Annotated in this window: 52 protein-coding genes (2 of these 52 running past the window's edge); 25 read left to right on the top strand and 27 right to left on the bottom strand. The window is 73.0% G+C overall.

Going from position 1 to position 55,872, the window contains the following annotated elements; all coding sequences use genetic code 11:
- From ACZ7C5_RS11660 to ACZ7C5_RS11645, 4 genes are all read left to right on the top strand, one after another.
- Positions 1 to 1,159: the 3' portion of an aldehyde dehydrogenase family protein gene (locus ACZ7C5_RS11660; RefSeq protein ID WP_401091372.1), read on the top strand. The gene continues 323 nt to the left of window position 1, outside the view; only the last 1,159 of its 1,482 coding nucleotides appear in the window; the start codon falls outside the window, past its left edge; it ends in the stop codon at positions 1,157 to 1,159.
- Positions 1,152 to 2,054: an aldehyde dehydrogenase family protein gene (locus ACZ7C5_RS11655; RefSeq protein WP_401091371.1), complete on the top strand. Its 903-nt coding sequence runs from the start codon at positions 1,152 to 1,154 to the stop codon at positions 2,052 to 2,054. The genes ACZ7C5_RS11660 and ACZ7C5_RS11655 overlap by 8 nt, the downstream gene beginning before the upstream one ends.
- Before the next feature lie 296 nt (positions 2,055 to 2,350).
- Positions 2,351 to 2,761: a hypothetical protein gene (locus ACZ7C5_RS11650; RefSeq protein WP_470322459.1), complete on the top strand. Its 411-nt coding sequence runs from the start codon at positions 2,351 to 2,353 to the stop codon at positions 2,759 to 2,761.
- Positions 2,762 to 2,832: 71 nt separating this feature from the next.
- On the top strand, positions 2,833 to 3,456 hold the full coding sequence (locus ACZ7C5_RS11645) for an ATP-binding protein (RefSeq protein WP_470322470.1): 624 nt from the start codon (positions 2,833 to 2,835) through the stop codon (positions 3,454 to 3,456).
- A 241-nt stretch (positions 3,457 to 3,697) separates the two neighbouring features.
- Here ACZ7C5_RS11645 and ACZ7C5_RS11640 read toward each other — a convergent pair whose 3' ends face one another.
- The gene (locus ACZ7C5_RS11640) at positions 3,698 to 4,681 is read right to left on the bottom strand and encodes a SigE family RNA polymerase sigma factor (protein ID WP_470322458.1); all 984 of its coding nucleotides are present in this window, start codon (positions 4,679 to 4,681) and stop codon (positions 3,698 to 3,700) included.
- A 269-nt stretch (positions 4,682 to 4,950) separates the two neighbouring features.
- Between ACZ7C5_RS11640 and ACZ7C5_RS11635 the strand changes: the two genes are divergently transcribed.
- The 4 genes from ACZ7C5_RS11635 (at position 4,951) to ACZ7C5_RS11620 (ending at position 8,299) form a co-directional block, all read left to right on the top strand.
- Complete coding sequence (locus ACZ7C5_RS11635; RefSeq protein WP_188296432.1) at positions 4,951 to 5,628, top strand: response regulator; 678 nt, start codon at positions 4,951 to 4,953, stop codon at positions 5,626 to 5,628.
- A gap of 61 nt (positions 5,629 to 5,689) precedes the next feature.
- Positions 5,690 to 7,234 carry an ATP-binding protein gene (locus ACZ7C5_RS11630; RefSeq protein ID WP_401091364.1) on the top strand — a complete coding sequence of 515 codons (1,545 nt, stop codon included), beginning with the start codon at positions 5,690 to 5,692 and terminating at the stop codon, positions 7,232 to 7,234.
- Complete coding sequence (locus ACZ7C5_RS11625) at positions 7,231 to 7,578, top strand: hypothetical protein (protein WP_401091362.1); 348 nt, start codon at positions 7,231 to 7,233, stop codon at positions 7,576 to 7,578. Before ACZ7C5_RS11630 ends, ACZ7C5_RS11625 begins: the two co-directional genes overlap by 4 nt.
- 238 nt (positions 7,579 to 7,816) lie before the next feature.
- The gene (locus tag ACZ7C5_RS11620; protein WP_401091360.1) at positions 7,817 to 8,299 is read left to right on the top strand and encodes a VanZ family protein; all 483 of its coding nucleotides are present in this window, start codon (positions 7,817 to 7,819) and stop codon (positions 8,297 to 8,299) included.
- Here the strand turns inward: ACZ7C5_RS11620 and ACZ7C5_RS11615 are convergent.
- Both ACZ7C5_RS11615 and ACZ7C5_RS11610 read right to left on the bottom strand, forming a co-directional pair.
- On the bottom strand, positions 8,269 to 8,940 hold the full coding sequence (locus ACZ7C5_RS11615; protein WP_470322457.1) for a PhzF family phenazine biosynthesis protein: 672 nt from the start codon (positions 8,938 to 8,940) through the stop codon (positions 8,269 to 8,271). The two genes, ACZ7C5_RS11620 and ACZ7C5_RS11615, sit on opposite strands and share 31 nt — an antisense overlap.
- A 231-nt stretch (positions 8,941 to 9,171) precedes the next feature.
- Positions 9,172 to 10,581: a hypothetical protein gene (locus ACZ7C5_RS11610; RefSeq protein ID WP_470322456.1), complete on the bottom strand. Its 1,410-nt coding sequence runs from the start codon at positions 10,579 to 10,581 to the stop codon at positions 9,172 to 9,174.
- 371 nt (positions 10,582 to 10,952) lie between these two features.
- On the opposite strand from ACZ7C5_RS11610, the gene ACZ7C5_RS11605 reads away from it, so the two are divergent.
- A complete protein-coding gene (locus tag ACZ7C5_RS11605) occupies positions 10,953 to 11,138 on the top strand; it encodes a PspC domain-containing protein (RefSeq protein WP_188295222.1) in 186 nt (61 codons plus the stop codon).
- Between the two features lie 215 nt (positions 11,139 to 11,353).
- Here ACZ7C5_RS11605 and ACZ7C5_RS11600 read toward each other — a convergent pair whose 3' ends face one another.
- From ACZ7C5_RS11600 to ACZ7C5_RS11590, 3 genes are all read right to left on the bottom strand, one after another.
- Positions 11,354 to 11,725, bottom strand: a complete 372-nt coding sequence (locus ACZ7C5_RS11600; protein ID WP_401091354.1) for an ATP-binding protein — start codon at positions 11,723 to 11,725, stop codon at positions 11,354 to 11,356.
- Between the two features lie 226 nt (positions 11,726 to 11,951).
- Positions 11,952 to 13,109, bottom strand: a complete 1,158-nt coding sequence (locus ACZ7C5_RS11595; protein WP_401091352.1) for an adenosine deaminase — start codon at positions 13,107 to 13,109, stop codon at positions 11,952 to 11,954.
- Positions 13,110 to 13,249: 140 nt separating this feature from the next.
- On the bottom strand, positions 13,250 to 14,218 hold the full coding sequence (locus ACZ7C5_RS11590) for a LysR family transcriptional regulator (protein WP_188295224.1): 969 nt from the start codon (positions 14,216 to 14,218) through the stop codon (positions 13,250 to 13,252).
- Positions 14,219 to 14,310: 92 nt separating this feature from the next.
- Here ACZ7C5_RS11590 and ACZ7C5_RS11585 point away from each other — a divergent pair, with 92 nt between their 5' ends.
- Genes ACZ7C5_RS11585 through ACZ7C5_RS11570 form a run of 4 tightly spaced genes read left to right on the top strand, consistent with a single transcriptional unit; the run spans position 14,311 to position 16,874 of the window.
- Complete coding sequence (locus ACZ7C5_RS11585) at positions 14,311 to 15,609, top strand: MFS transporter (protein WP_401091350.1); 1,299 nt, start codon at positions 14,311 to 14,313, stop codon at positions 15,607 to 15,609.
- A 51-nt stretch (positions 15,610 to 15,660) separates the two neighbouring features.
- Positions 15,661 to 16,014 carry an AbrB/MazE/SpoVT family DNA-binding domain-containing protein gene (locus tag ACZ7C5_RS11580; RefSeq protein WP_401091348.1) on the top strand — a complete coding sequence of 118 codons (354 nt, stop codon included), beginning with the start codon at positions 15,661 to 15,663 and terminating at the stop codon, positions 16,012 to 16,014.
- A complete protein-coding gene (locus ACZ7C5_RS11575; protein ID WP_401091347.1) occupies positions 16,001 to 16,294 on the top strand; it encodes a hypothetical protein in 294 nt (97 codons plus the stop codon). Before ACZ7C5_RS11580 ends, ACZ7C5_RS11575 begins: the two co-directional genes overlap by 14 nt.
- 25 nt (positions 16,295 to 16,319) lie before the next feature.
- Positions 16,320 to 16,874, top strand: coding sequence for a Uma2 family endonuclease (locus tag ACZ7C5_RS11570; RefSeq protein WP_470322455.1), 555 nt, complete (start codon positions 16,320 to 16,322; stop codon positions 16,872 to 16,874).
- A gap of 37 nt (positions 16,875 to 16,911) precedes the next feature.
- Here ACZ7C5_RS11570 and ACZ7C5_RS11565 read toward each other — a convergent pair whose 3' ends face one another.
- From ACZ7C5_RS11565 to ACZ7C5_RS11525, 9 genes are all read right to left on the bottom strand, one after another.
- On the bottom strand, positions 16,912 to 17,133 hold the full coding sequence (locus tag ACZ7C5_RS11565) for a type II toxin-antitoxin system RelE/ParE family toxin (RefSeq protein ID WP_401091343.1): 222 nt from the start codon (positions 17,131 to 17,133) through the stop codon (positions 16,912 to 16,914).
- A gap of 46 nt (positions 17,134 to 17,179) precedes the next feature.
- Positions 17,180 to 18,457 carry a thymidine phosphorylase gene (locus ACZ7C5_RS11560; protein WP_401091341.1) on the bottom strand — a complete coding sequence of 426 codons (1,278 nt, stop codon included), beginning with the start codon at positions 18,455 to 18,457 and terminating at the stop codon, positions 17,180 to 17,182.
- A 96-nt stretch (positions 18,458 to 18,553) separates the two neighbouring features.
- Positions 18,554 to 18,964 carry a cytidine deaminase gene (locus ACZ7C5_RS11555; RefSeq protein ID WP_401091339.1) on the bottom strand — a complete coding sequence of 137 codons (411 nt, stop codon included), beginning with the start codon at positions 18,962 to 18,964 and terminating at the stop codon, positions 18,554 to 18,556.
- On the bottom strand, positions 18,961 to 20,226 hold the full coding sequence (locus ACZ7C5_RS11550) for an ABC transporter permease (protein ID WP_401091337.1): 1,266 nt from the start codon (positions 20,224 to 20,226) through the stop codon (positions 18,961 to 18,963). Before ACZ7C5_RS11550 ends, ACZ7C5_RS11555 begins: the two co-directional genes overlap by 4 nt.
- On the bottom strand, positions 20,223 to 21,389 hold the full coding sequence (locus tag ACZ7C5_RS11545; protein ID WP_401091335.1) for an ABC transporter permease: 1,167 nt from the start codon (positions 21,387 to 21,389) through the stop codon (positions 20,223 to 20,225). The genes ACZ7C5_RS11550 and ACZ7C5_RS11545 overlap by 4 nt, the downstream gene beginning before the upstream one ends.
- Positions 21,390 to 21,392: 3 nt before the next feature.
- Complete coding sequence (locus ACZ7C5_RS11540; protein WP_401091467.1) at positions 21,393 to 22,919, bottom strand: ABC transporter ATP-binding protein; 1,527 nt, start codon at positions 22,917 to 22,919, stop codon at positions 21,393 to 21,395.
- Between the two features lie 344 nt (positions 22,920 to 23,263).
- Positions 23,264 to 24,325 carry a BMP family lipoprotein gene (locus tag ACZ7C5_RS11535; RefSeq protein WP_470322454.1) on the bottom strand — a complete coding sequence of 354 codons (1,062 nt, stop codon included), beginning with the start codon at positions 24,323 to 24,325 and terminating at the stop codon, positions 23,264 to 23,266.
- Positions 24,326 to 24,577: 252 nt separating this feature from the next.
- A complete protein-coding gene (locus ACZ7C5_RS11530) occupies positions 24,578 to 25,831 on the bottom strand; it encodes an amidohydrolase (protein WP_470322453.1) in 1,254 nt (417 codons plus the stop codon).
- A 212-nt stretch (positions 25,832 to 26,043) separates the two neighbouring features.
- Positions 26,044 to 27,633, bottom strand: a complete 1,590-nt coding sequence (locus ACZ7C5_RS11525; RefSeq protein WP_401091329.1) for an acyl-CoA mutase large subunit family protein — start codon at positions 27,631 to 27,633, stop codon at positions 26,044 to 26,046.
- A gap of 132 nt (positions 27,634 to 27,765) precedes the next feature.
- Here ACZ7C5_RS11525 and ACZ7C5_RS11520 point away from each other — a divergent pair, with 132 nt between their 5' ends.
- From ACZ7C5_RS11520 to ACZ7C5_RS11495, 6 genes are all read left to right on the top strand, one after another.
- A complete protein-coding gene (locus ACZ7C5_RS11520; RefSeq protein ID WP_401091328.1) occupies positions 27,766 to 28,521 on the top strand; it encodes an SDR family oxidoreductase in 756 nt (251 codons plus the stop codon).
- A 393-nt stretch (positions 28,522 to 28,914) separates the two neighbouring features.
- The gene (locus tag ACZ7C5_RS11515) at positions 28,915 to 29,400 is read left to right on the top strand and encodes a 2-oxo-4-hydroxy-4-carboxy-5-ureidoimidazoline decarboxylase (RefSeq protein ID WP_188295234.1); all 486 of its coding nucleotides are present in this window, start codon (positions 28,915 to 28,917) and stop codon (positions 29,398 to 29,400) included.
- 315 nt (positions 29,401 to 29,715) lie between these two features.
- On the top strand, positions 29,716 to 30,096 hold the full coding sequence (gene sdhC / locus ACZ7C5_RS11510) for a succinate dehydrogenase, cytochrome b556 subunit (protein ID WP_074003919.1): 381 nt from the start codon (positions 29,716 to 29,718) through the stop codon (positions 30,094 to 30,096).
- 8 nt (positions 30,097 to 30,104) lie between these two features.
- A complete protein-coding gene (gene sdhD / locus ACZ7C5_RS11505) occupies positions 30,105 to 30,596 on the top strand; it encodes a succinate dehydrogenase, hydrophobic membrane anchor protein (RefSeq protein ID WP_188295235.1) in 492 nt (163 codons plus the stop codon).
- Positions 30,597 to 30,647: 51 nt separating this feature from the next.
- Positions 30,648 to 32,390 carry a succinate dehydrogenase flavoprotein subunit gene (sdhA, locus tag ACZ7C5_RS11500; protein WP_401091325.1) on the top strand — a complete coding sequence of 581 codons (1,743 nt, stop codon included), beginning with the start codon at positions 30,648 to 30,650 and terminating at the stop codon, positions 32,388 to 32,390.
- Positions 32,390 to 33,163, top strand: coding sequence for a succinate dehydrogenase iron-sulfur subunit (locus ACZ7C5_RS11495; RefSeq protein WP_188295237.1), 774 nt, complete (start codon positions 32,390 to 32,392; stop codon positions 33,161 to 33,163). The genes sdhA and ACZ7C5_RS11495 overlap by 1 nt, the downstream gene beginning before the upstream one ends.
- A gap of 81 nt (positions 33,164 to 33,244) precedes the next feature.
- Here ACZ7C5_RS11495 and ACZ7C5_RS11490 read toward each other — a convergent pair whose 3' ends face one another.
- Positions 33,245 to 33,502, bottom strand: coding sequence for an SCO4848 family membrane protein (locus ACZ7C5_RS11490; RefSeq protein ID WP_401091322.1), 258 nt, complete (start codon positions 33,500 to 33,502; stop codon positions 33,245 to 33,247).
- Between the two features lie 135 nt (positions 33,503 to 33,637).
- Here ACZ7C5_RS11490 and ACZ7C5_RS11485 point away from each other — a divergent pair, with 135 nt between their 5' ends.
- The gene (locus tag ACZ7C5_RS11485) at positions 33,638 to 34,822 is read left to right on the top strand and encodes a D-alanyl-D-alanine carboxypeptidase family protein (protein WP_470322452.1); all 1,185 of its coding nucleotides are present in this window, start codon (positions 33,638 to 33,640) and stop codon (positions 34,820 to 34,822) included.
- Positions 34,823 to 34,849: 27 nt separating this feature from the next.
- Here the strand turns inward: ACZ7C5_RS11485 and ACZ7C5_RS11480 are convergent, their stop codons facing one another.
- Positions 34,850 to 35,845 (bottom strand): YihY/virulence factor BrkB family protein, encoded by a 996-nt coding sequence (locus tag ACZ7C5_RS11480; protein WP_470322451.1) that lies wholly within the window; start codon positions 35,843 to 35,845, stop codon positions 34,850 to 34,852.
- A 47-nt stretch (positions 35,846 to 35,892) separates the two neighbouring features.
- Complete coding sequence (locus ACZ7C5_RS11475) at positions 35,893 to 36,891, bottom strand: glycosyltransferase family 2 protein (RefSeq protein WP_470322450.1); 999 nt, start codon at positions 36,889 to 36,891, stop codon at positions 35,893 to 35,895.
- A 133-nt stretch (positions 36,892 to 37,024) separates the two neighbouring features.
- Here ACZ7C5_RS11475 and ACZ7C5_RS11470 point away from each other — a divergent pair, with 133 nt between their 5' ends.
- Together ACZ7C5_RS11470 and ACZ7C5_RS11465 are read left to right on the top strand one after the other, a co-directional pair.
- Positions 37,025 to 40,600 (top strand): bifunctional glycosyltransferase/CDP-glycerol:glycerophosphate glycerophosphotransferase, encoded by a 3,576-nt coding sequence (locus tag ACZ7C5_RS11470; protein ID WP_401091314.1) that lies wholly within the window; start codon positions 37,025 to 37,027, stop codon positions 40,598 to 40,600.
- Between the two features lie 329 nt (positions 40,601 to 40,929).
- Positions 40,930 to 43,395: a CDP-glycerol glycerophosphotransferase family protein gene (locus tag ACZ7C5_RS11465; protein WP_401091313.1), complete on the top strand. Its 2,466-nt coding sequence runs from the start codon at positions 40,930 to 40,932 to the stop codon at positions 43,393 to 43,395.
- A gap of 53 nt (positions 43,396 to 43,448) precedes the next feature.
- Here the strand turns inward: ACZ7C5_RS11465 and ACZ7C5_RS11460 are convergent, their stop codons facing one another.
- The 6 genes from ACZ7C5_RS11460 to ACZ7C5_RS11435 form a co-directional block, all read right to left on the bottom strand.
- Positions 43,449 to 44,003 (bottom strand): 2'-5' RNA ligase family protein, encoded by a 555-nt coding sequence (locus tag ACZ7C5_RS11460; protein ID WP_401091311.1) that lies wholly within the window; start codon positions 44,001 to 44,003, stop codon positions 43,449 to 43,451.
- The gene (gene trpS / locus ACZ7C5_RS11455) at positions 44,000 to 45,040 is read right to left on the bottom strand and encodes a tryptophan--tRNA ligase (RefSeq protein WP_401091309.1); all 1,041 of its coding nucleotides are present in this window, start codon (positions 45,038 to 45,040) and stop codon (positions 44,000 to 44,002) included. The genes ACZ7C5_RS11460 and trpS overlap by 4 nt, the downstream gene beginning before the upstream one ends.
- Positions 45,041 to 45,070: 30 nt before the next feature.
- On the bottom strand, positions 45,071 to 46,396 hold the full coding sequence (locus tag ACZ7C5_RS11450; protein ID WP_470322449.1) for a hemolysin family protein: 1,326 nt from the start codon (positions 46,394 to 46,396) through the stop codon (positions 45,071 to 45,073).
- 132 nt (positions 46,397 to 46,528) lie between these two features.
- The gene (locus tag ACZ7C5_RS11445) at positions 46,529 to 47,521 is read right to left on the bottom strand and encodes a malate dehydrogenase (protein WP_188299050.1); all 993 of its coding nucleotides are present in this window, start codon (positions 47,519 to 47,521) and stop codon (positions 46,529 to 46,531) included.
- Positions 47,522 to 47,782: 261 nt separating this feature from the next.
- Positions 47,783 to 48,208, bottom strand: coding sequence for a DUF3017 domain-containing protein (locus ACZ7C5_RS11440; protein WP_401091307.1), 426 nt, complete (start codon positions 48,206 to 48,208; stop codon positions 47,783 to 47,785).
- Between the two features lie 20 nt (positions 48,209 to 48,228).
- Positions 48,229 to 49,083: a bifunctional methylenetetrahydrofolate dehydrogenase/methenyltetrahydrofolate cyclohydrolase gene (locus ACZ7C5_RS11435; RefSeq protein WP_188299052.1), complete on the bottom strand. Its 855-nt coding sequence runs from the start codon at positions 49,081 to 49,083 to the stop codon at positions 48,229 to 48,231.
- A gap of 536 nt (positions 49,084 to 49,619) precedes the next feature.
- On the opposite strand from ACZ7C5_RS11435, the gene ACZ7C5_RS11430 reads away from it, so the two are divergent.
- Positions 49,620 to 50,264: a hypothetical protein gene (locus ACZ7C5_RS11430; RefSeq protein ID WP_401091306.1), complete on the top strand. Its 645-nt coding sequence runs from the start codon at positions 49,620 to 49,622 to the stop codon at positions 50,262 to 50,264.
- Between the two features lie 82 nt (positions 50,265 to 50,346).
- Here the strand turns inward: ACZ7C5_RS11430 and purH are convergent, their stop codons facing one another.
- Positions 50,347 to 51,924 carry a bifunctional phosphoribosylaminoimidazolecarboxamide formyltransferase/IMP cyclohydrolase gene (gene purH / locus ACZ7C5_RS11425; protein ID WP_401091304.1) on the bottom strand — a complete coding sequence of 526 codons (1,578 nt, stop codon included), beginning with the start codon at positions 51,922 to 51,924 and terminating at the stop codon, positions 50,347 to 50,349.
- Positions 51,921 to 52,577, bottom strand: a complete 657-nt coding sequence (purN, locus tag ACZ7C5_RS11420) for a phosphoribosylglycinamide formyltransferase (protein ID WP_470322448.1) — start codon at positions 52,575 to 52,577, stop codon at positions 51,921 to 51,923. Before purN ends, purH begins: the two co-directional genes overlap by 4 nt.
- Before the next feature lie 391 nt (positions 52,578 to 52,968).
- Here purN and ACZ7C5_RS11415 point away from each other — a divergent pair, with 391 nt between their 5' ends.
- On the top strand, positions 52,969 to 53,670 hold the full coding sequence (locus tag ACZ7C5_RS11415; protein ID WP_470322447.1) for a hypothetical protein: 702 nt from the start codon (positions 52,969 to 52,971) through the stop codon (positions 53,668 to 53,670).
- A gap of 1 nt (position 53,671) precedes the next feature.
- Here the strand turns inward: ACZ7C5_RS11415 and ACZ7C5_RS11410 are convergent, their stop codons facing one another.
- A complete protein-coding gene (locus tag ACZ7C5_RS11410) occupies positions 53,672 to 55,078 on the bottom strand; it encodes a cell division protein PerM (protein WP_401091299.1) in 1,407 nt (468 codons plus the stop codon).
- 132 nt (positions 55,079 to 55,210) lie between these two features.
- Between ACZ7C5_RS11410 and ACZ7C5_RS11405 the strand changes: the two genes are divergently transcribed.
- On the top strand, positions 55,211 to 55,872 hold the start of the coding sequence (locus ACZ7C5_RS11405; protein WP_470322446.1) for a sigma factor-like helix-turn-helix DNA-binding protein. Its footprint extends 1,348 nt past the window's final position; 662 of the gene's 2,010 nt are visible here — the first part of the coding sequence; it begins with the start codon at positions 55,211 to 55,213; its stop codon lies off the right edge, out of view.

Here is a 55,872-nt window from a genome sequence, read left to right as displayed (position 1 = left end):
GATCGTCCAGGAGCGCAGCCGCGAGCTGGCCGTGCTGGAGTCGATCGACAACGGCAAGCCGATCCGCGAGACCCGCGACGTCGACCTGCCGCTGGTCGCCGCGCACTTCTTCTACTACGCGGGCTGGGCCGACAAGCTGGACCACGCCGGCTTCGGCCCCGCCCCGAAGCCGCTGGGCGTGGCCGGCCAGGTCATCCCGTGGAACTTCCCGCTGCTGATGCTGGCCTGGAAGATCGCGCCCGCGCTGGCGACCGGCAACACGGTCGTCCTGAAGCCGGCCGAGACCACCCCGCTGACCGCGCTGCGCTTCGCCGAGATCTGCCGCCAGGCCGGTCTGCCGAAGGGCGTCGTCAACATCGTCACCGGCGACGGCCGCACCGGCGCGGCGCTCACCGCGCACCCGGACGTCAACAAGGTCGCCTTCACCGGCTCCACCCCGGTCGGCCGGGCCATCGCCAGGCAGCTGGCCGGCACCCGCAAGAAGCTCTCGCTGGAGCTGGGCGGCAAGGCCGCGAACATCGTCTTCGACGACGCGCCGATCGACCAGGCGGTCGAGGGCATCGTCAACGGCATCTTCTTCAACCAGGGCCACGTCTGCTGCGCGGGTTCGCGCCTGCTGGTCCAGGAGTCGGTCCAGGACGAGGTGCTGGACGCCCTGAAGCGCCGGATGGCCACCCTGCGGGTCGGCGACCCGCTGGACAAGAACACCGACATCGGCGCCATCAACTCGGCCGAGCAGCTGGCCAGGATCACCGCCCTGACCGAGGCCGGCGAGGCCGAGGGCGCGGAGCGCTGGTCGCCGGCCTGCGACCTCCCCGGCACCGGCTTCTGGTTCAAGCCGACCCTGTTCACCGGCGTGAGCCAGGCCCACCGGATCGCCCAGGAGGAGATCTTCGGCCCGGTCCTGTCGGTGCTGACCTTCCGCACCCCCGCCGAGGCGGTCGAGAAGGCCAACAACACCCCGTACGGCCTCTCCGCCGGCATCTGGACGGAGAAGGGCTCGCGCATCCTCTGGATGGCGAGCCGGCTCAGGGCCGGCGTGGTCTGGGCCAACACCTTCAACAAGTTCGACCCGACCTCGCCGTTCGGCGGCTACAAGGAGTCGGGCTACGGCCGCGAGGGTGGCCGCCACGGTCTGGAGGCCTACCTCGATGTCTGATGTCGCAACGCGTCTTGACGTCCTCAAGACCTACAAGCTGTACGTCGGCGGGAAGTTCCCGCGCTCCGAGAGCGGGCGGGTGTACGAGGTGACGGACTCGAAGGGCGCATGGCTCGCCAACGTCCCGCTGGGCACCCGCAAGGACGCCCGCGACGCCGTCGTGGCCGCCCGCAAGGCGGTCAAGGGCTGGGCCGGCGCCACCGCGTACAACCGCGGCCAGGTGCTGTACCGGGTGGCCGAGATGCTCCAGGGCCGGCGCGAGCAGTTCGCCACCGAGGTGGCCGTCTCCGAGGGCATCGGCCCGAAGAAGGCCGCCGCCCTGGTGGACGCCGCGATCGACCGCTGGGTCTGGTACGCGGGCTGGACCGACAAGGTCGCCCAGATCGCGGGCGGCGCCAACCCGGTCGCCGGGCCGTTCTTCAACCTCTCCACCCCGGAGCCGACCGGCGTGGTCGGGATCGTCGCCCCGCAGGCCGGGTACGGGCACTCGCTGCTCGGCCTGGTCTCGGTGATCGCCCCGGCGATCGCCACCGGCAACACGGTCGTGGTCGCGGCCGCCGCGGACGCCCCGCTGCCCGCGCTGTCGCTGGGCGAGGTGCTGGCCACCTCGGACGTCCCGGGCGGCGTGGTCAACCTCGTCTCGGGCCGGACCGCGGACATCGCCCCCACCCTGGCCTCGCACCAGGACGTCAACGCGCTGGACCTCACCGGGGCGATCGCCACCGACGGCCCCGGCGCGGCGCAGGCGCTGGAAGCCGCCGCTGCGGATACCCTGAAGCGGGTAGTCCGTCCCGTGCTGGACCCGTTCGCCCAGGACTGGACCAATGCGCCCGGTACGGACCGGCTACTCTCGTTCCTGGAGACCAAGACGGTCTGGCACCCGATGGGGATCTGACCTCCGCCGCTCCGCCCGACGGAACGACAGCACAACTCCACAGACTGGCCGTCCCCAGTGCCCTCACCCCCCCAGGGCCCGGACGGTCACAGGACGGACCCGCGCCTCTCCCCCCCTGGCGTGGGTCCGTCGGCGTTCCGGGGTGTTCCGGTGCCGCCCGGCATTCCAGCCGTTGCCGGTCGGCGCCCGTCGGCCTCCCGTCGACTTTCGTCGGCCGTGCCGCCGACTTTCGGCGCTCCCGCGCGCCCGTCCGCCCCGGCCAGAATCGCCGGTGACGGAATCGACCGGGGGGGACGATGGGCGAGTTCATCGGCGAGCTGATGGCACTGTTCGCGGACGGCTTCTACCGCAGGTGGCACGTGGCCCGCACCACTCGCCGGCTGGCCGCCGGCCGCCCGGTCCGGGTGCCCTGCTCGGCCCGGTCCGGCCGGCAGCCCGGGTACGTCAACGGCAGCCTGCACATCACGCCGGGCGCCGGCACCGTGGCCCTCGTCGCCCGCGACACCGGCCGGCGCGAACTGTCCGCCGGCGGCACCTTCCACGATCCCGAGCCCGACACCTGGCACAGCCAGGACTGGGCCGCCACCGCCTACCGGCCGCCCGGCACCGAGGAGCCGGTGTACCTCCAGGTGGACAGCCGCTACCTCCCGATGGTCCACGTCGCCCTCGCCGACCCGCAGGCGCAGTCACAGCCGCCGTCGCGGTAGAAGGCCGGGACCGGCAGGTTTCGGCAACCGGCCGGGATGCGTCAGACTGGTGTCCCGTGAGTGACTCCCCCATGAACCCCGCACCGGCCGCGCATGCCCGGGTGATCCTGCTCTCCGGGCCCTCCGGGTCGGGGAAGTCCTCGCTGGCCGAGCGCAGCGGTCTGCCGGTGCTCCAGCTCGACGACTTCTACAAGGACGGGGACGACCCGACCCTGCCGCGGCTGCCGGACGGCGCCGTCGACTGGGACTCCCCGCTGGCCTGGCACCGTGACCAGGCCGTCGCCGCCATCCGCGCCCTGCACGAGCACGGCCGCACGGACGTCCCGGTGTACTCGATCCCGGACAACGGCAGGACCGGCACCCGCGGCCTGGAGCTGGGCGGGGCCGCCGCGTTCATCGCGGAGGGCATATTCGCCGCCGAGATCACCACCGAGTGCGCCGGCCTCGGCCTGCTCGGCGACGCCCTGTGCCTGCGCAACGGCTCGCTCACCACGGCCTGGCGCCGGCTGCGCCGGGACGTCAGGGAGGGCCGCAAGTCGCTGCCGGTGCTGCTGCGCCGGGGCCTGCGGCTGATGCGGGCCGAACGGTCCATCGTCGGACGGCAGGTGGCACTCGGCTCGTACGCGTGCGCCGGCCCCGAGGCCGAGCGGCGGATCCGCGCCACGACCATGGCCACCGAACTCTCCGCGGCCTGACCCCGCGGTCCCGGGCCCCGCTCCGGAGCCGCGCAACGGAGTCACGGTCCGAAGCCGCCGTCCGAAGCCGCCGTCCGCACCCGGGCCGGCTCCAGGGCACGACGAAGGCCCGGTGCGTCTCCCCCGCACCGGGCCCTTCGCCTTCCCTGGACGGTCCTCGGCTCCCCCACGGGCATGCTCCCCCGAGCCGCTGCCCCCGGACCGTGACCGTCCGCTACCCGTCCCCCGACGGGAGTCCTCGTTACGCGACCAGCTCGCCGAACGCCCGGACGGTGTCGCCCGACTTGTTCAGGTGCTCGTCCTCGCGCAGCCGGCGCAGGGCGCGCCAGATGCTGCTCTTGACCGTGCCGACGCTGATCCCCAGCACGTCGGCGATCTCCGGGTCGGTCTTGCCCTCGTAGTACCGCAGCACCAGCATGGTGCGCTGGTTCTCCGGCAGCTTCGCCAGCGCCTGCCAGAGCACGGTGCGCAGCTCGGTGCCGCCCATCGCGTCGGTGTCGCCGGCCGTCTCCGGCAGCTCCTCGGTCGGGTACTCGTTGACCTTGCGGCGCCGCCAGGCGGAGATGTGCAGGTTGGTCATGGTGCGGCGGAGGTACCCGCCGACCGCGGCCTTGTCGGTGATCCGGCCCCAGGCGCGGTAGGTGCTGAAGAGCGCGCTCTGCAGCAGGTCCTCGGCCTCGTAGCGGTCACCGGTCAGGTGGTAGGCCGTGGCGTACAGGGAGGCGCGGCGCTCCCGCACGTACGCGGTGAACTCCGTGATGTGGTCCTCCGCGACGGCCGGGTGCTCCCCCTGCGCGCCTTCCTGTCCGGCCTCGGTGGTGCGGGCCGCGGCGGGGTTCAGCCGCAGCAGCGTCGCACCGGCGGCCTCGCGACCGGCCGGCTCCCCCGAGCCGGCCGTCCGCGGACCGTTCCCCCCGGTCCCCCGGTTCCCCCCCGGGGCGTCCTTGCCCTCGACGCGGACGGGGAGGATCCCCCGCAGCGTGAGGGTGCCTGCGGAGTCGGCCGAACTCCCCAGCCGGCCGATTCCGTACAGCTCCCCCGTCCTGCCGCCGCCGCTCACCCGACGGGCGACAGGGTTTCCACCGGTGCTGTGCGCGCACCCCCGCACGGTCACGGCACCGGAGTTCTCGTCGGTCCTGACCTCGTACCGGGTCTGGGTGGACGTGGCTGACGAACGCGCGGTGCGGACAGCCGGGTTGGTCCGGGTCTGAAGCGTGGCGTTCATCGTGCGCCCCCTGGGTCGGTACGAGCGGTTCCGGTAGCCGCCCTTCAGCCGGCCTTCCGGCCCGCTGTCCTGCGGCGACACGGAAAATCCTGCCCGCCGGTTGTGATGGCGCTGTCCGCCGACTGTCACAGGGGTGTCACAGGAGCGGGCCGGAGACCCCGGTTCGCTTCCCTCCGTTCCGGACGCCGGTGGCCCTCCTTCCGGTTCCCGCGGGGAAGGTGATCGGTCCGGGGGGTGATTCACGGCTGCGGGTGGGCCAAAATGGGGCCGTGCCTTTCCTCCTACTGATCGAGGACGACGACGCCATCCGGACCGGCCTCGACCTCGCCCTCACCCGCCAGGGCCACCGCGTGGCCACCGCCGCCTCCGGTGAGGACGGTCTGAGGCTCTTCAAGGAGCAGCGGCCCGACCTGATCGTGCTGGACGTGATGCTGCCCGGGATCGACGGCTTCGAGGTGTGCCGCCGGATCCGCCGCACCGACCAGCTGCCGATCATCCTGCTCACCGCCCGCTCCGACGACATCGACGTGGTGGTGGGCCTGGAGTCCGGCGCGGACGACTACGTGGTGAAGCCGGTCCAGCCACGCGTGCTGGATGCCAGGATCCGGGCCGTGCTGCGCCGCGGCGAGCGGGAGAGCTCGGACTCCTCCGCGTACGGCAGCGTGGTGATCGACCGGGCGGCGATGACCGTCACCAAGGACGGGCTGGACCTCCAGCTCACCCCGACCGAACTGCGGCTGCTGCTGGAGCTCAGCCGCCGCCCGGGGCAGGCGCTCTCCCGCCAGCAACTGCTGCGGCTGGTCTGGGAGCACGACTACCTCGGCGACTCCCGTCTGGTGGACGCGTGCGTGCAGCGGCTGCGGGCCAAGGTCGAGGACGTGCCGTCCGCGCCGACGCTGATCCGCACCGTCCGGGGGGTGGGCTACCGGCTGGATCCGCCGGCGTGACCAGGAACGCTTCCGACCAGCCCCACCCGCCCCCTGAACTCCCGTACCACGACAGGCTCCTGTGACTGACCATCAGACGACTGCCCGGCGGTTCCCGACCGGCCGGTGGCGTCGGCTGCGCTCCCTGCGGGTGCGGCTGATCGCGGTGTTCGCGGCCGTCGCGCTGCTCGCCGCCGTCTCGGCCTCCGGCATCGCGTACTGGCTGAACCGCGACGCGGTGCTCAAGCGCGCCCAGGACACGGCGCTGAACGACTTCCGGGTCTCGCTCACCCGCAACGTCTCCGAGCTGCCGCTGAACGCGAGCTGCCCGGAGCTGGCCGGGCTGGCGTCCACCGTGGCCAGCTCCGGCCTGACGTACGACGTGGTGGTGGTCGACCCGGCCCACCCGGAGTGCACGGCATCCTCCGACCCCGCGAACTTCACCCTGGCCGACGTCCCGGCCCCGTTGCAGACCGCCGTCGCCAAGCCGCGCGAGCTCAACGAGAACAACCCGTACCCGTACCACCTGTACTGGCAGCGGCAGAACCTGGAGGGCCGGCCGTTCGTGATCGGCGGCACCAAGGTGGTGCCGAGCGGTCCGACGGCGTACATGTTCAAGTCACTGGAGAACGAGCGGGCCGACCTCAACACCCTGGGCTGGTCACTGGCCATCGCCACCCTGCTCGCGCTGATCGGCTCGGCGCTGCTGGCCCAGGCCGCCTCGGCCACCGTGCTGCGGCCGGTCAAGCGGCTCGGGGACGCCGCCCGGCGGCTCGGCGAGGGGCGTCTCGACACCCGTCTGGAGGTCGAGGGCTCGGACGAACTCGCCGACCTGGCCCGGACGTTCAACCGGGCCGCGGAGTCGCTGCACGAGCAGGTCGAGGAGCTGAGCGCGCGCGAGGCGCAGAGCCGGCGGTTCGTCGCCGACATGTCGCACGAGCTGCGCACCCCGCTGACCGCGATGACCGCCGTCACCGACATCCTGGAGGACGAGGCCGAGTCGCTGGACCCGATGATCGAGCCGGCCGTCCGGCTCGTGGTCAGCGAGACCAGGCGGCTGTCCGACCTCGTGGAGAACCTGATGGAGGTGACCCGCTTCGACGCCGGCACCGCCAGGCTGGTCGCCGACGAGGTGGACATCGCCGACCTGATCATGTCCTGCATCGACGGCCGGGCCTGGTACGACGCGGTCGAACTGGACGCCCCGCGCGGCATCCTGGCCGTGGTCGACCCGCGCCGGCTCGACGTGGTCTTCGCCAACCTGATCGGCAACGCGCTGAAGCACGGCGGCTCGCCGGTGCGGGTCGGGGTCCGGCAGGACGGGGACTCGGTCGTGGTCGAGGTCTCCGACAGCGGCCCCGGCATCCCCGAGGACGTGCTGCCGCACGTCTTCGACCGCTTCTACAAGGCCGACCGGGGGCGGGCGCGCTCGGAGGGCAGCGGCCTCGGGCTGTCGATCGCGATGGCCAACGCGCAGATACACGGGGGGACGATCACCGCGGCGAACGGGGAGGTCGGCGCGGTGTTCACCCTGACCCTGCCGCTGGCCCCGCCCCCTCCGCCGTCCGCGGGCGAGGCCGGGGGCGGCCCCGCCGGCGACGCCGCCGAGGACAAGGACGCCACGTGACCACCCCCACCAGCACCCCCCGCACCGACCCGGCCGCCACCCGCACCGCCCTGCGGCGCGGCGCCGGCGTGCTGCTGCTGCTCGCGCTGGCCTCCGGCTGCGGCATCCGGCCGACCGCCGTACCGGTCGACGCCGGCGCGCCCGCCAGCCGGACGGCCTGCCCGACCACCCCGCACATACCGGCGGCCCTGGTCACCCCGCCGGGCCCGGCCCCGACCGTGACCCAGGCCCGCGGCGCCAAGGCCGCCGCGAGCCCGAGCCCGTCGCCCAGCCCGGTGCCGCCGGGCAGCCCGCCGCCGGACAACGTGTTCGGCGCGGTGCCGACGTCCTCGCCCTGCAAGTAGTTGTCCGGAGGGGGCGGGGACCGCCCTGGAGGGGCGCGTTCGGAATGTTCACGCCCGGTGTGGAACCGACGTGCCGTCGGCTCACGTCCTTCCCCCCGTGCAGCGAGATGGCACCAGGACACGCGACGAGCGTTCCGGCGCGGGGACCGACAGAAGCCCGGCGGCGGCCGCCCACCGTCCCCTCCGAGCGGCCGGGCTGGCAGGTCTCACCGGCCACCTGGCGCTGGTGCTCTGGCTGGTGCTGAGACCGATTCCGGTGACCTGGGTGTACGACGCCAACCTGACGCCGCTCGCCTCGCTCCGCTCCTCGACCGGCTGGCAGGTGGTCGGCGAACTCCTGCTGCTGGCCCCGCTCGGAGTCCTGCTCCCGCTGGCCGGCGGCCGGCTCCGGGCACGCTGGCTGCCGTCCTTCCTGCGCACCACCGGCGCGTCCGCGCTGCTGGCCACCGGGCTGGAGTTCCTCTCCTCCTGGGCGCCGGGGCACGTCCTCAACGTGGACCACATCCTGCTCGCCGTCGTCGGCGTGGCCGTCGTCCACCTCGCGCTCGTCCCCGGCCTGCGGCACCTGCTGCGGGACCGGCGGCCGCCGACGCCCCGGCTGACGGTGCTCTCCGTGCCGCCGGGGCCGGCCGTCACCCCGGTCGCCGCCGCCCTCCGGCCGGCCGGAGGGTCCGCCGGCCGGCGGAGGGCCTACGCCGAACCGACGCCGCCCGCCCGCTGAGCCCGGCCCCGGACCACCAGGCCGCCGACCTCGACCAGCCCGCCGCGCGGCCCGGCCAGCAGCCGCGAGCCCCGGCCCTGGGTGATCGTCAGCGGCCGGCCCAGGCTCGCGGCCAGCAGCAGGGCGGCCGCACCGGTCGCCTCGTCCTCGTCGATCCCGTCGCCCCGCCCGGGGAAGGCGCGCGCCCGCACGGTGCCGGCCGCCTCGTCCCGCCAGGCCCAGGCGTAGACCCACTCCCCCGGCGGCGGCACCTCCAGCGCCTCCACCTCGGCCGCCGAGCCGTACCGCCGCAGCGTCCGGCCCGAGAGCCACTCCGGGCGGGCCGCGATCCGGGTCAGCCCGTCCTCGCGCCGGACGGCCACCTCCCCGGCCGCGGTGACCAGCCGGTCCACCCCGAGCAGCCAGGCGGCGCCCACGCACGGGTGGCCGGCGAACGGCAGGCGCACCGACGGGGTGTAGATGTCGATCTCCCCGCGCTCCGGGTCGTCGACGAACACCGTCTCGCTGTACCCGAGTTCGCGCGCGATCCGCTGCCGGTCCGCGCGCTCCGGCACGGCGGCGCCGTCGCGCACCACGCCGAGTTCGTTCCCGTGGCTCCCGCCGGGCCCGCAGAAGACCCGCAACACCTCGAACTCCGTCATTCCCCACCTCTTCGATCGCCGCTCCGGCACCGTGCGATGACAGCCTGACGCGGAGGCCGCGCCGCAGGCCGTCCCGCCGGTCCTGACGGTCCTGACTGCCTCGCCGGTCTCGCCGGTCCCGACGGATCATCGCCTCGACGGAGGCGCTCGTCGAGCGCGGCGGCGCCAAGCGGCGGCGGGCCCGGGGCGGGCGAGCGCGCCGCGCCCTCCGTACGGGCGCCGGAAGGCCCGTCAGAAGCGCCTCCCGGCACCGCCCCGCACCCGGTTGCGTCGGCGCGCCACCACCAGGGTGCCGATGCCGAGGGCGATCGCGGTCACGCCGGTGATCGCCATCGGCTCCGCGGCCGTACCGCCACCGGTGGAGGCCAGCCGGTTGCCGGGCTCCGGGGCAGCGGCGGCGACCGGCCGCGGGCCGCCGGTTGCCGGGCTCGGCACCACCGGGACGGGCGCCGCGGCCGCCGCGGCCGGGACGACCGGGGCGGTGGACGGCTCGGTCGCGACCGGGGCCCGGCCGGTGGCCGAGGAGGCCGGCGCGGGCGGGGCGGTCGCCGCGGCCACGATGATGAAGTCGGCCTCCTGGCCCACCGCCTCGGCCGCGCTCTCACCCTCCCCGGGCAGGGTGCCCGCGAGGGCCGTCAGGGATTCGGCGCGGGGCGGAGCGTCCTTGGTGAAGGCCAGCCGGAGCTCGATCGTGTGGCTCTCGCCGTTCGCCAGCGTGACGGTGTCGGTGTTCCTGTCCCCGGTCCGCAGCGTGCAGTAGAGCCAGGTCGGGTGCTCCTGGCTGCCGACGCGGGTGGCTCCCCGCCACTGCCCGTCGGCGGCACGGAACTCCAACCCGACCACGTCCGACGGGAGTTCGGACTCCCCCTGGAACACGACCGCGGGCAGGACCCGCAGCGGCCGGCCGCTCCGGTTGGTGAGGACCAGCCTGAACGGCTTCGCCTCCGCGCCCGCGGTGAAGGAGACGGGCACCGAGTCGAACCCGACCTCCACGGCGGCCGCGGGGGTGGCCGGCGGGGTCGTGGGCGGGGTGGTGAGCGGGGTGGTGGGCGCCACCGCCGGGGCTATGACCAGGTCCGGGTGGCCGCTGCTCGCCGACGTGGTGCGCTGCTCCGGCGGCAGGGCCGGATCGGAGACCACGGAGTCGAAGCCCGGCGTCACCCGGCCGGCCGGGGCGTCGGCGGTGACGGTGAGCCGCAGCCGGTAGCCGGCCTCGGCGCCGGCCGCCAGCGACAGCACGGCGGGCTGGTCGAACGTCCAGCGGGCCCGGGCGTCCGCGGCGTCCACCCGGGCGTCCTGCCACCGGGTGCCGCCGGGCGACTGGTACTCCAGCCTGAACTGGCTCTGCCGGGCGCCGGTGCCGGTGTCCCCGACGGCGAAGGCCGAGGACGGGACGGACACCAGGTGGTCGGCGGTGTTCCTGAGCGTCACGGAGAACTCCACCGGCGCGCCGCCCGCCCGGACGGTGCCGGGAAGGCCGCTGAAGGCGATCACGACCGGCGACGGCCGGGGCTGGACGTCCCGGACCGCCAGGACGGCCTCCTCCGCGGCGGAGCCGGCCGGAGCCTCGACCACGGCCAGGGCGGAGGCCAGCGCGACGGCAGCGGTCGCGGCCAGGAGTCTGCGGTGCCGAATGCGCAACTCAACCTCACGAGAGAATTCGGATGGAACCCGTCAGGACGTGAAATCGCTTGCACGAGAGGTCATTCCACAACAATGCCGGTCTCTTGGTCCGCCCCCCGGCCGACTGCGATCGGCGGCATCCTATCGAGCCGCTTCCCGGCTCCCGAACGGACCCGGCCCGACACCCTTCCGGCCCGGATGTCCGAGGAGGCTCCCCCCTCCCTCAGGGTCACCCTGAGAACGACCCCGACACCCGGCTACGCCACCCCGGCGACCCCTCGGGGCTGGGAAATCACCTGCTGGACGGAGGTTCCCCGGCCGACGGCGACGGACCATGGAAGTAGCCCGCCGGACCGCCCGGACCGGGCCGCCACCGTACGGAGTAGGCCATGAGTGCGCGTCTCGCCCGTCCCCGCCACAACCGTGTCCTCGCCGGCGTCTGCGCCGGGATCGCCGAACGCTTCGGCCTGACCCCGTGGACCGTCCGGCTGATCTTCCTGCTCTCCTGCCTGCTGCCAGGACCGCAGTTCCTGCTCTACCTGGCCCTCTGGCTGCTGCTCCCCCAGGAACCGTGAGCCGGGCGGCCTGGGGCCGCGACCGGTGTGGCCCGGGGCCGCGCGCCGGGCGACCGGGAGACGTGAGCGGGGCGGCCGGGAGACGTGCCGAGTGCGTGCCCGCCGGGCCCGGCGGGCACGGCCCGGCGGACGCCGCGACCCCGGCGAACGCCGACGGGCCGCCCGCCCCGGGATCCCCGGGGTGGACGGCCCGTCGCCGTGCCGTGGGTTCCGGCTCAGCCGGCCAGACCGGGGAGGCCCGGGAGCAGACCGGTCAGCCCGCCGACCGGGGTCTTGTCCAGGCCCGGGACGGTCGGGAGGGCGGCGCGCTGCTGGGTGACGCCGGCCAGCGGGGTGTCGCCGGCCGGGACGGCCTTGCCGACGGTCGGGGCGAGGGTGCCCAGCGTGCCGGTGACCTTGTCGGCCCCGGGCAGCTTGGCTGCGGTGTCGGTGACCGCGCCGGTCACCGCGGGGTTGGTGAGCGCCCCGGTGGGCAGCCCGAGGCCGCCGGCCGCCTGGCCGTCAGCCGCGGAGGCGGCGCCGGCGCCGACCGCCGCGATGGCGATGCCGAGAGCCGCGGTGCCGGCGGCCTTGAGAGCCTGCTTCATGGTTGGTCCCCTTTGGGTCCTCGTCGGTGGCCGACTTCGCGCGAGGGAGCGACGGACGGGCGACCGTCGCGGCGCGTGTCGGCAGTGACTGGCACACCGTAGTGAGCAGGTCGCGCGGGAACCAAAGGGTGTTCACTCACCCGAGTGAGTAGTCGGATGAACGCCAACTCGCTTGCAGGAACGTCGCGTTCATCCGACCGGCCGGACCGGCACCTAGCCCACCGGCTCAGTTGCCGCCGGTGCCCGCGCTGAACAGCCACTCCGCCTTCAGCTCGGCGTACCCCGGCTTGATCACGTCGCTGATCATCGCCAGCCGCTCGTCGAAGGGCAGGAACGCGGACTTCATCGCGTTCACCGTGAACCACTCCAGGTCCCCCAGCGTGTAGCCGAAGGCCTCCACCACGTGGCCGAACTCCCGGCTCATGCTGGTGCCGCTCATCAGCCGGTTGTCGGTGTTCACGGTGACCCGGAACTTCAGCCGGCTGAGCAGCCCGATCGGGTGCTCGGTGTAGGAGGAGGCGGCGCCGGTCTGGATGTTGGAGGTCGGGCACATCTCCAGCGGGATGCGCTTGTCGCGCACGTACGCGGCCAGCCGGCCGAGCTCGACGCCGCCGTCCTCGCCGACCGTGATGTCGTCGACGATCCGCACCCCGTGGCCGAGCCGGTCGGCGCCGCAGCACTGGAGGGCCTCCCAGATCGACGGCAGGCCGAAGGCCTCGCCCGCGTGGATCGTGAAGTGGTTGTTCTCGCCCTTGAGGTAGTCGAAGGCGGCCTGGTGGCGGGTGGGGGGGTAGCCGGCCTCGGCGCCCGCGATGTCGAAGCCGACCACGCCCTGGTCCCGGTAGCGGTTGGCCAGTTCGGCGATCTCGGTGGAGCGGGCGGCGTGCCGCATCGCGGTCAGCAGGGTGCCGACGCGGATCCGGTGGCCGGCCTCGCGGGCGTTGGCCTCGCCGAGGCGGAAGCCCTCCTGGACGGCCTCGACGACCTCGTCCAGGGTCAGCCCGGCCTCCAGGTGCTGCTCGGGGGCGTAGCGGACCTCGGCGTACACGACGCCGTCGGCGGCCAGGTCCTCGGCGCAGTCCGCGGCGACCTTGATCAGCGCCGCACGGGTCTGCATCACGGCGCAGGTGTGCGCGAAGGTCTCCAGGTAGCGGACCAGCGAGCCGGAGTCGGCGGCCTCGCGGAACCACTCGCCGAGCTCCTTGGGGTCGGTGGTGGGCAGGCCCTGGTAGCCGCAGGCGGCGGCCAGCTCGACCACGGTCTCCGGGCGCAGCCCGCCGTCCAGGTGGTCGTGCAGGAGGACCTTCGGCGCGCGGCGGATCTGGTCGGCGGTGGGGATGCGCGGGCCCGTGCCCGCGGTGGTGACGGGGATCTGCTGTTCCATTGCGGAAATATAGCCCCTACGCGCGTAGACCCACCACCGCCGACACCACCGGATGGTCCAAACTCCACCGGGAATTCCACCGCCCGGTCCATACGATCCACCAAAGCGTCAGCCCGTCGCGGCGAGCGCTCGCAAAGACGTCAGTCGTGCTGCAACAACCGCCCGCGCCGGGAGAGCACGAAGTCCCGGAAGGCCGCGGCCGGCGGGCTCAGCGGCCGCCCCGCCACCCAGGCCAGCCCGATCGCCCGCCGGGTGCGCGGCGCCGTCACCTCCAGCTCCACCACCCCGGGCCGCGGCACCAGGGCCGGCGGCAGCAGCGCCACCCCCAGCCCGGCCGCCACCAGCCCGCGCAGCGTCTCCGCCTCCTCGCCCTCGAACGCCGGCCTGGGGACGAAGCCCGCCTCCGCGCAGAAGCCGTCCGTGATCGCGCGCAGCCCGTACCCCTGCTCCAGCCCGACGAACGGCTCCTCGGCCACCTCCGCCAGCCGGATCCGCCGCCGCCCGGCCAGCCGGTGGTCCGCCGGGACGACCAGGTTCAGCCGCTGCTCGTCCAGCAGGCGGGCGGTGAACGCCGGGTCCTCCGGCAGCGGCGCGACCAGGCAGAGGTCCAACTCCCCCGCCCGCAAACGCTCCAGCATCGCCGCGCCGTAGTCCTGCACCAGCTGGAACCGCACCCGCGGGTGCGCCGCCCGGAAGCCCCGCAGCAGCGCCGGCACCGCGTCCGGCCCCATCGTGTGCAGGAACCCGAAGGCCACCAGGCCCACCGCCGGGTCCGCCGCCGCCCTGGCCGCCGCGGCGCCGCGCTCCACCTCGGCCAGCGCCCGCTCCACCGAGGCCAGCAGCAGCCGGCCCGCCCTGGTCAGCCGGACCGTACGGCCCTGACGGGCCAGCAGGTCCACCCCCAGGTCCTCCTCCAGCCCGGCCACCGCGCGCGACAGCGTCGGCTGCGGCACCCCGAGCAGCGCCGCCGCCTGGGTCACGTGCTCCAGCCGGGCCACCGCCGCGAACCGGGCCAGCCGTGGCGCCAGCAGCACGGCCGGCTCCTCCGGCCCCAACTCGGCGACCCGGTACCGCTGCTCGCCGCCGTCCACCGGTTCGGCACCCGCCATTCCGTCACCACCTCGACTCATACGCCAGTGCATCGATCATCCCCGCTTCATGCATTGGACGCATCAAAGGCGGCAGGCCTACCGTCGACGCCATGCAGCCCTCCGATACCAGGGCATCCGTGACCGCCCCGGATGCCCCCGCCCCCGACCCCTCCCCCTCGGCCGCCCCCGCGGACGACCGCCTCGGCCCCGGGCAGCGCGCCTTCCGCCGCGCCAACCTCGCCCTGTTCGCCGCCGGCGTCGCGACCTTCGTCCTGCTCTACTCCACCCAGGGCCTGCTGCCGGTCCTCTCGGCCGACCTCGACCTCACCCCCGGCCAGGCCAGCTGGACGGCCTCCGCCGCCACCCTCGGCCTCGCCCTCGGGCTGCTCCCGGCCAGCGCGCTGTCCGACAGGTACGGCCGCACCGCGGTGATGACGGCCTCCACCCTCGCCGCCTCCGCGCTCGCCCTCGCCCTGCCGTTCGCCCCCGACCTCACCACCCTCGTCACGCTGCGGGTCCTCCAGGGCGCCGCCCTAGCCGGACTCCCCGCCACCGCCATGGCCTACCTCGCCGAGGAGGTCCGCCCCGGCGCGCTGCCCTCCGCGATGGGCCTGTACGTGGCCGGCAACAGCATCGGCGGGATGGGCGGGCGGCTGATCTCCGGCTGGACCGCCGCCGGGCTCGGCTGGCGCTGGGGCCTCGCCGCCTCCGCCGTCCTCGCCCTGCTCGCCACCCTCGCCTTCCGGCTGCTGATCCCTGCCGCCCGCCACTTCACCCCGGCCTCGGTGGACGCCCGCGCGCTCACCCGCACCGTCGGACGGCACCTGCGCAACCCGCTGCTGGTACGGCTGTACCTGCTCGGAATGCTGTTCATGGCGGTGTTCGGCGCGGTCTACAACACCGTCGGCTACCGGCTGATCGGCGCGCCGTTCCACCTGCCGGAGTCGATCGCCGCCTCGATCTTCGTGGTCTACCTGGTCGGCACCGGCACCTCCGCCGCGGCCGGCCGGCTCTCCGCCCGGCTCGGCCGGCGCGGCGCCCTCTACGTCTCCGTCGGCGTGACCGCGGCCGGCCTGCTGCTCTCCCTCGCCGAGTCCCTGGTCTGCGCCCTGCTCGGCCTGGTCCTGATCACCGCCGGCTTCTTCGCCGGCCACGCCACCGCCTCCTCCTCGGTCGGCCGCACCGCCACCGAGGGCCGCGCCCAGGCCTCCGCCCTGTATCTGATCGCCTACTACCTCGGCAACAGCGTCGGCGGCACCCTCGGCGCGGACGCCTACCACGCCACCGGCTGGCCCGGCGCCGCCACCGTCGGCCTCACCGCCATGGCCCTCGCCGCCGCCGTCACCCTCTACGCCACCCGCCAGGCCCACGCGGCGCGGCGGATGACCTCGGCACGCTCCCGGGCGTGAGGGCGAGCACTCGGGCAGCCGGGCAGACTTTCCGCCAGGTAGACTTTCCCTATGGCAGACCTCAAGCGCCGCCGTCGCCCCCACCTGGTGTCCACACCCGTGCGGAAGAAGGGCGTGGTCACCATCCCCCAGGAGATAAGAGAGCAGTTGGACCTCCAGGAGGGCGATCAGCTGGTGGTCGCGGTCGAGGACGGCCGCATCGTCCTGACCCCGGCCTCCGTGATCCCCGACGACCAGGCCTGGTTCTGGAGCCCCGCCTGGCAGGAGAAGGAGCAGGAGGTCGAGGCCGCCATCGCCACGGGCGAGCGCGGGGACGTGTTCCAGGACGGCGACTCCTTCCTGCAGTCGCTCGCCGACGAGGCCGGGCTGGACCTGGAGGAGATCAAGCGCCGTGCCGACGTATGAGTCGCTGGCCCACTTCCTACGCGACTGGAAGGGCCTGACCCCGGCGCAGAAGGCCGCCTCCCTCGTCGCCGTCGCCCAGTTCGTCACCGACCTGCGGGCCGGGCAGGGCTTTCGGCGGAGCCTCCGGGTGAAGAAGATGCAGGGGCATCCGGACGTCTGGGAGCTGACCTGGGCCCCCGACGGCCGGGCGACCTTCAGCTACGGCGCCTCCGTCCAGGACGGCGAGCCGCACATCGTCTGGCGCCGGATCGGCACCCACGACGTCTTCCACCGCCCCTGACCGCGGCCGCCGATACACTCCGGGCGTGAGCATCGATCCCGCCGCGTTCGCCCGGTTGCGTGAGATCGCCGACCAGCTGCCCCGGATTCCAGGGATAGGGAAGATCGAGATCGCGGACGGCGAGATCGTCATGAGGATGTCGCCCGTGAGGCGCCGCGAGCTCGCCGTCATCCGTCTGGCGCGACAGCTCAACACCCAGCTGGCCCAGACCCATCCCGGCTACATCGCCCACGGCGGCGCGGACTTGGAGGATGTCGGCCTCGGCCGGCTCCGGAACCCGGACCTGATGGTGTTTCCCGAGGCGAATCTGGACGACGACAAGCCGGCTCTCCTCCCTCACGAGATCCTTCTGGTCGTGGAAATCGTCTCCAAGTCCAACCCTGAGAACGACTACCACGGCAAGGTCCGCGACTACTCGGCCATGGGCATCCCGATGTATCTCCTGGTCGACCCCCGCAAGGGCACCGGAATCATCCACGACGAGCCCGGCTACACCCGCCGCAAGGAGTTCGCCTTCGGCGACATCGTCACCGTCGGCCCCTGGACCCTCGACACGGGCGTCCTGCGGACGTACGCCTGAGCGAAGGAGCCCGCACCCGGGGGCGGGTGCGGGCTCCTCAGCGGCGTTCAGGCGACCGGAGTCTGGAAGCGAAGCTCCGGCCCCGAAGCTCCCGCAATGGCCCGCCCAGGTGCCGCGAGAGCGGCTCACCAAGTGTCGTCGGATGCTCTGCCAGGTAATCGAGGTGATCCTCAACGCCGGCATAGTGCCGCGCCGGAAGCGCCGCGAGCCAGTCACGGACCTCAGGTTCGATCTCGACCACGAAGCGGTCGACTCCCATGTGCGGCAGCGTAGACCACACCGCCGCACACGGAGTAGTCGTATGACTACGCGATGCGGTCGAGGACGATCGGGTCCGGAGTGAACGCCGTGCCCGCCGGGGCGACCTCGATGGCGCCGGACAGGGCCTCGATCGCGTAGTCGAAGCGCTCCGGGGTGTCGGTGTGCAGGGTCAGCAGGGGCCGGCCCGCCACCACGGTGTCGCCCGGCTTGGCGTGCATCTCGACGCCGGCGCCGGCCTGGACCGGGTCCTCCTTGCGGGCGCGGCCGGCGCCCAGGCGCCAGGCGCAGACGCCGATCGCGTAGGCGTCCAGCGCGGTGAGCACGCCGGAGGCGGGCGCCGGGATGACGTGCTGCTCGCGGGCGACCGGGAGCGGGGCGTCCACGTCGCCGCCCTGGGCGGCGATCATGCGGCGCCAGTGGTCCATCGCGGAGCCGTCGCGCAGCGCGTCCGCCGGGTCCTTGCCGTGCACGCCGGCCGCGGCGAGCATCTCGCGGGCGAGCGCGAGGGTCAGCTCGACGACGTCGGCCGGGCCGCCGCCCGCCAGCACCTCCAGGGACTCCCTGACCTCCAGCGCGTTGCCCGCGGTGAGGCCGAGCGGGGTGGACATGTCGGTGAGCAGGGCGACGGTGTTGACCCCGGCGGTGGTGCCCAGGCCGACCATGGTGCGGGCCAGTTCGCGGGCGTCGTCCAGGTTCTTCATGAACGCCCCGGAGCCGACCTTGACGTCCAGGACCAGCGCGCCGGTACCCTCGGCGATCTTCTTGGACATGATCGAGGAGGCGATCAGCGGGATCGCCTCGACGGTGCCGGTGACGTCGCGCAGCGCGTACAGCTTCTTGTCGGCCGGCGCGAGGCCGTCACCCGCGGCGCAGATCACCGCGCCGACGGAGCGCAGCACGTCGAGCATCTCCTCGTTGGAGAGCAGGGCGCGCCAGCCGGGGATGGACTCCAGCTTGTCCAGGGTGCCGCCGGTGTGGCCGAGGCCGCGGCCGGACAGCTGCGGGACGGCGGCGCCGCAGGCGGCGACCAGCGGGGCGAGCGGCAGGGTGATCTTGTCGCCGACGCCGCCGGTGGAGTGCTTGTCGCTGGTGGGCAGCGGCAGCGAGGAGAAGTCCATCCGGACGCCGGAGCGGATCATGGCGTCGGTCCAGCGGCTGATCTCGCGCGACTGCATCCCGTTGAGCAGGATCGCCATCGCCAACGCGGACATCTGCTCGTCGGCGACCTCGCCGCGGGTGTAGGCGTCGATGACCCAGTCGATCTGAGCGTCGCTCAGCTCTCCGCGATCGCGCTTGGTCCTGATGACGGAGATGGCGTCCATGCGTGCTCCAAGAGGGGTTTCAAAAGCGAAGAGTGTCGCGAGATGACCGGGTTCCGGCCCACTCGCGACACTCTACGCGCGTAACAATTGCCGGGGCTAGAGCCGCTCCGGCCCGAACGCGTCGGGCAGGACCTCACTCATCGGCTTGACGCCCGAGGCCAGTTCGATCAGCAGCCCGGGGCCGCCGTGCTCGTACAGCAGCTGGCGGCAGCGCCCGCACGGCATCAGCAGCTCGCCGGCGCCGTCCACACAGGTGAAGGCGACCAGCCGGCCGCCGCCGGAGGCGTGCAGCGCGGACACCAGCCCGCACTCGGCGCACAGCCCGAGCCCGTACGAGGCGTTCTCCACGTTGCAGCCGGTGACCACCCGGCCGTCGTCCACCAGCGCGGCCGCGCCGACCGGGAACCTGCTGTACGGCGCGTACGCGTGGCCCATGGCCTCGCGCGCCGCCGTGCGCAGCAGCTCCCAGTCGACCGCGGACGGCGCCGCGGGCACCGGGGCGGTCACTTGCCCTGGCCCTTGCGGTAGATCTGGCCGTCCGCCTTCGGCATCCGCAGCCGCTGCGAGGCCAGGGCGAGCACCACCAGGGTGATCACGTACGGCGTGGCGACGATCAGCGGGCGCTGCACCTCGTCGGTGAACGCGTACCAGGCGATCAGACCGGCGGCCGCCGCGGCGGCGATCGCCGTCGCGACGTACTTGCGGCGGTACAGGTGCCAGAGCGCGAGCAGGATCATCGCGATGCCGACGATCAGGATCAGCACGTGCACCGACTCCGGGTCGCGCAGCTGGAGGCTGTCGGTGAAGCCGAACAGGCCGGCGCCCATGGCGAGACCGCCGGGCATCCAGTTGCCGAAGATCATCGCGGCGAGGCCGATGAAGCCCCGGCCCGCCGTCTGGCCGTCCTTGTAGAAGTGCGCGGCGACCAGCGAGAGGTACGCGCCGCCGAGGCCCGCGAAGGCGCCGGAGGCGATGACCGCCAGGTACTTGTACTTGTAGACGTTGACGCCCAGCGACTCGGCGGCGGTCGGGTTCTCGCCGCAGGAGCGCAGCCGCAGGCCGAACACCGTGCGCCAGAGCGCGAAGTAGCTGGCCACGATCAGCGCGGCGGCCAGCAGCACGACCACCGAGATGTTGGTGACCAGGCCGCCGAGCACGCCCGCGACGTCCGAGACGAAGAACCAGTGGTGGGTCTCGATGTCCTTGAGCCAGGAGGACAGGCCGGGGACGGTGATGTACGGCAGCGGATCGGCCGGCGGGGACTGGTTCTGGCCGGCACCGACCGAGACGTAGTCCTTGTAGTAGATCCGGTTGACGTACGCGCAGATACCGGGGATCAGCAGGTTGATGCCGACGCCCGAGACGATGTGGTCGACGCCGAAGGTGACGGTGACGAGCGCGTGCAGCAGACCGCCGAGCGCGCCGCCGGCCATGCCGGCCAGCAGGCCGACCCACGGGTTGACCAGGTAGCCGGCCCAGGCGCCGCAGAAGGTGCCGGCGACCATCATGCCTTCGAGACCGATGTTGACCACACCGGCCCGCTCGGACCAGAGACCGCCGAGACCGGCCATGCCGATCGGCACGGCCGCACCGAGGGCGGCGGTGACCTGCCCGGAGGAGGTCAGCGAGTGGCTGCCGGTGGCCATGCCCACGGCCGAGAACAGCACCAGGGCACCCGCGATCAGCAGGAGCACCACCGGCCAGGACAGCTTGCGCTTCTTCGCGGGTGCGCCCGACGCCTTCGGACGAGCAGCGGTGGCCGTGCTCATGCGGACACCTCCTTCTTCTCACTGTTCGCGGCAGCCTGGGCGGCGAGCTCGGCGCCGACCCGCTTCTGCTGGCGGGTCAGGCCGTAGCGACGCACCAGCTCGTACGCGACGACGACGCAGATGACGATGGTGCCCTTCATGACGTCGACGATCTCGAAGGGGAACTCGCCGTTCATGGGCAGCGGCAGCACCGAGCCGGCGGCGTCCAGGAAGGCGAACAGCAGCGCCGCGAAGGCGATGCCGATCGGGCTGTTCCGGCCGAGCAGGGCGATCGAGATGCCCAGGAAGCCCAGGCCGGGCTGGAAGGTCTGGCCGAAGTAGTACGAGTTCTGCAGCAGCTCCGGCAGGCCGATCAGGCCGGCGATCGCGCCGGAGACGACCATCGAGACGACGACCATCTTCTTGACGTTGACGCCGGAGGCGGTGGCGGCGGTCTCCGAACGGCCGGTGGCGCGCAGGTCGAAGCCGAAGCGGGTGCGGGTCAGCACGAACTGGAAGACCACGCCGACCACGACGGCGACGATCAGGAAGCCCCAGAGCCTGCCGCCGTCCGTCTCGATCGAGAAGAAGTGGCTGGACTCCGAGACCTTCTCGGTCTGGATCGAGTTGCTGGTGCCGCTGACCTTGGGCGCGAAGATCCCCGGGACGAGCAGCACACCGACGATCGCGGTCGCGATCGAGTTCAGCATGATGGTCGAGATGACCTCGCTGACGCCGCGGTAGACCTTGAGCAGGCCGGCGATGCTCGCGTACAGACCGCCGACCAGCATCGCGGTGATGAGCAGCAGCGGGATCTGGATGAACGCCGGCAGGTCGAGCTGGCCGCCGACGAAGGCCGCGAACAGCGCCGCGACCTTGTACTGGCCCTCGACGCCGATGTTGAACAGGTTCATCCGGAACCCGAACGCGGCGGCCGCGGCGGCCAGGTAGTAGGTGGTGGTCCGGTTGAGGATGTTCACCTGGCCGTCCGACTTGGTGGCGTACGTGATCATCACGTTCCACGCGTCGAACGGGTTCTTGCCCGAGGTGGCCAGCAGGGCGGAGCAGATCACGAGGGACAGCACGATCGCGAGCACCGGCGCGGCCAGGGCCAGCGTGATCCGCTCGCCGCTGAACCGCTGCGCCAGGCCGGGCTTCGCGGCGGCGGGGTTGGGACTGGTCATGGGTTACTCCCCCGCCTGCGGGTCGTCGGCGGTGTCGGTGGGCTGGTGCCCGGCCTCGGCCTCGGTGCCCTCGGCCGCGACGGCCTGCGCCTCGGCGACGGCCTCCGGCTCGGACTCCAGGTGGCCGCTGGCGGCACCGGTCATCGCGGTACCGAGGTCCTCGGCGGTGACGGTGGCCGGGTCGGCGTCGGCGACCAGGCGGCCGCGGTAGACGACCCGGATGGTGTCGGACAGGCCGATCAGCTCGTCCAGATCGGCGGAGATCAGCAGGACGGCCAGGCCGGCCCGCTGGGCGACCCGGATGTGCTCCCAGATCTGCGCCTGCGCGCCGACGTCCACACCGCGGGTCGGGTGGGCGGCGATCAGCAGCTTGGGCCGGTGGCTCATCTCGCGGCCGATGATCAGCTTCTGCTGGTTGCCGCCGGAGAGCGAGGCCGCGGTGACCTCGATGCCGGGAGTGCGGACGTCGTACTCCTCGACGATCCGCCAGGTGTCCGTACGGGCGGCGGCCCGGTCGAGCAGCAGGCCCTTGGAGTTGGGCGCCTCGGTGACGTGACCGAGGACGCGGTTCTCCCAGAGCGGGGCCTCCAGCAGCAGGCCGTGCCGGTGGCGGTCCTCGGGGATGTAGCCGATGCCGGCCTCGCGGCGGGCCCGGGTCTGGGCGCCGGAGAGGTCCTCGCCGTCCAGGGTCACGGTACCGGCGTTCAGCGGCAGCATGCCCATGATGGCCTCGACCAGTTCGGCCTGGCCGTTGCCCTCGACGCCGGCGATGCCGAGGATCTCGCCCTTGTGGATGCGCAGCGAGATGTCGTCCAGGACGACGCGCTCGATGCCCTCGGCGTCGGTCTTGGCGATCCGCAGGCCCTCGACGTCGAGCATCACGGTGTCGGTGACGGTCGACTCGCGGCTCTCCGGGGAGGGCAGCTCGGCGCCGACCATCAGCTCGGCGAGCTGGCGGGCGGTGACGGCCTTCGGGTCGGCGTCGCCGACCGTGGTGCCGCGCCGGATGACGCTGATCGCGTCGGCCACCGCGAGCACCTCGTGCAGCTTGTGCGAGATGAAGATGACGGTGACGCCCTCGGACTTGAGGTCGCGCAGGTTGTCGAACAGCGCGTCGACCTCCTGCGGGACCAGCACGGCCGTGGGCTCGTCGAGGATGAGGATCTTGGCGCCGCGGTACAGCACCTTGAGGATCTCGACGCGCTGGCGGTCGGCGACCCCGAGGTCCTCGACCAGGGCGTCCGGGCGCACGCCCAGGCCGTACTGGTCGGAGATCTCCCTGATCTTCGCCTTCGCCCTGGCGCCGATGCCGTGGAGCTTCTCGCCGCCGAGGACGACGTTCTCCCACACCGTGAGGTTGTCGGCGAGCATGAAGTGCTGGTGCACCATGCCGACGCCGCGGGCGATGGCGTCGCCGGGGGTGTTGAACTCGCACGGCTCGCCGTTGATCGCGATGGTGCCCTCGTCCGGCTTCTGCATGCCGTAGAGGATCTTCATCAGCGTCGACTTGCCGGCGCCGTTCTCACCCATCAGGGCGTGCACGGTGCCGGTGCGGACGGTGAGGTTGATGTCGTGGTTGGCCACGACACCCGGGAAGCGCTTGGTGATGCCGCGCAGTTCGACGGCCGGTGTCGCCGCCCCCGCGCTGGGGGTTCCGTCCTTGCGCAGGGGGACGGGATCGGATGCGGTGATGGCGATCTCCTGGTGGTCTGGAGGCGCGTCGTTGCGCACGGAGGGCCAAGGGAAACGGAGAGACGGAACGGGGCCCGGGGGTACGCGTTGAGCGCACCCTGCCGGGCCCCTCCCGTGAACTGTGTGGATGCGTCGCGCTGCCTGGCAGGCGGCAGCGCTGCGGCGTCCGGGACGCGCGGTCGTTACTGGGCGGCCGGCGCGGTCGGGATGGTGGTGGCGCCGGACTTGATCGACTCGGCGGCGGCCTTCAGCTTGTCCTGGATGTCGTCGATCTTGTTGCCGGTGGTGGCGAGCGAGACACCGTCGGACTTCAGGTCGAACAGCTTGACGCCGGTCGGGCTCTGGCCCTTCTTGACCGAGTCGATGTACGAGAACACCGCGGTGTCGACGTTCTTGACCATCGAGGTCAGGATGCTGTTCTTGTACTTCGCCAGGGCCGGCTGGTTGGCCTGGTCGGAGTCGACACCGATGGCCAGGGCGCCCGACTTGTTGGCGACGGCCTCGATGGCACCGTTGCCGGAGGAGCCGGCGGCGGTGTAGATGACGTCCGCGCCCTTGTCGAGCTGGCCCTGGGCGGCCTCCTTGCCCTTGTCGGGCGAGGTGAAGCCGGTGAAGTCCGGCGGGGTGGTCAGGTAGGTGGTCTCGACCGTGATGTTCGGGTCGACGGACTTCACACCCGCCTTGTAACCGGCCTCGAACTTCTTGATCAGCTCGGACTGCACACCGCCGATGAAGCCGACGTGCTTGCTCTTCGACTTGTTCGCGGCGGCGACACCGGCCAGGTACGAGCCCTCCTGCTCGGCGAAGAGCAGCGAGGTGACGTTGGCCGGCTGGTCCTTGTCGTTCGAGTCGATGATCGCGAACTTGACGTTCGGGTTGTCCTTGGCGACCTTGTTGACCGCCGGCTGGTAGACGAAGCCGACCGCGACGATGGTCTTGTAGCCACCGTCGATCAGGTTCTTGAGGCGGGTCTCCTTGTCGGCCTCGGCCTCGCCCGGCTTGGCCTCGGCCTCGGTCACCGAGACGCCCAGCTCCGACTTGGCCTTGTCCAGGCCGCGGGCGGCGGAGTCGTTGAACGACTGGTCGCCACGGCCGCCGATGTCGTAGGCCAGGCCGACCTTGAGCGAACCGTCGCCCGAGCCGGAGGAGGAGGAGTCGGTGCTCTTTGCGCCGCAAGCGGCGAGCGAGGCCATGCCCAGGGAACCCGAGAGCACAACCGCGGCGAGCTTCATTGAACGGCGCAAGGGGATATCTCCTTCTACACGCACCCGTTTGGCGCGGTCGGACGCCACCGTAACGCGCGTAGAACACGGTTGTGTTACAGGGTGCCGGAGCGTTCGGGTTGTTATCAAACCGTGGTCTGATGTTCTCCCCGACGCTCTATCCCCCACGCGGACGGTGATCCGAGGTCGGTCCGGCCAGTCTACGAAACCGTCCCGGAGCCCCGGATCCGACGGTTCCGGAACGGGCCGGCCGCACCGCCCCCGGGTCCGCCGTCAGTTGCCGTCCGCCTCCAGGGCCAGCGCCGAGAACAGCTCCACGCCGATGCCGATCGCCCGCTCGTCCACGTCGAACCGGCCCTGGTGCAGGTCCCGGACGGTGGCGTCGCCGGGAGCGCGGACGCCCAGCCTGGCCAGGGCTCCCGGGGCGTGCTCCAGGTACCAGGAGAAGTCCTCGCCGCCCAGGCTCTGCTCGGTGGCCTCCACCACCTGGGCCCCGTCCCGCCCGAACCGGGCGTTCATCGCCTCGTCCAGCAGCGCGACCGAGACCGCCTCGTTCACCACCGGCGGCACCCCGCGGTGGTAGTCCAGCGTCCACTTGGCCCGGTGGGTCTCGGCCACCTTGGCGATCAGCTCGTGCAGCAGGTCCGGCGTCTCGCGCCAGCCGTCCAGCTCCAGGCAGCGGACGGTGCCCTCCAGTTCGGCGTGCTGCGGGATGACGTTGGGCGCGGAGCCGGCGGCGATCCGGCCCCAGACCAGGCTGACGCCCCAGCGCGGGTCCATCCGGCGGGCCAGCGCCCCCGGGAGGTCGGCGGCCATCCGGGCGACGGCGGTGACCAGATCGGTGGTCAGGTGCGGGCGGGCGGTGTGCCCTCCCGGCCCGTCCAGGTGGAGCACCAGGCGGTCGCAGGCCGAGGTGATCGCCCCGACCTTCAGGGCGATCCGGCCGACCTCCACCTTGGGGTCGCAGTGCACCGCGAAGATCCGCCCGACGCCCGCCATCCCGCCGGCCTTGACCACGTCCAGCGCGCCGCCCGGCATGACCTCCTCCGCGGGCTGGAACACCAGCCGGACGGGGCGGCGCAGTTCGCCGGCGCGGAGCGCCTCGGCCAGCACCAGGCCGGTGCCGAGCAGCACCGAGGTGTGCACGTCGTGGCCGCAGGCGTGGGCCCGGCCGGGGACGGTGGAGCGGTACGGCACGTCGGTCTTGGCGTCGCCGATCGGCAGCGCGTCGATGTCGGCGCGGAAGGCCAGGAACTCGGTTCCCGGGGCGGTGCCGGGCGGGACGATGTCGACCAGCATTCCGGTGCCGCCGGGCAGCACCCTGGGGTCGAGGCCGGCGGCCACCAGCCGGTCGCGCAGCAGCCCGGTGGTACGGAACTCCTGGCGGCCCAACTCCGGGTGCCGGTGCAGGTCACGGCGGAAGGCGATCAGCTCGGGCTCCAGCGCCCGGACCCGCTCGCGCAGATCGGCGGCGGGGCGTGCGATGGCGAGAGTGACGCCCGACTGAGCGGGCTCAGGACGGTTCATCTCCCCAATCGTAGGCCTGTTGGGGGGATTTGGCCCGACTTCCGGAAAACTAGTGCCCGGATGGGCGCATACCAGCCGGACAGGTGGGTATGACATCTCGTTTCAGCCGCCTTCCCCGGGTCGCGTGACCTGTGCAACGATCCCCCGGGCCGGCGGTCACGGCCGCCACTTCCCGGGCGGCACCGGCAGGTTGACGAGCGGTCGACGGCCCGTCAGAAGCGCTCCACCGGCTCGTACGTCCCCCACACCCCGCGCAGCGCGTCGCACACCTCGCCGACGGTGGCCCGGGCGGCCAGCGCCTCCTTCATCGGGTACAGCACGTTGTCCGTCCCCCCGGCGGCGCGGCGCAGCCCGTCCAGCGTCCGGGTGACGGCGCCGGCGGAGCGCTCGGCCCGCAGCCGGGCCAGCCGCCGCGCCTGCCGCGCCTCGATCGCCGGGTCCACCCGCAGCGGCCGGTAGGGCTCCTCCGCGTCCGACCGGAAGCGGTTGACGCCGACCACCGTCCGCTCGCCGGAGTCGGTCTCCCGCTGGATCCGGTAGGCGGTGCGCTCGATCTCGCCCTTCTGGTAGCCCCGTTCGATCGCGGCCACCGCGCCGCCCTGCTCCTCGATCCGGTCCATCAGCACCCGCACGGCGGCCTCCACCTCGTCGGTGAGCGACTCGACGGCGTAGGAGCCGGCGAACGGGTCGACGGTGGCGGTCACGTCGGTCTCGTACGCGAGCACCTGCTGGGTGCGCAGGGCGAGCCGGGCGGCCTTCTCGGTGGGCAGCGCGATGGCCTCGTCGAAGCTGTTGGTGTGCAGCGACTGGGTGCCGCCGAGCACCGCGGCGAGCGCCTGCACGGTCACCCGGGCCAGGTTGACCTCGGGCTGCTGGGCGGTGAGCTGCACTCCCGCGGTCTGGGTGTGGAAGCGCAGCATCTGCGAGCGCGGGTCGCGGGCGCCGAAGCCGTCCCGCATGATGCCGGCCCAGATCCTGCGCGCGGCACGGAACTTGGCCACTTCCTCCAGCAGGGTCGTCCGGGCCACGAAGAAGAACGAGAGCCGGGGCGCGAAGTCGTCCACCGCCATTCCGGCGGCGAGCGCGGTGCGGACGTAGGCGATGCCGTTGGCCAGGGTGAAGGCGACCTCCTGAGCGGGATCGGCTCCGGCCTCGGCCATGTGGTAGCCGGAGATGGAGATGGTGTTCCAGCGCGGGATCTCGGCCCGGCAGTACCGGAACACGTCGGCCACCAGCCGCAGCGAGGGCTGCGGCGGGAAGATGTAGGTGCCGCGGGCGATGTACTCCTTCAGCACGTCGTTCTGGACCGTGCCGGTGAGCGCCGCCGGTGCCACTCCCTGGGCCTCGCCGACCAGTTGGTAGAGGAGCAGGAGCAGGGCGGCGGGCGCGTTGATGGTCATCGAGGTGGACACCCCGCCGAGCGGGATGCCGTCGAACAGCACCGCCATGTCCTCGACGCCGTCCACCGCGACGCCCACCTTGCCGACCTCCCCCGCGGCGAGCGGCGCGTCCGAGTCGTAGCCCATCTGGGTGGGCAGGTCGAAGGCGACCGAGAGGCCGGTGCCGCCGCCGGCGATCAGCTGCCGGTAGCGGGCGTTGGACTCGGCGGCGGTGCCGAAGCCCGCGTACTGGCGCATGGTCCAGGGCCGGCCGGTGTACATCGTCGGATAGACGCCCCGGGTGTAGGGGTACTCCCCCGGCCGGCCCAGCCGGGCGCCGGCGTCCCGGCCGGCCGGGGACCCGGGACCGTAGAGCGGTTCGATCGCGAAGCCCGACTCGGCGCGGCGCGGCTCGGCTGCCATGGGGTCCTCCGGAACTGGGGAGCGGGGTCCTCGCAATATCGGGGTTCCCCCCGCTGTGACGCGACCGGCCCGCCGGGGCGACGGCGCGGTTGAGATGATCGGGTGAACGACCGACGAGCCCAGGGAGTGGCAATGACCGAGCAGAAGGTGGCCGTGGTCACCGGTGCCAGCAGCGGAATCGGCGCGGCGACCGCCCGCCGGCTGGCCGCCGAGGGCTTCGACGTGGTGCTGACCGCCCGCCGCACCGACCGGATCGAGGCGCTCGCCGAGGAGATCGGCGACCGCGGCGGCTCGGCGCGGGCGGTCACGCTGGACGTCACCGACCGGGCCGCCGTGGACGCCTTCGCCGCCACGGTCGGCCGGGTGGACGTCCTGGTGAACAACGCCGGCGGCGCGATCGGCGCCGAGACCGTCGAGCACGGCGACCCGGCCGACTGGCGGGCCATGTACGAGGTGAACGTGCTCGGCGTGCTGCACGTGACCCAGGCCCTGCTGCCGGCCCTGCGGGCCACCGGCGACGGCACGGTACTGGTGCTCTCCTCGACCGCCGCGCTGGCCGCGTACGAGGGCGGCGGCGGGTACGTCGCCGCCAAGCACGCCGCGCACACCATCGCGGCCACGCTGCGGCTGGAGCTGTGCGGGGAGCCGATCCGGGTGATCGAGATCGCGCCCGGCATGGTGAAGTCCGAGGGCTTCGCGGTCACCCGCTTCCGCGGCGACGAGGAGAAGGCCGCCGCGGTGTACGCGGGCGTGGCCGAACCGCTCACCTCGGAGGACGTGGCGGACACCGTGGCGTGGGCGGTGACCCGGCCCCCGCACGTGAACATCGACCTGCTGGTGGTCCGCCCCCGGGCGCAGGCCGCCAACCACAAGGTCCACCGCGGCTGAATCCCGGCCCGGGCCCGCGACGACCGGGCGTTCCGGGCGTTCCGGGCGTTCGGCATTCGGTATTCGATATGCGGACTTCGGACTTCGGACTTCGGACTTCGGCGGAGCCGATTATCAGAGGAAGACGGGGAGGGCACTGACGCCCAGGTGTCAACGTCACAACTTGATAGCTCGTCCGGATGAATTCGGCGCGCGCCCTCCCCAACTGATGACCGCTCAACTACCTTGGAGGCGCAGTCGGACCGGCGCCCGAGCGCCCCTCCGCGGCCCCTACCCCACCCGTCTCACCACCCCATTTCACCGGCACCTTCCCGCCCTCACGAGGAGGACCCGCTGGCCACCGACATCCCGCCACAGCGGCTCGACGTCAGAACAGAGCCGACCCTCCTCGGGTTGCACCGCTTCAACGAAGCCGACGCCGGCGCCGCCGAGGAGGCCCTGCTCGCCTGCTGCGGCAGCCACCGCTGGGCCCTGCGGCTCACCGCACACCGCCCCTACCCCGACATCGAGTCCCTGCTGGCAGCCGCCAGCGAGGCCTCCTACGACCTCCGCCCCGCCGACCTCGCCGAGGCGCTGGCCGACGAGGGCTGGATGCCGCAGCCGCTGCTCGGCATGCGGGCCCCCGGCAGCCAGGCAGCGCACACCGCACTGCGGGCGGCGCACGCCGCGTACGAGGCGCGGTTCGGCCACGTCTTCGTGGTCTGCCTGGAACGGGTCGTCCCGGAGGAGATGCTCGACACCGTGCTCTCCTCCATCCGCACCCGCCTCGCCAACGACCCGGACGAGGAGCGGCTGATCGCGGCCGACGAACTCCGCCGGATCGCCCTCACCCGCCTGGAGCACCTGGTCGCCACCCACACGGAGGCCGCGGCGCGCTGAGCCGGCGTCCGCCGTCCCCGTTTCACCCGCGCGAGTGAGTTCACTCATGAATTCACCCGCGCGAGTGAGCGCCGACCCGTCACGCCCCGCACCTCCCGGGTGCGGGGCGCGGTCATGCCCTCACCCACCGTCACAAAAGCCGCCCCGGTTCCCGCCGCACTAGGCCAGAAGTGCCTGATTGATCACACCTGGGACCCCCGGAGGCGGTTCACCACAAGGCGTCGATAGGATGCTGGCGGCCGGTGGACCGTACCCGGCCGGGCTGACCGACACCGAAGCCGGCCGAGCCCCCAATCGCTTCCGGAGGGTTTTTCCGTGCCGGCTGGAACGCTGTACCGCGGCCGGGAAGGCATGTGGAGCTGGGTGGCTCATCGAGTCACCGGCGTCCTCATCTTCTTCTTCCTGTTCGCCCACGTCCTGGACACCGCCCTCGTGCGAGTGTCGCCGGAGTCCTACGACACCGTCATCCAGACGTACAAGACTCCCCTGGTGAACCTGATGGAGTACGGCCTGGTGGCCGCCATCCTGTTCCACGCCCTGAACGGCCTGCGCGTCGTCGCGGTGGACTTCTGGTCCAAGGGCCCGAAGTACCAGAAGCAGATGCTCTGGAGCGTCGTCGGAGTCTGGGTCGTCCTGATGGCCGGTTCCTTCTACGGGATCCTCCAGCACACGCTGATCTCCTGGTTCGGGAAGTGAGCCGAGACATGTCCACGGAAATCTCCGACGCCATCGTCGTCCCCTCCAAGCAGGCGCACACCGGCAAGGGACTGGGCACCGGCAACCCGGCCGACGCGTTCGTCATCGAGCCCCCGCGCAAGCGGACCAAGAAGACGCCGCGTCGCACCCGCACCAACTTCGAGATGCTGGCCTGGCTCTTCATGCGCCTGTCCGGTGTCGTCCTGGTCGCGCTGATCCTCGGCCACCTGTTCATCATGCTGATCCTCGACGGTGGCGTCTCCAAGATCGGTTTCGCCTTCGTGGCCGGCCGCTGGGCCTCGCCGTTCTGGCAGGGCTGGGACCTGCTGATGCTCTGGCTCGCCATGCTGCACGGCGCCAACGGCATGCGTCAGGTCATCAACGACTACGCCGAGAAGGACTCGACCCGGCTCTGGCTCAAGGGACTCATGGGTGTCGCCACGGTCTTCACCGTGCTGCTCGGCACCCTGGTGATCTTCACCTTCGATCCCAACATCTGAGCCGCGAGCACCATCGACCATCGGCAGAGGCCAGAGGCGAGTTAAACCCCCATGCAGATTCACCAGTACGACACCGTCATCGTCGGCGCCGGCGGCGCCGGCATGCGCGCGGCCATCGAGTCGACGCAGCGCAGCCGCACCGCCGTCCTGACCAAGCTCTACCCGACCCGGTCCCACACCGGCGCGGCCCAGGGCGGCATGTGCGCCGCCCTGGCCAACGTCGAGGAGGACAACTGGGAGTGGCACACCTTCGACACGGTCAAGGGCGGTGACTACCTGGTCGACCAGGACGCCGCCGAGATCATGTGCAAGGAGGCCATCGACGCCGTCCTCGACCTGGAGAAGATGGGTCTGCCCTTCTCCCGCACCGAGCAGGGCCGGATCGACCAGCGCCGCTTCGGCGGTCACTCCCGCAACCACGGCGAGGCCCCGGTCCGCCGCTCGTGCTACGCGGCCGACCGCACCGGTCACATGATCCTCCAGACGCTGTTCCAGAACTGCGTCAAGCACGGCGTCGAGTTCTTCAACGAGTTCTACGTCCTCGACCTGCTGCTCAACGAGGGCAAAACGGCCGGCGTCGTCGCGTACGAGCTGGCCACCGGCGAGATCCACGTCTTCCAGGCCAAGTCGGTCGTGTTCGCCTCCGGCGGCACCGGCAAGTTCTTCAAGGTCTCCTCCAACGCCCACACCCTCACCGGTGACGGCCAGGCCCTGGTCTACCGCCGCGGCCTGCCGCTGGAGGACATGGAGTTCTTCCAGTTCCACCCGACGGGCATCTGGCGCATGGGCATCCTGCTCACCGAGGGCGCCCGCGGCGAGGGCGGCATCCTCCGCAACAAGGACGGCGAGCGCTTCATGGAGCGCTACGCCCCGGTCATGAAGGACCTCGCGTCCCGTGACGTCTGCTCCCGCGCGATCTACACCGAGATCCGCGAGGGCCGCGGCTGCGGTCCCGAGGGCGACCACGTCTACCTGGACCTGACCCACCTGCCGCCGGAGCAGCTGGACGCCAAGCTGCCGGACATCACCGAGTTCGCGCGCACCTACCTCGGCATCGAGCCCTACACGGACCCGATCCCGATCCAGCCCACCGCGCACTACGCCATGGGCGGCATCCCGACCAACGTCGAGGGTGAGGTCCTGCGCAACAACACGGAGGCCATCCCGGGCCTGTACGCGGCCGGCGAGGTCGCCTGCGTCTCCGTGCACGGCGCCAACCGCCTGGGCACCAACTCGCTGCTGGACATCAACGTGTTCGGCCGTCGCGCGGGCATCGCCGCCGCCGACTACGCCAACGCCAACGAGTTCGTGCCGCTGCCGGAGAACCCGGAAGAGCTGGTCCAGGGCATGGTCGACAAGCTGCGCGAGGCGACCGGCACCGAGTCCGTGGGGCAGATCCGCAAGGAGCTCCAGGAGACCATGGACACCAACGCGATGGTGTACCGCACCGGCGCCACCCTGAAGCAGGCGGTCGAGGACATCGCCGCGCTGAAGGAGCGCTACAAGAACATCTCGATCCAGGACAAGGGCTTCCGCTACAACACGGACCTGCTGGAGGCCGTCGAGCTGGGCAACCTGCTCGACCTGGCCGAGGTGCTGGCCGTCTCCGCGCTGGCCCGCGAGGAGTCCCGCGGCGGCCACTACCGCGAGGACTTCCCGACCCGTGACGACGTGAAGTTCATGCAGCACACCATGGCGTACCAGGAGGTCGCCGCCGACGGCAGCACCTCCATCCGCCTCGACTACAAGCCGGTCGTCACGACCCGCTACCAGCCGATGGAGCGTAAGTACTGATGAGCACTCCGACCGTGGAGACGCACTCGGCCGCTCTGGACGCGGTCGAAGCCGGTGCCGTCCAGCCGATCACCGTCACCTTCCGGATCCGCCGGTTCAACCCGGAGGAGCACCCGGACCCGGTGTGGGTCGACTACCAGCTGACGCTGGACCCGAAGGAGCGCGTCCTGGACGCGCTCAACAGGATCAAGTGGGAGCAGGACGGCACCCTCACCTACCGCCGTTCCTGCGCGCACGGCATCTGCGGCTCCGACGCCATGCGCATCAACGGCCGCAACCGGCTGGCGTGCAAGACCCTGATCAAGGACGTCAACCCGGAGAAGCCGATCACGATCGAGGCCATCAAGGGCCTGACGGTCCTCAAGGACCTGGTCGTGGACATGGACCCGTTCTTCCAGGCGTACAAGGACGTCATGCCGTTCCTCATCACCAAGGGGAACGACCCGACGCGCGAGCGCCTGCAGTCCGCCGAGGACCGCGAGCGCTTCGACGACACCACCAAGTGCATCCTGTGCGCCGCGTGCACGTCGTCCTGCCCGGTGTTCTGGAACGACGGCCAGTACTTCGGCCCGGCCGCCATCGTCAACGCGCACCGCTTCATCTTCGACTCGCGCGACGAGGGTGCCGAGCAGCGCCTGGAGATCCTCAACGACCGTGAGGGCGTGTGGCGCTGCCGCACCACCTTCAACTGCTCCGAGGCCTGCCCGCGTGGCATCGAGGTCACCAAGGCGATCCAGGAAGTGAAGCGGGCGCTGGTCACCCGCCGCTTCTGATCCCACCCGCCGTACCGAGGGACCCCGCCCGATCCTCCGATCGGGCGGGGTCCCTCGGCGTTTGCTAGCGCAGGGCGGAATTCAGTCGGTGGCCGGGGTGCGGCGGGTGGCGCGCAGACCGCGCAGGCCGATGGTGCCGACGGCGACGCCGAGCACGAAGGAGGTGATCGCCAGCAGGAGGTGGACCCAGAAGAACGCGGTGGGCTGGGAGTGGTCGCCGCCGGTGAAGGCCTGGCCGCCGGAGTCCTTCCAGAGGTTCTTGACGAAGGTCGTCCAGATGATCATCGACCAGACCCCGAAGGCGGTCAGGAACCAGGAGGTGCGGCGGCTGAGCTTCATGGGGGTCCTCGCATGTGAAGGCGGTGTGCGTCCCCAGTATGCGCGGGCCGCCGATCGGCGTAGGGCGGGCCCCTCCTGCGGAGTACGGGCCCGGAGGGGCGGGCGCCGGGCGCCCGGAGTGGGTACGGTCTGCTGGTGCCCACACCCCGTCACACGTTCGCGCGCCTGTGCGCCGCGCTCACCGCGGCCCTGCCGGTACTGCTCGCCGCCCCGGCGGGCGCGACTCCGCAGCAGCCGCCGCCGGCCGCGGTCGGCGGCGAGCGGCTCGGGCTCCCCGGGGTGCAGGTCGCCCCGCAGCCGGGCGCCCCGCCACTGCCCGCCGAGCTCACCGGCCAGTCCTGGATAGTCTCCGACGCGGCGTCAGGCGACGTGCTGGCGGCCAGCAATCCGCACCTCCGGCTGCCCCCGGCGAGCACCCTGAAGATCCTCTTCGCCGACACCGTGCTGCCCAAGTTCGACCGCGACGCGGTGCACCGGGTCGCCGACGAGGAGATCCAGGGGATCGGCCCCGGCAGCAGCCTGGTCGGCATCAAGGAGAACCTGGACTACCGGGTCGAGGACCTGTGGCGCGGGGTCTTCCTGAGCTCTGGCAACGACGCGGTGCACGTCCTGGCGCACATGAACGGCGGCGTCCAGCAGACCGTCGCCGAGATGCAGGCGCGCGCCGACGCGCTCCAGGCCCGGGACACCAGGGTGGTCTCCCCGGACGGCTACGACATGGACGGCCAGCTCTCCTCGGCCTACGACCTGTCGCTGTTCGCCCGGGCCGGCCTGCGCAACGCGGACTTCCGGGCGTACTGCGCCACCCGGGACGCGCTGTTCCCCGGCGGCGTCGACAAGAACACCGGACAGCGCGGCAGCTTCGGGATCGCCAACACCGACCGGCTGCTGGGCAAGTACCCGGGCCTGATCGGCGTGAAGAACGGGACCACCACCAACGCCGGCTCGACCTTCGTCGGCGCCGCCGAGCGGGACGGCCGCACCCTGCTGGTGACGGTGATGCACCCGGCGAGCTACCAGAAGGTGTACGACGAGACGGCCGCCCTGCTGGACTGGGGCTTCGCCGCGGCCGGCAAGGTCCAGCCGGTCGGCCGGCTGGTCGACGAGCTGCCGCCGGGCGGCGCCGAGCCCACCGGCCAGGCCGGTGGCGCCGACACGCCCGCGCCGCCGCCGCACCCCTCGGCCACCGCCGCCGCGGCACCCGCCGCGGCGGCCGGGGGCGGCGGGCTCGGTCTCGCCGGCTGGTCGGCCGTGGTGCTGGCCGGGGCCGCGGTCGGCGGCGGCGCGGTGGTGCTGCGCCGGCGGCGCTCCGCCGGCTGATCCGACGCCCGGCGGGAGGGCCCGGCCTCAGTCCCGGGGCCGGACCCTCCCCCTGCCCTTCTCCTCCTCGGTGAGCCCGGTGACCCCGGCCGCGGTCTCCGTCTCGGCCTCCGCCGCGGCCTCCGCCTTGTCGGCCGCCTCCAGCAGCGCCCGCCCGTACGCCCTGGCCCGCCCCCGGGCGGCCACCGGGTCGGCCGTCGCCGTCCAGGCCACGCAGTACATCAGCAGCCGGGAGACGAAGTTGATCCACAGCAGCAGCGCCACCGGCGTGGCGAACGCCCCGTACAGGTTCCGCCCGGCGACCGAGCCCAGGTAGGAGGCGAGCAGGAGCTTCAGCAGCTCGAAGCCGACCGAACCGATCAGCGCGCCCTGCACCAGGTCCCGGCGGCGCTGGCCGGTGATCCCGGGGAAGGGCGCCAGCAGGTAGGCGAAGAGCAGCATGTCGCAGGCCGTGGCGATCAGCACGCCGACCGCGGTCAGCAGGTAGCCGCTGTTGAGACCGATCGCGTCGGCGATCCGGCCGGCCAGGGTGGTCCCGGCGGCGGAGGCGGCCAGCGAGAACAGCGACACCAGGCCGAGGCCGGCCAGCACCGCCACGTCCCAGGCCTTGCGCAGCACCGGGTTGCCCTCCTCCTGGGGCAGCTGCCACAGGTCCCGGATCGAGGTGCGCATGGTGTCCACCCAGCCGAGGCCGGAGACCAGCAGCAGCGCCCCGCTGACCAGCCCGACGGTGCCCGCGTTGGACACCAGGGCGGGCAGGTTGATGGCGTCCGAGATCCCCGGCAGCTGGTCGGAGATGTGCTCCTGGAGCTCGTGCACCCGGCCGTCGCTCAGCGTCGCGGCGGCGATCGCCAGGCCCACCGTGAGCAGCGGGAACAGGGCGAGGAAGCCGAAGAAGGTGACGGCGCCGGCCAGCCGGTTGCCCCGGGCGGCGGCGAAGTGCTCGTACACCCGGTACGGGCGGCTGCGCAGCACCCGGGCCACGAGCGGGCCGACGACCGGCAGGCGGGTCAGGAAGTCCACCCGACCGGTTATACCGAACCTTCGCCCGAATGGGCGTCAGGTTGACGTCAGCGCTTGACGAGTCGGCGGGCCTTGGCGAGGGCCCGGACGGCCTGGTAGGCGCCGTAGCGGCCGCGGCCGAGCAGCTCGGTGCGCACGCCGTCCACGCCGGCCGGGGGGCGGTAGCCGGCCGGGCGCAGCCGGGCGCAGTGCGCGGCGGCCCGGCGGAAGTACTCGCGGCGGTCGCCGGGCGGGACCCGGCCGGGCTTGGAGACCACGGTGTTGAGGTGGTGCAGCATCCGGCCGTAGACGACCGGGCGCCAGCGGTCCAGGTCGGGGCGGCGGTCGAGGAAGGCGAAGACCAGGTCGTACTGGGCGAAGACGTCGAAGTGCTTGCGGCTCGCGGTGGCCAGGATGTTGCCGCCCTCCTGGCGCTGGCGGTAGTGCACGCCGACCCGGTCGAGCAGGGTGATCCGGGCCGCGGCGAGCAGCGCCGGGTACGTCCAGGGGGTGTCCTCGTAGTAGCCGGCCGGGAAGACCAGCCGCTGCTCGGTGACGAAGCCCCGGCGGTAGGCCTTGTTCCAGACGACCTGGAGCAGGTCGAGCAGGTCGGGGCGGGCGGTGAGGTCGAAGACGTCGGGCGAGGCGGCGCCGAAGACGTGCGCGGAGGCGGCCCTGGTGATCCGGCCGTCGGCGTAGGTGCGGGCGTAGTCGTAGACCAGGACGTCCGGGTCCCCGGTGGCGGCGAGCCGCTCGTCGACGCTCTTCAGCAGGCCGGGGGTGAGCGTGTCGTCGCTGTCCAGGAAGACCACGTAGTCCCCGGTGGCGACCTCCAGGCCGGCGTTGCGGGCCCGGCCGAGGCCGACGTTCTCCGGCAAGTGCAGCACCCGGACCCGGGCGTCGGCGACGGCGGCCTCGTCCAGCATCGCGCCGCAGCGGTCCGGGGAACGGTCGTCCACCGCGATCAGTTCGAAGTCCGGGCCGTCCTGGCCGAGCACCGAGTCGAGGCACTCGACGAGGTAGTCCTGGACCTGGTACACGGGGACGATCACGCTGAAGCGGGGCACCGGCCCAGCGTAGTGGCCCCGGGGAGCGGTGGGGCCCGGAGGTAGGATCGGGTCGCACGTACGCACCGATCCAAAGTGCGGTCAGGCCCCTCAGGGGCCGCCACGCTCCTCCCGAGAAAGGCCTGCGTAGCCGATGGCTCCCCGCCTCTCCATCGTCGTTCCGATCTACAACGTCGAGCGCTACCTCGTCGAATGCCTGGACTCGATCGCCGCCCAGACCTTCACGGACTTCGAGTGCGTCATGGTCGACGACGGATCGAAGGACGGCAGCGCGGCGCTCGCCGAGGCGTACGCGGCCAAGGACTCCCGCTTCCGGCTGGTACGCCAGGTCAACAAGGGCCTCGGCGCGGCCCGCAACACCGGTATCCGGCACATCGACCCGGACGCCGAGTTCCTGTGCTTCGTGGACAGCGACGACTCGATGCCGCCGAGCGCGTACGAGCTGATGATCAACACGCTGGACGAGACCGGCTCGGACTTCTGCACCGGCAACGTGCTGCGCTTCCGCGCCGTGGGCTACTACCAGTCCGGCGGCCACTCGAAGCCGTTCAGGGAGACCAAGCTCAAGACCCACATCACCGAGGTCCCGGCGCTGGTCACCGACCGCACCGCGTGGAACAAGGTGTACCGCCGCACGTTCTTCGACGCGGCCGACCTGCTCTACCCCGAGGGCATCCTGTACGAGGACGCCCCGGTCAGCGTGCCGCACCACTACCTCGCCAAGAGCGTGGACGTGCTCTCCGAGCCGATCTACCACTGGCGCGAGCGCGAGGTCGGCGAGATGTCGATCACGCAGATGCGCACCAACCCCAAGGGTCTGATCGACCGGGTCACCTCGGTCGAGCTGGTCCGCGGCTGGCTCCGGAAGCAGACCGAGCCGCGCTTCGCCGAGTACCTGCGCTCCTACGACGAGAACACCCTCGTCGAGGAGATCCCGATGTTCTTCTGGTCCGTCGTGGACGGCGACAAGGAGTACCGGGACGCCTACGTCCAGAGCGTCAGCCGGCTGCTCCGGGCGATCGGCCCCGAGCAGGTCCGCAAGCTGCGCGCGCCGCTGCGGCTGAAGTACCACCTGACCCTGGCCGGCCGGGTGGACGAGCTGGTCGAGCAGATCAAGTACGAGGGCGAGAGCAGCGGCGGTGTCCAGGCCCGCGGCCTGCTGCGCCCGTACGCCGACTACCCGTTCCTGCGCGGCGGGCGCAAGAGCGTGCCGGCCGGCGTGCTCAAGCTGGACAACTCGCTGGTCATGCGCAGCCGGCTGTACGAGAGCGCCTGGGTCGGCGGGAAGCTCCAGCTGACCGGGCACGCCTACCCGGAGCAGCTGGGCGCGGCCAACAAGCGCGACATGGTCCGCACCCTGGTGCTGCGCGAGACCAAGGGCCGCCGGGTGCTCGCGGTGCCGATGAAGACCACGTACAGCCCCGAGGCCACCGCGAGCTGCAACCACGACCTGTACAGCTGCGACTGGTCCGGCTTCACCGTCGCCCTCGACCCGAAGAAGCTCAAGCACCGCGGCCAGTGGAAGGACGGCCACTGGCGCCTCCTGGTGGCCGGCGCGGGCAAGGGCGGGGTGTACAAGGGCCGGATCTCGGCCGGCTGGAGCGACACCGCGCAGTACATCCCGGCGCAGTGGGTCGAGCCGGACGTGCGGATCGTGCCGTGGGTCCGGGACAACTTCGTCTACCTGCGGGTGGAGACGGTCCAGGCCCGGGTGACCGGCCTGGCCGTGCAGGGCGACCGGGTGGAGGTCTCGGGCGCGGCCCGCTCCGGCCCGAGCTTCGCCGGGGCGCAGCTGCGGCTCACCCACGTCGAGTCGGACCGCGAGGTGACCGTCCCGCTGGAGCTGGGCGCGCCGGTCGGTTCGCTCCAGCCCTTCACCGCCTCCTTCACGGCCGCCCAGCTGACCGCCGTCCGGGAGGCCTGGGCCGAGCTGGACCCGGTCGCCCCCGACCGCAGCCGGGACCGCTGGGACACCGCGCTGCTGCTGACCGACGGCAGCACCGTCCGGCTGGCCTGGGACGACCGCAACCCGCCCGAGCGGCTGCACCTGGCGCTGAACCCGCAGGCCCCGGCCGGCGAGCGCCGGGCGCTCTACTCCAAGCCCTCCCCCGGCGGGCACCTCCAGTTCTCCGACCAGGTGCTCCAGCCGCTGGTGGAGGAGGTCGCCGCGCGCGGCGCCGACGGCTTCCTGCTGAGCGGCTCGTTCCCGCTGCCCGGCGCGCACCGCTGGGAGCTGGTGGTCCGTCACAACTGGCGCGAGGAGGAGCACGTCTACCCGGTGGAGATCTCGGACGGCCGGTTCCGCACCGCGCTGCCCACCGTCCCGACCGCCTCCTTCGCCGGCCGGGTGCCGCTCGCCAAGGGCACCTGGAACGTCGCCTTCCGCCCGGTCGGCGTGCCGGCGGAGGACCTGCCGGACGGCCACGCGCTGATCGCCCCCGAGTGCTTCGGGACGCTGCCGGTCGAGGTGGAGTCCCGCGGCAAGCGGATCGGGCTGGAACGCCGCCACCACGACGGCCTGTCGCTGGAGTCGTACGCGGTGCTGCTGCCCGAGGAGCGGTCCGGCTTCCGCCAGCGGCTGATCCGCACCGTGGACTACCCGGCCGCCCGCCGGCTGCCGGTGCGCGACACGGTGCTGTACAACGCCGGCAACAGCAGCATGTACGCCGACTCGCCGCGGGCGGTCCACGAGGAGCTGGTCCGCCGCGGCCTGCCGCTGGAGCACCTGTGGGGCAACGACGACCTCCAGGCCGAGCTGCCGCAGAGCGCGGCCTCGATCCGGCTGTGGAGCCCGGAGTGGATCGAGGCGCTGGCCACCTCCAAGTACATCGTGACCAGCACCCACCTGCCCGACTTCTTCGTCCGCCGCCCCGGCCAGGTGGTCGTCCAGACCTGGCAGGGCACCCCGCTGAAGCAGATCGGCTTCGACTTCGAGAAGGTCTGGTTCACCGACGCCCACTACCTCAAGGGCCTGGCCCGCGAGGTTCCGAACTGGAGCCTGCTGGTGGCCGGCAACCGCTGGTCGGCCCCGGTGCTGCGGCGCGCCTTCGACTTCAAGGGCGAGATCCTGGAGAGCGGTTCGCCCCGGAACGACCTGCTGTTCGCGTCCGACCGGGAGAAGACCGCCGAGCAGGTCAGGGAACGGCTCGGCCTGCCCGAGGGCAAGAAGGTCGTGCTCTACGCGCCGACCTGGCGCGAGGACCGGCGCCGGCCGGACGGCGGATACCAGATGGACCTGCGGATCGACCTCGCGGCCGCCAAGGCCGCGCTCGGCGACGACCAGGTGCTGCTGGTGCGCCGGCACAACCTGATGTGCGGCCAGATCCCGGGCGCCGGCAACGGCTACATCTGGGACGTCGGCAGCTACCCCGACATGGCGGAGCTGCTGCTGATCGCCGACGTACTGGTGACCGACTACTCGGCCAGCGTGTTCGATTTCGCGTCGACCGGAAAGCCGATGCTGTTCTTCACCCACGACCTGGAGCACTACCGGGACAACCTGCGCGGTTTCAGCCTGAACTTCGAGGCGGAGGCGCCCGGCCCGCTGCTGGCCACCTCCGAGGAACTCGTCTCCGCGCTCGGCCGGGTGGACGAGGTCGCCGCCGAGCACGCGGACAAGGCCGCCGCGTTCCGCGAGGCGTACTGCGACCTGGACGACGGCCAGGCCTCCGCCCGGGTGGTCGACGCGATGCTCCGCATCGAGGGGTAGTCACCGGCCCGCAACAGGAGCGCCCGGCGCGGTTCGCGCCGGGCGCTTCGGCATTTCCTGGGAATTTCCTGGGAGGATCACCGCCCTTTACGCCCGCATTGCACTCGAACTCACGTTTCGCCAGCGAATTTCCGAGGAAATTCGCCGAACCGTACAGTTGACCCCGGGTGGCGTCCCGGTATGGGATGTCAATTCGGTCCCGGCCCGATCGAAACCGGCCCGGCGACCCCTTCCCGGTGCACCGTCATGCACCGGGACCCCGTCCCCGAAGGGCCCGTCCAGCGATGCCTGTGCTCACACGGTTCGTCCTGCCACACGCCGCTCCCCGTGTGACCACCGGCCGCCCGGACGACGACCAGGACGTCGTCTTCGGGCTGCTGCGCGCCCGCTGGCACGGCCGCGGCCTGGAACTCACCGGCTTCGCCCGCCCGAACGACCGTGACACCGGCCGCCCCGGCTCCGCCTGGACCTGGCTGACCCTGCGCCACCAGGACCCGTCCGAACCGCCGGTGCACCTGCGCTCCAGGCCCCGCCGGATGCCCGAGGTCACCGACGACAGCGCCCAGCCCGAGCACAACCACGACTGGTCCGGCTTCACCGCGCTGATAGAACCCGACCGGCTGCGCCGCGGGGGCGACTGGCTGCTCGGCGAATGGCAGATCGAGACCACGCTCTTCACCCGCCCGCGCCCCACCAGGGTGCGCCGCCAGTACGGCGCCCTCGCCCCGCACTGGTGCGGCTCCGGCGAGTACCCGCCGGCCCGCTGGGTGGACCGCGACGTCCGGCTCCAGCCCTTCTTCGCGGACGACCGGCTCCGGCTGCTGCTGGAGCGCCCGGCCGTCCGGATCACCCGGGTCACCCCCGCCGACGACGGCCTCGACCTCGCCGGCGTCGCCGACGACTGCCCCCCGGGCACCGTGCTGCGGCTGCGCCACCGGGAGAGCGACGCGGCGGCCGAGCAGCCGCTCGACCGCACCGGCAACGGCTTCACCGTCCGGCTGCCGTACCGGCCGTTCACTGCCGACGGACGCGGCGGCGGCGGACTGGAGCACTGGGACGCCGAACTGCTGCGCCCCGACGGCGGCACCGAGCAGCTCTGCCTCGACGAGCGCGGCGGCCCGGTGGCCGGCCAGCACCGGCTGCCCGGCACCCCGGACCGGGTGCTCTACCTCAAGCACCTCGCCGACGGCCGGCTCCAGGTCTGCGTCCAGCCCGCGGCCGGCCTGGTCGACCGGATCGCCGTACGGGACGACGGCTTCGAGCTGTCCGGCCACTGCCCGGATCCGGCCGCGGACCGGCTGGAGCTGGTGCTGCGTCACTCCGGCACCGCGAGCGAGGTCCGCACCCCGGTCGACACCGGCCCGGACGGCCGCTTCCGGGTCCGGGTGCCCGCCACCCGCACCGGCTCCGACGGCGCCGCGCTGCCGCTGCGCAAGGGCATCTGGGAGGCCGCGCTGGAGCCGGCCGGACGCCCCGGCGACGGCCGCCCGCTGCTCGCCGCCCCCGCCGCGCTGCCCACCGTCCCCGCCGCCGCCACCGCGGGCGGCAAGCGGATCCTGCTGCAGCGCCGCTGGCACGACACCCTGCTGGTGGACTCCACCCCGGTGCTCACCCCCACCGAGCGCAGCGCCTGGGCGCAGAGCCGCCAGCGCGCCGAGCGCTACCCGGCCGCCCGCCACGAGCCGCTGCGCGAGGCGGTGCTGTACGACGTGTTCGGCGGCCGCGGCTACGCCGACTCGCCGCGCGCGGTGCACGCCGAACTCTCGCGCCGGGAGCCGGAGTCCGAGCACCTGTGGGTGGTCGACGACGCCCAGGCCGAGGTCCCGCCCGGGGTCGTCCCGGTGCGGATCTGGAGCCCGGAGTGGTACCGCGCGCTGGCCACCTGCCGCTACCTGGTCGGCAACACCCACTTCCCCGACTTCCTGGAGCGCCGCCCCGGCCAGGTCGTCGTGCAGACCTGGCACGGCTCCCTGCTGAAGCGGATCGCCCACGACGTCGAGAACCCCTGGCTGTCCGACCACGGCTACCTGGAGGCGCTCGACCGGGAGACCCCGCAGTGGAGCCTGCTGCTCTCCCCCAGCCCGTTCGCCACCCCGATCCTGCGGCGCGCCTTCCACTACGGCGGCGAGGTGCTGGAGTCCGGCTACCCGCGCAACGACGTGCTCGCCCGCCCGGACGAGCGGACCGCCGCGGCCGTCCGCCGCCGGCTCGGCATCCCCGAGGGCAAGCGGATCGTGCTGTACGCGCCCACCTGGCGCGAGGACCAGCAGCGCGGCGACGGCGACGGGTTCCGGCTCGACCTCCGGCTGGACCTCGACCACGCCCGGCGCCTGCTCGGCTCCGACCACGTGCTGCTGGTCCGTCCGCACGCGCACGTGCGCGAGCCGCTGCCCGGCGCCGGCGACGGCTTCCTGTACGACTGCGGGGACTACCCCGACCCGCAGGAACTGCTGCTGGTCGCGGACGTGCTGGTGACCGACTACTCGTCGATCATGTTCGACTTCGCCATCACCGGCCGTCCGATGTACTTCTTCACCTACGACCTGGAGCACTACCGCGACACCCTGCGCGGCTTCTACTTCGACTTCGAGTCGAACGCCCCCGGGCCGCTGGTGCCGACCTCGGCCGAACTGCTCGGCGCGCTGCGCGGACTCGCCGACGGCGACGCCGCGCTGCCGCCCGGCTACGCCGAGCGCTACCGGCGCTTCCAGGCCGAGCACAGTGTGCTGGAGGACGGCGGCGCGGCCCGCCGGGTGGTCGACCGGATGCTCGAACTGGGGCGGGCCGCGGGCTAGTTCGGGCCCGGCTCGGACCCGGTTCGGGCCCGGCTCGGGCCTGCTCCGGCAGCTCAGCCGAAGGAGTGGCTCCGCCAGGGCCGCCAGACCTCGTCCGTGCCGAAGCGGGAGAGGCCGAAGCCCGACACCGTGAAGGCCGCCCGGAAACCGCGCGCCTGCTCGTACGCCTGGTCCAACACGTCGTCCGGCAGGCCGTGGGCGACCGTCACGTGCGGGTGGTACGGGAAGGCCAGCTCGCGGGCCAGCGGGCCGGAGCGGATGTCCGCCTCCAGCAGCCGGCACTCCTGCGCGCCCTCCTCGACCCGGACGTACACCACAGGGGAGACCGGGCGGAAGGTCCCGCTGCCGCGCAGCAGCATCCGGAACGGCCGGTGCGCGGCCGCCACCGCCGCCAGGTGCTCCTCGATCTTCGGCAGCTCCCCGGCGGGCACCTCGGTCGGCGGCAGCAAGGTGACGTGCGTGGGTATCGACCGGGCCAGCGGATCGCCGTGCCCGGCCCTGGCGTCCTGGATCGCCGTGCCGTACGGGTCCGGGACGCTCACGGACACGCCGATGGTGACGACCTCGGGGAGGTCGCCACCACCGGGCAGGTGCGTGAGGGGAGTCACCGCTTGGCGGCCGGGAGGAAGCCGATCCGGTCGTACACCGACTCCAGCGTCCTGGACGCCACCTCGCGGGCCTTCTCGGCGCCGTTCGCCAGCACCCGGTCCAGCTCGGCCGGGTCGTCCAGGAAGGTGCGGGTGCGCTCCTGGAAGGGGGTGACCCACTCGGTGAACAGCTCGGCCAGCTCGGTCTTCAGGGCGCCGTACATCTTGCCCTCGAAGTGCTCGACCAGCTGGTCGACCGACTGCCCGCTGAGCGCGGAGTGGATGCGCAGCAGGTTGGAGACGCCGGCCTTCTGCTCCTCGTCGTAGGAGACCACGGTGCCGGTGTCGGTGACGGCGCTCCTGAACTTCTTCGCGCTCGCCTTCGGCTCGTCCAGCAGGCTGACCAGACCCTTGGGCGAGGACGCGGACTTGCTCATCTTCACGCCGGGGTCCTGGAGGTCCATGATCTTCGCCGTCTCCTTGAGGATGTACGGCTTCGGGACCGTGAAGGTCGACCCGAAACGGGTGTTGAACCGGTCCGCGAGGTCCCGGGTGAGCTCCAGGTGCTGGCGCTGGTCCTCACCGACCGGGACGGCGTCCGCCTGGTAGAGCAGGACGTCCGCGACCATCAGGACCGGGTAGGTGAACAGGCCGACGGTGGTGCTGTCGGCGCCGTGCCGGGTCGACTTGTCCTTGAACTGGGTCATCCGGGAGGCCTCGCCGAAGCCGGTGATGCAGTTCATCACCCAGGCGAGCTGCGCGTGCTCGGGCACCTGCGACTGGACGAACAGGGTGCAGTGCTCCGGGTCGAGGCCGGCACCGAGCAGCTGGGCAGCGGAGACCCGGGTGTTCTCGCGCAGCTCCTTCGGGTCCTGGGCGACCGTGATGGCGTGCAGGTCGACCACCATGTAGAAGGCGTCGTTCTCCTTCTGGAGGTCGACCCACTGGCGCACCGCGCCCAGGTAGTTGCCGAGGTGGAACGAGCCGGAGGTGGGCTGGATGCCGGAGAGCACCCGGGGACGGTCCTTGACCGGACCAGTGACCGCTGCGTTGACCATGCGGGCCATTCTTCCAGTTCCACCGCTCGCTCAGGAAACCTCCGTCCCCGGAGGTCCGGCCAGTGTGACCGCACTCACCCCCACCCTGGCGATCCGCCGGCCCTCGACCTTGGCCACCGTCAGCAGCACCTCGCCGTCGCCCTCGACCGGGACGCGCACCTGGTCGCCGTCCCTGGGCAGCCGGCCGAGCGCGGCGACCAGGCAGCCGGCCACCGTCTCGTACGGCCCCTCGGGCAGGGTGACGCCGGTCTCCTCCGCGAAGTCGCCGAGGTTGAGCAGACCGTCCAGCTCCACGCCGCCGCCGGCCAGCCGGCGGGTGGGGGCGGCCTCCGGGCGGTCGTACTCGTCCCTGATCTCGCCGATCACCTCCTCGACCAGGTCCTCCAGGGTGACGATCCCGGCGGTGCCGCCGTACTCGTCCACCACGATCGCCAGGTGGTGGCCCTCCCGGCGCATCTCGCCCATCGCCTCCAGCACCCGCTTGGTGCCGGGCAGCAGCTTGACCGGGCGGGACAGGTCGCGGACCTTGGCGGCCTGCTCGCCGCGCGCGCCGTACAGGTCGCGGACGTGGACGAAGCCGACCACCGCGTCGGCGCTGCCCTCGACCACCGGGTAGCGCGAGTGCGGCGAGGTGTCGGCCTGGTGCCGGACGGCGGCCAGCGGGCGCTCGGCGTCCAGGAAGGTCACCTCGGTGCGCGGGACCATCACCTCGCGCAGCTGGCGCTCCCCCGCGGAGAACACGTCCGCGATCAACGCCCGTTCGTCGCTTCCGAGTTCGGTACTGGCCGCGACCAGGCCGCGCAGCTCCTCGGAGCTCATCGAGCCGCGGCCGGCGGCCGGGTCGCCGCCGAGCAGCCGGACCATCAGGTTGGTCGAGTGGCCGAGCAGCCAGATCGCCGGGCGCAGCACCACCGACATCACGTCCACGACCGGGGCGGCGATGACCGCGATGGACTCGGCGCGCTGAAGACCGATCCGCTTCGGGGTCAGCTCGCCCAGCACCAGCGAGGCGTAGCTGATCACCAGGGTGAGGCCGACCAGTGCCACCGCGTCGGACACGCCCTCGGACAGCCCGGCCCGGACGAACAGCGGGGCGACCTTGCCGGCCAGGGTGTCCGCGCCGAAGGCGGCGGACAGGAAGCCCATGCAGGTCACCCCGACCTGCACGGCGGCCAGGAAACGGTTGGGGTCGGCGGCCAGGTGCGCGGCCCGCGCCGAGCGCCGGGTGCCGCGCGCCTCCAGCGCCCGGATCTGGCCCTCGCGCAGCGAGATCAGCGAGATCTCGGCGACGTTGAACAGCCCGCCCAGCATGATGAAGACGAGGACGAGCGCGGCGTCCCCGAGGGTTTCGTTCACAGCGGGCCAGTGTAGGGCGGCCGGTGCGGGCGGGCGCCGGACACGACGGGCGGGCCGGAGCCTGACACGACGGCGGCCCGCCGCTTCCGGGAGGGAAGCGGCGGGCCGCCGGTACAGCCGTGCGGGGCGGGCTCAGATGAGGCCGAGCTCCTGGACCGCGTCGCGCTCGTCGGCCAGCTCCTTGACCGAGGCGTCGATGCGGGCGCGCGAGAAGTCGGAGATCTCCAGGCCCTGGACGATCTCGAACGCGCCGTTCTTGGTGGTGACCGGGAAGGAGGAGATCAGGCCGGCCGGAACGCCGTAGGAGCCGTCGGAGACGATGCCCATGGAGGTCCAGTCGCCCTCGGCGGTGCCGTTGACCCAGGTGTGCACGTGGTCGATGGCGGCGTTGGCGGCCGAGGCGGCCGAGGAGGCGCCACGGGCGTCGATGATGGCGGCACCGCGCTTGGCGACGGTCGGGATGAAGTCGCCCTCCAGCCAGGCCTGGTCGCTGCCGACGGCCTCGAAGGCCGGCTTGCCGGCGATCTCGGCCTGGAAGATGTCCGGGTACTGGGTCGCGGAGTGGTTGCCCCAGATGGTGACGCGCTTGATGTCCGAGACCGGGGCGCCGGTCTTGATGGACAGCTGGCCGACGGCGCGGTTGTGGTCCAGGCGGGTCATCGCGGTGAAGCGCTCGGCCGGGACGTCCGGGGCGTTGCGCTGGGCGATCAGGGCGTTGGTGTTGGCCGGGTTGCCGACGACCAGGACCTTGATGTCGTCCGCGGCGTGGGCGTTGATGGCCTTGCCCTGCGGGCCGAAGATGCCGCCGTTGGCCTTGAGGAGGTCACCGCGCTCCATGCCCGCGGTGCGCGGACGGGCGCCGACCAGCAGCGCGACGTTGGCGCCGTCGAAGGCCTCGTTCGGCTGGTCGGTGATCGTGATGTCGCGCAGCAGCGGGAAGGCGCAGTCGACGAGCTCCATGGCGGTGCCCTCGGCGGCCTTCAGGCCCTGCGGGATCTCCAGGAGGCGCAGGTTCACCGGCACGTCGGCGCCGAGCAGGTGGCCCGAGGCGATGCGGAAGAGCAGCGCGTAGCCGATCTGGCCGGCCGCTCCGGTGATGGTGACGTTGACGGGGGTGCGAGTCATTTCTACCTTCTCCAGCAAATCGCCAGGCGCCCCAGGCACACCGGCGCTGGAGCCGAGGACGGTCTCTCGACATCGAGAGACCGGCGTCAGGTTATCGCAAAGGGAAGCCTACGCCGCGGGTACCGGCCTGGCTGATGCGTCACAGAACGCGCCGCGGCCCCCGCGCGATCCCCCGGATTCCGGGGGATCGGGCGGGGACCGCGAACGACCCGCGCGAACGACCCGCGCGAACGGCCCGTGCGGGCCGTCGGTGCGGGCCGGTCAGTGCTTGGGCCGGCCCATCAGCTGGCCGATGTTGTCGAGCAGCGGGATCTGCACCCACGGGTTCGGCTGGGCCACCAGCGTCAGCAGCACGATCGAGGCGCCCAGGAAGGTCAGCACGATCACGTCGGTGAAACGGCTGCGCACCGCCAGCATCCCGACCTCGGGCAGCACCAGCCGCAGCACCGCGCCGAGCAGCACGCCGCAGCCGAGGATCAGCAGCCCATACTTGAAACCGTCCTTGAAGTCGGCGAACCAGGTGACCGCGAGGCCCGCGCCGACCACCAGCAGGACCAGCGTTATCGGCCACTGCCGCACCGGCAGGGCGTGGTCGCGTCCGAAGGCCGCGCCCGCGCCCTCGGGCGGCAGGGTGCCGGTGGTGCCGACCGGCCTGCGCCGGGGCTTCGCCGGTCGCGGTTCAGTCATCGCTCGCCGTCCCTCGGGTGTCAGACGCCGGCGCGGCGCTCGGCCGCCTCGACGATGTTGTTGAGCAGCATCGCGCGGGTCATCGGGCCCACACCGCCGGGGTTCGGGGAGATCCAGCCGGCCACCTCGGCCACGCCCGGGTGGACGTCGCCGACGATCTTGCCCTCGCTGCGGCTGACGCCCACGTCCAGCACCGCGGCGCCCGGCTTGACGTCCTCCGGCTTGACCAGGTGCGGCACGCCGGCGGCGGCCACGATGATGTCGGCCTTGCGCAGGTGGGCGCCGAGGTCCTGGGTGCCGGTGTGGCACAGGGTGACGGTGGCGTTCTCGCTGCGGCGGGTCAGCAGCAGGCCGATCGAGCGGCCGACGGTGATGCCGCGGCCGACCACGACCACCTCGGCGCCGTTGATCTCGACGTCGTGGCGGCGCAGCAGCTCGACGATGCCGAGCGGGGTGCACGGCAGCGGGCCGTCGATGCCCAGGGCGAGCCGGCCGAGCGAGGTCGGGTGCAGGCCGTCGGCGTCCTTGTCCGGGTCCATCAGCTCCAGGACCGGGTTCTGGTCGAGGCCCCTGGGCAGCGGCAGCTGGACGATGTAGCCGGTGCAGGTCGGGTCGGCGTTGAGCTCGCGGACGACGTTCTCGACGTCCTCCTGGGTGGCGGTGGCGGGCAGCTCGCGCTGGATCGAGGCGATGCCGACCTCGGCGCAGTCCTTGTGCTTGCCGTTCACGTACCAGCGGCTGCCCGGGTCGTCGCCGACCAGGACGGTGCCGAGGCCGGGCGTGACGCCCTTCGCCTTGAGGACCGCCACGCGGGCGGCGAGTTCGGACTTGATCGCGGCGGCGGTGGCCTTGCCATCGAGAATCTGGGCAGTCATGACCCCATTCTCCCGGATCGCGCGGGCTCCCCGTACCGAGGGCGCCCGACCGGCGCGGGACGGTCCCGGACGGCCGTGCGGACGGGTGGACACGCGGTGGACGAGCGGGTGAACGGACGGGTACGAAGGTTCGCCGCACGTTGCGGTTGCGCCACAGTCTTGACCCGGCGCGCGGAACCGGCTGGACAGGGCGCCATCGTCCGGTTGACGATAAGCGCATTCCCGCCGCGAACCGGCCCGGTGACGGGCCGACGGCCCTCGCGGCGGAGCGTTGTACCCCGGGGGAAAGAGCCAGTGAGCCGATCACAGCAGAACGAGCAGTCCGACCGCGGCGGCACCGCCCCGCCCGTGCCTCACCCGTCGGCCGACTCGCTTCCCTGACGCTCACCACTCTGCCGAGCCGCGGCGCCCGTCACCGCCGCCGGGCTGTCACCCCGCCGCGCTAGCGTCCCCTTCGGCCGGTGACCCGACTCACCAGCCGGCACCGGGCCGTCAGCGTCCCGTCCCCGCGTCCCCGTAACTGCCCGGAGGCATCCATGAGTTACCCGCCCGACCCGAACAACCCGTACGGCCAGCCGCAGGCCGCGGCCCCGGGCTACGGCCAGCCGCAGGCCGCCCCCGGCTACGGCTACCCGCAGCAGGCCCCGCCGCCGGCCGCCGCCCCGGGCTACGGCTACCCGCAGCAGGCCCCGGCCTACGGCTACGTGCCGGTCGCGCCGCCGTCCATGCCGGGCCTGATGACCACCGCCCGGGTGCTGCTGTTCATCGTCGGCGGCGTGCAGACGCTCGCCGCGATCTCCTACATCATCATCGGGGCGGCCGCCAAGGACGTCACCACCGCCGCCAGCAGGACCACCAGCGACGACAACCCGTTCACCGCGCTGGGCGACGCCGCCGCCGGTGTCCTGCTCGTCGTCGGTGTGGTGTTCGGGCTGTTCGCCGCGCTCTCCATCACGCTCGGCGCGAAGTTCGGCAAGGGCGGCAACGCCGTCCGGGTCACCACCATCGTGTACGGCTCGCTGGGCGCCCTGGTCGGCCTGCTGATCCTGCTGGGCGCCGTCTCCGGCGGCACCGCGGTCGGCCTGGTGATGGCCGTGCTCTGGCTGGCGATCAGCATCATCTGGATCACCGCCATGTGCATCCAGGACGGCGTCAACTGGTTCAACCGCCCGCGGTACTGACCGGCCCCCGTGACAGAGCGGCCCGGCTCCCTCCTCGGAGGGGGCCGGGCCGCTCTGTCACACCGTCACGCCGTGGGCGGGATCAGTGGAAGAAGTGCCGCGCACCGGTGAAGTACATGGTCACACCGGCCTCGGCGGCCGCCGCGACGACCTCCTCGTCGCGGATCGAACCACCGGGCTGCACGATCGCCCTGACACCGGCCGCGATCAGGATCGCCGGGCCGTCCGCGAACGGGAAGAAGGCGTCCGAGGCCGCGTAGGCGCCCTTGGCGCGCTCCCCGGCCCGCTCGACCGCGAGCTTGCAGGAGTCCACCCGGTTGACCTGGCCCATGCCGACGCCGACCGAGGCGCCGTCCTTGGCCAGCAGGATCGCGTTGGACTTCACGGCCCGGCAGGCCCGCCAGGCGAAGGCCAGCTCGGCCAGCTCGTCCGCGGCGAGCGCCTCACCGCTGGCGAGGGTCCAGTTCGCCGGGTCGTCGCCCTCGGCGTGCACCCGGTCGGCGTCCTGGAGCAGCACGCCGCCGGAGACCGGGCGCACCTCCTGGCGGTTCGCCGGGGCCCCGGGGGCCAGCAGCACCCGCAGGTTCTTCTTGCGGGTGAGCACCTCCAGGGCGCCCTCCTCGTAACCGGGGGCCACCACGACCTCGGTGAAGATCGGGGCGATCTGCTCGGCCAGCGCGACGGTGACCGGACGGTTGACCGCGATCACGCCGCCGTACGCGGAGACCGGGTCGCACTCGTGCGCCCTGCGGTGCGCCTCGGCGACGTCGGCGCCGGTCGCGATGCCGCACGGGTTGGCGTGCTTGATGATCGCGACGGCCGGCTCGGCGTGGTCGTAGGCGGCGCGGCGGGCGGCGTCGGTGTCGACGTAGTTGTTGTACGACATCTCCTTGCCGTGCAGCTGCTGCGCGCCGGCCAGGCCGCCGGTGCCGTCGCTGTACAGCGCGGCGCCCTGGTGCGGGTTCTCGCCGTAGCGCAGCACGTTCTGCCGCTCCCAGGTGGCGCCCAGGAACTCGGGGAACCGCTCGTCGCTGGGCGCGTAGCCGTCCTCGAACCAGGAGGCGACGGCCACGTCGTAGGCGGCGGTGTGGGCGAACGCGGCACCGGCCAGGCGCTTGCGGGTGGCCAGGTCGAAGCCGCCCTCCCGCGCCGCCTCCAGCACGTCGCCGTAGCGGGCCGGGTCGACCACCACGGCCACCGAGGGGTGGTTCTTCGCGGCGGCGCGGACCATGCTCGGGCCACCGATGTCGATCTGCTCGACGCACTCGTCCGGGGTCGCGCCGGAGGCGACGGTGGCCTTGAACGGGTAGAGGTTCACCACGACCAGGTCGAAGGGCTCGACGCCCAGCTCGGCCAGCTGCGCGCGGTGCGACTCCAGCCGCAGGTCGGCCAGCACGCCGGCGTGCACGCGGGGGTGCAGCGTCTTCACGCGCCCGTCCAGGCACTCCGGGAAGCCGGTCAGCTCGGAGACCTCGGTCACCGGGACGCCGGCGGCGGCGATCCGGCCGGCGGTGGAGCCGGTGGAGACGATGGCGACCCCGGCGGTGTGCAGGCCCTGGGCCAGCTCCTCCAGACCGGTCTTGTCGTACACGCTGATCAGCGCGCGACGGATCGGACGAACGTTCTCCGAAACGGGCGTGGTGGTGGAGCTGGCACTCATGCCGGAATCCATACCTTTCGGTCCTCGATGCGGTGACCTTCGCGGGCCAGTCGGCCCACGACGTCGACGAGCAGCTTCCGCTCGACAGTCTTGATGCGCTCGTGCAGCGCTTCGCCGCCATCGGCGTGGTCGGCGTCGGTGACCTCGACGACGCCCTGCGCGATGATCGGCCCGGTGTCCACGCCGGAGTCGACCAGGTGGACGGTGCAGCCGGTGACCCTCACGCCGTAGGCGAGCGCGTCGGTGACGCCGTGGGCGCCGGGGAACGACGGCAGCAGCGCGGGGTGGGTGTTGACGATCCGCCCGGCGAAGGCGGCGACGAACTCGGGGCCGAGGATCTTCATGAAGCCGGCCGTGACCACCAGGTCCGGCTGGTACCCGGCGACGGAGGCGGTCAGCGCGCGGTCCCAGCCGGCGCGGTCCCGGAAGTCCTTCACCCGGTGGACGAAGGTCGGCAGGCCGGCCTTCCCGGCGCGCTCCAGTCCGGCGATCCCGTCCCGGTCCGCGCCGACCGCGATGATCCCGGCGCCGTAGGCCGGGTCGGCGACGGCGTCGATCAGCGCCTGGAGGTTGGTGCCGGAGCCGGAGACCAGCACCACCAGTCGGGCCGGACCGGGCGTACGGGGCGGGAAGTGCTGGGCGGGGGCGGCCACTGCGCGTTTCTCCGTAGGTCGGGCGCCGTCCGCTGGTACGTCCACCGGCGGTGGGGCCACTACGAACGGCAGGTCGAGCGAGGGGGAACTCCGGGGAAACCCACCGCGACGCGGGCCCCGGGGAACCTCTGTGGGCTGCTGACCGTCACCACGATAACGGCTGGTCGGACGGCCTCCGCACCCTCCCGGCGGCGCTACGCGCGTAGTTGAGACGGGGATCTCCTCCGGCCCGCCGCACCGGAGTTGCCCCGGCCCGTACCGGCCCTCCCGGGCCCCGGGCACGGCCCGCCGACGGCCCGGCGGGCGGCTGCGGGATCATTGGGGCGCGGGAGACCGCTCCGACGCGAGACCCTCCGAACGAGGCCCCGACCGAGAAGGAATGGCTGAACCCATGAGCAGCGGCGACGACACCGGCGAGCGCAACCCCTTCGCGCCGCCGCCGGCGGATGCCCCGGACGAGCCGTGGCAGCCGCGCAGCCCCTGGGCCGGCGGGGGCCAGGACGGTACCGGAGGTCAGGGCGGGCCCGGTGGTCCCGGCGGGCAGGGGGGTCCCGGCGGGCAGGGGGGTCCCGGCGGGCAGGGGGGCGAGCGCCCGCGGCTCCCGTCGCCGTGGGGCCCCGGCAGCGGCGACGGCCGTCCCGGCCAGCGCCCGCCGGCCCCGCAGCCGCCCCGGCTCGACCCCGCCGACCCGGTCCACCGCAAGGCCCGCAACGCCGCGCTGGCCGGGCCGTTCGCGCTGGTCTGCCTGTTCGCGGGGTTCCACTGGATCGCCCTGCTGGTGGGGGCGCTCGGCATCGTCTGGGGCGTCGGCGCGCTGCGCGGCCGGCAGCCCGCCCCGGCCGCCGTCGCGATCGCCGGCCCGGCCGGCCCCGTCCCCGCGGCCCCGGCGTCGAACCCGCTCACCCCGGCCGCGCTCGCCGGCATCCTGACCGGCGCGATGACCATCGTGGTCGCCACCACGGTGATCGGCCTCGGGTACCACTACCGCGACTACGTCACCTGCGTCCAGGACTCGCTGACCAGCGTCGGCGCCCAGAACTGCGACCGGTACGCGCCGCAGTGGTACGTGGACTTCAGCGGGAACACCGAGTAGGTCAGCCCGCCGGGTCCGGGTCGTCGGGGCCCGGCCCGCCGGCGCCCCCGGCACCCGGTGCGGACAGCCGCACCACGAGGGCGTGCGTACGGGCGCGCAATCCCAGTACGCTCCGGCGCGCCTGCCCCGCGAGCGGGGCGTACGCGCCCCTGCCGTCCGCCGGGCCCAGGGTGCGGTACCGGACCAGCAGGGCGCCGGGAACGGCCACCAGCGCGATCCAGCCCGCCGCCGCCAGGCCCGTCCACCCCGGCACCGGCCCCACCCAGGCCATCCGCTCCCCCGCCAGCGCCCCGCCGGAGAGCCGGCCCAGCAGCGCCGCGCCCGCCCCGACCGTCAGCGCCACCGCCAGGGCCGCCACCGCCGTCGCGGCCCACGGCCAGGGCTCCGGCCGCTCCCCCGACCCGGCGGCCGGGAGCCGCCGGCCCGCCGCCGCCCGGCCCAGCAGCACCGCCGGCACCACTCCGGCCAGCAGCGGCAGGGCCGACACCACGAACCGCCAGCCGCCCGGGCCGTCCGCCGGCAGCAGGGCGAACAGCGGGAACTCGGGCACCGGGCCCAGCGCCGTACCGGCCGGCGACACCACCGTCCCGGTGCCCACCACGAACCCGGGGCCCAGCGCGTACGCGGCGCCCCACAGCACCGCGTTCGGCAGCAGCACCACCGTCAGCAGCAGCAGCCCCAGCAGCGCGGCGGGCCCGCCGCCCAGCAGCGCCGTCCCGCGCCCGCCGCCCGCCACCGCGTCCAGCACCGCCGAGCCCGCCACCAGCAGGGCGCCCGCCGCGACCAGCCCGGCCCCGGCGGCCAGCGCCGCGGCCCGGAGCACCGGCCCGGCGCCGGCCGGACGGTACGGCGGCGGGAGGCGGTCCAGCGGGGAGCCGGCCGGCGCGTCGAGGACGGTGACCGAGCGGGCTCCGGCCGCCGTCGCCAGGCCCGCCACCAGGGCCACCACCAGGACGTCCGTCAGCACCCGGCTGCGGAACAGCCCGGCGCCCGCGCAGTGCAGCGCCACCGCGACGGCCACCGCGCAGTACCCCGCCCAGAGCGCCACCGGGCCGCCCCAGCGCGAACGCAGCCCGCGCCGCGCCGCCACCCCGGCGCCCGCCCGGTAGAGCCGGACCACGGCCAGGGCCCCGATCAGCAGCGGTGTGACGGTCAGCGGGGCGTCCGCCGCGCCGCGCACCACCGGCGCGCCGTGCCCGAGCAGCCAGAGCACCCCCGCCAACCGGGTGGCAGCGGTCGCGCCGTCGTCCGCGTACGGCGTCACCACCCAGAGCCCGAGCACCGGCACCCCGACCGCCGCCAGACCGACCAGCGCCGTCCGCACCCCCGCCAACAGGTCGGCCAGCGCGGGGCGTCCGCGCAATTCGCCGGACGATTCGATGATCGGACGGCCCATCAGCTGCGTCATGCGCCACATGGTGCCAAGGCGACTCGCCATGCTCCGTGAAGCGCGAAACCGCCGCCGTGTCCCAGATTATTGGCTTATGCGCATTTTCAGACCTTGCCCCCAAGCCGCCGGCGCCCCGGCCCGGAGCGTCTGATGGCCACGCCGCCCACCGCCGACTCCCCCACTCCGGAGCGCCACCGCAGCCCAGCCCGCGCCGAGACCGACGCGGGCCGCCTGCTGCGGAAGCTGACCCCCCGTGAGGCCCAGGCCCTGGCCCACCTCGCGGCCGGCCACGACCTCCCCCGCACCGCCGCCACCCTCGGGGTCACCCCCACCACGGCCCGCAGCTACCTCCAGCGCGCCCTGCGCAAGCTCGGCGCCCGCACCGAGGCCGAGGCCCTCGCCCTGCTGGCCGGCTCGCTGCCGCCCCCCGCGGACCCCGCCCCGGCCGGCCCGGAAGCGGCCGCGGACGCCGAACCCCCCTCGGCGGGGCCGATGCCGACGGGACCGGCCACAGCGACGGGCGCGAAGGAGCCGAAGGGCACGAACGGGAAGCGTCGCCGCCCCAGGACCGGGAAGCCCACCCCTGGTGCCCTCGGCGACGCAGGGCCGGGGACTGCGGCCGGGAACCCGTGCCAGGGCTCCTCCCCCGCCCCACCCGGCGGCGCGCCACCGGCCGCCGGGCGCGCGCAGGAGGAATGCGCGCCCACCGGCCCGGCGGCACGCCCCGCCGCACCGACGGCGGGCGACGGGCATGGTCAGCCCTCCGGTACGAGCCGCACACCGGCGCCCCCCGCGGACCCCGGACCGGTCAG

This window comes from Kitasatospora sp. NPDC036993 (assembly GCF_055607525.1).
This window is presented reverse-complemented; position numbering and strand designations above follow the sequence as displayed.

Bases quoted from the DNA above. Each gene is read 5' to 3' on its own strand.
- ACZ7C5_RS11650 (WP_470322459.1), top strand. From the start codon at position 2,351: ATGGGCGAGTTCATCGGCGAGCTGATGGCACTGTTCGCGGACGGCTTC.
- ACZ7C5_RS11490 (WP_401091322.1), bottom strand. From the start codon at position 33,502: ATGAAGCTCAGCCGCCGCACCTCCTGGTTCCTGACCGCCTTCGGGGTC.
- ACZ7C5_RS11445 (WP_188299050.1), bottom strand. From the start codon at position 47,521: ATGACTCGCACCCCCGTCAACGTCACCATCACCGGAGCGGCCGGCCAG.
- ACZ7C5_RS11430 (WP_401091306.1), top strand. From the start codon at position 49,620: ATGAGTTACCCGCCCGACCCGAACAACCCGTACGGCCAGCCGCAGGCC.
- ACZ7C5_RS11605 (WP_188295222.1), top strand. From the start codon at position 10,953: ATGAGTGCGCGTCTCGCCCGTCCCCGCCACAACCGTGTCCTCGCCGGC.
- ACZ7C5_RS11520 (WP_401091328.1), top strand. From the start codon at position 27,766: ATGACCGAGCAGAAGGTGGCCGTGGTCACCGGTGCCAGCAGCGGAATC.
- ACZ7C5_RS11530 (WP_470322453.1), bottom strand. From the start codon at position 25,831: ATGAACCGTCCTGAGCCCGCTCAGTCGGGCGTCACTCTCGCCATCGCA.
- ACZ7C5_RS11525 (WP_401091329.1), bottom strand. From the start codon at position 27,633: ATGGCAGCCGAGCCGCGCCGCGCCGAGTCGGGCTTCGCGATCGAACCG.
- ACZ7C5_RS11595 (WP_401091352.1), bottom strand. From the start codon at position 13,109: ATGGAACAGCAGATCCCCGTCACCACCGCGGGCACGGGCCCGCGCATC.
- ACZ7C5_RS11495 (WP_188295237.1), top strand. From the start codon at position 32,390: ATGAGCACTCCGACCGTGGAGACGCACTCGGCCGCTCTGGACGCGGTC.
- sdhD (WP_188295235.1), top strand. From the start codon at position 30,105: ATGTCCACGGAAATCTCCGACGCCATCGTCGTCCCCTCCAAGCAGGCG.
- ACZ7C5_RS11590 (WP_188295224.1), bottom strand. From the start codon at position 14,218: ATGGCGGGTGCCGAACCGGTGGACGGCGGCGAGCAGCGGTACCGGGTC.
- ACZ7C5_RS11470 (WP_401091314.1), top strand. From the start codon at position 37,025: ATGGCTCCCCGCCTCTCCATCGTCGTTCCGATCTACAACGTCGAGCGC.
- ACZ7C5_RS11560 (WP_401091341.1), bottom strand. From the start codon at position 18,457: ATGGACGCCATCTCCGTCATCAGGACCAAGCGCGATCGCGGAGAGCTG.
- ACZ7C5_RS11540 (WP_401091467.1), bottom strand. From the start codon at position 22,919: ATGGGTGAGAACGGCGCCGGCAAGTCGACGCTGATGAAGATCCTCTAC.
- ACZ7C5_RS11585 (WP_401091350.1), top strand. From the start codon at position 14,311: ATGCAGCCCTCCGATACCAGGGCATCCGTGACCGCCCCGGATGCCCCC.
- trpS (WP_401091309.1), bottom strand. From the start codon at position 45,040: ATGGTCAACGCAGCGGTCACTGGTCCGGTCAAGGACCGTCCCCGGGTG.
- ACZ7C5_RS11435 (WP_188299052.1), bottom strand. From the start codon at position 49,083: ATGACTGCCCAGATTCTCGATGGCAAGGCCACCGCCGCCGCGATCAAG.
- purH (WP_401091304.1), bottom strand. From the start codon at position 51,924: ATGAGTGCCAGCTCCACCACCACGCCCGTTTCGGAGAACGTTCGTCCG.
- ACZ7C5_RS11615 (WP_470322457.1), bottom strand. From the start codon at position 8,940: ATGACGGAGTTCGAGGTGTTGCGGGTCTTCTGCGGGCCCGGCGGGAGC.
- ACZ7C5_RS11640 (WP_470322458.1), bottom strand. From the start codon at position 4,681: ATGAACGCCACGCTTCAGACCCGGACCAACCCGGCTGTCCGCACCGCG.
- ACZ7C5_RS11565 (WP_401091343.1), bottom strand. From the start codon at position 17,133: ATGGGAGTCGACCGCTTCGTGGTCGAGATCGAACCTGAGGTCCGTGAC.
- ACZ7C5_RS11550 (WP_401091337.1), bottom strand. From the start codon at position 20,226: ATGAGCACGGCCACCGCTGCTCGTCCGAAGGCGTCGGGCGCACCCGCG.
- ACZ7C5_RS11545 (WP_401091335.1), bottom strand. From the start codon at position 21,389: ATGACCAGTCCCAACCCCGCCGCCGCGAAGCCCGGCCTGGCGCAGCGG.
- ACZ7C5_RS11440 (WP_401091307.1), bottom strand. From the start codon at position 48,208: ATGACTGAACCGCGACCGGCGAAGCCCCGGCGCAGGCCGGTCGGCACC.
- ACZ7C5_RS11655 (WP_401091371.1), top strand. From the start codon at position 1,152: ATGTCTGATGTCGCAACGCGTCTTGACGTCCTCAAGACCTACAAGCTG.
- ACZ7C5_RS11415 (WP_470322447.1), top strand. From the start codon at position 52,969: ATGAGCAGCGGCGACGACACCGGCGAGCGCAACCCCTTCGCGCCGCCG.
- ACZ7C5_RS11410 (WP_401091299.1), bottom strand. From the start codon at position 55,078: ATGACGCAGCTGATGGGCCGTCCGATCATCGAATCGTCCGGCGAATTG.
- ACZ7C5_RS11580 (WP_401091348.1), top strand. From the start codon at position 15,661: ATGGCAGACCTCAAGCGCCGCCGTCGCCCCCACCTGGTGTCCACACCC.
- sdhA (WP_401091325.1), top strand. From the start codon at position 30,648: ATGCAGATTCACCAGTACGACACCGTCATCGTCGGCGCCGGCGGCGCC.
- ACZ7C5_RS11645 (WP_470322470.1), top strand. From the start codon at position 2,833: ATGAACCCCGCACCGGCCGCGCATGCCCGGGTGATCCTGCTCTCCGGG.
- ACZ7C5_RS11600 (WP_401091354.1), bottom strand. From the start codon at position 11,725: ATGAAGCAGGCTCTCAAGGCCGCCGGCACCGCGGCTCTCGGCATCGCC.